General features: G+C 58.2%; 53 protein-coding genes and 2 tRNA genes (1 of these 55 running past the window's edge). 28 read left to right on the top strand and 27 right to left on the bottom strand.

The features are described 5' to 3' along the window. Together narL and AC3WP4_RS05390 are read right to left on the bottom strand one after the other, a co-directional pair. On the bottom strand, positions 1 to 590 hold the 5' portion of the coding sequence (gene narL / locus AC3WP4_RS05395; RefSeq protein WP_076030943.1) for a two-component system response regulator NarL. It extends 58 nt beyond the left edge of the window; 590 of the gene's 648 nt are visible here — the first part of the coding sequence; the start codon lies at positions 588 to 590; its stop codon lies off the left edge, out of view. Next, on the bottom strand, positions 587 to 2389 hold the full coding sequence (locus AC3WP4_RS05390; RefSeq protein ID WP_074877137.1) for a HAMP domain-containing protein: 1803 nt from the start codon (positions 2387 to 2389) through the stop codon (positions 587 to 589). The genes narL and AC3WP4_RS05390 overlap by 4 nt, the downstream gene beginning before the upstream one ends. A 305-nt stretch (positions 2390 to 2694) precedes the next feature. Here AC3WP4_RS05390 and AC3WP4_RS05385 point away from each other — a divergent pair, with 305 nt between their 5' ends. The 12 genes from AC3WP4_RS05385 (at position 2695) to AC3WP4_RS05330 (ending at position 19059) form a co-directional block, all read left to right on the top strand. Next, positions 2695 to 3999 carry an MFS transporter gene (locus AC3WP4_RS05385; RefSeq protein WP_102614425.1) on the top strand — a complete coding sequence of 435 codons (1305 nt, stop codon included), beginning with the start codon at positions 2695 to 2697 and terminating at the stop codon, positions 3997 to 3999. Beyond that, entirely contained in the window at positions 3977 to 5374 is a 1398-nt protein-coding gene (locus AC3WP4_RS05380; RefSeq protein ID WP_074877133.1) for a NarK family nitrate/nitrite MFS transporter, read from the top strand. The genes AC3WP4_RS05385 and AC3WP4_RS05380 overlap by 23 nt, the downstream gene beginning before the upstream one ends. A gap of 69 nt (positions 5375 to 5443) precedes the next feature. Further along, positions 5444 to 9217: a nitrate reductase subunit alpha gene (locus AC3WP4_RS05375; protein WP_074877131.1), complete on the top strand. Its 3774-nt coding sequence runs from the start codon at positions 5444 to 5446 to the stop codon at positions 9215 to 9217. Between the two features lies 1 nt (position 9218). Beyond that, a complete protein-coding gene (gene narH / locus AC3WP4_RS05370) occupies positions 9219 to 10757 on the top strand; it encodes a nitrate reductase subunit beta (protein ID WP_033059086.1) in 1539 nt (512 codons plus the stop codon). A gap of 2 nt (positions 10758 to 10759) precedes the next feature. Further along, the gene (gene narJ / locus AC3WP4_RS05365; RefSeq protein WP_102614424.1) at positions 10760 to 11515 is read left to right on the top strand and encodes a nitrate reductase molybdenum cofactor assembly chaperone; all 756 of its coding nucleotides are present in this window, start codon (positions 10760 to 10762) and stop codon (positions 11513 to 11515) included. Then, positions 11508 to 12188: a respiratory nitrate reductase subunit gamma gene (gene narI, locus AC3WP4_RS05360; protein WP_102614423.1), complete on the top strand. Its 681-nt coding sequence runs from the start codon at positions 11508 to 11510 to the stop codon at positions 12186 to 12188. The genes narJ and narI overlap by 8 nt, the downstream gene beginning before the upstream one ends. 10 nt (positions 12189 to 12198) lie before the next feature. After that, entirely contained in the window at positions 12199 to 13158 is a 960-nt protein-coding gene (locus AC3WP4_RS05355) for a peptidylprolyl isomerase (protein WP_102614422.1), read from the top strand. Positions 13159 to 13183: 25 nt separating this feature from the next. Then, complete coding sequence (moaA, locus tag AC3WP4_RS05350) at positions 13184 to 14176, top strand: GTP 3',8-cyclase MoaA (protein ID WP_102614421.1); 993 nt, start codon at positions 13184 to 13186, stop codon at positions 14174 to 14176. A gap of 262 nt (positions 14177 to 14438) precedes the next feature. Further along, complete coding sequence (locus tag AC3WP4_RS05345) at positions 14439 to 16454, top strand: ribonucleoside triphosphate reductase (protein ID WP_102614420.1); 2016 nt, start codon at positions 14439 to 14441, stop codon at positions 16452 to 16454. A gap of 32 nt (positions 16455 to 16486) precedes the next feature. Then, positions 16487 to 16654, top strand: coding sequence for an anaerobic ribonucleoside-triphosphate reductase (gene nrdD, locus AC3WP4_RS05340; protein ID WP_102614419.1), 168 nt, complete (start codon positions 16487 to 16489; stop codon positions 16652 to 16654). Then, a complete protein-coding gene (locus AC3WP4_RS05335) occupies positions 16651 to 17346 on the top strand; it encodes an anaerobic ribonucleoside-triphosphate reductase activating protein (protein ID WP_102614418.1) in 696 nt (231 codons plus the stop codon). The genes nrdD and AC3WP4_RS05335 overlap by 4 nt, the downstream gene beginning before the upstream one ends. 93 nt (positions 17347 to 17439) lie before the next feature. Beyond that, complete coding sequence (locus tag AC3WP4_RS05330) at positions 17440 to 19059, top strand: methyl-accepting chemotaxis protein (RefSeq protein ID WP_102614417.1); 1620 nt, start codon at positions 17440 to 17442, stop codon at positions 19057 to 19059. Between the two features lie 28 nt (positions 19060 to 19087). On the opposite strand, the gene AC3WP4_RS05325 is transcribed toward AC3WP4_RS05330, so the two are convergent. The 5 genes from AC3WP4_RS05325 to AC3WP4_RS05305 form a co-directional block, all read right to left on the bottom strand. Continuing rightward, complete coding sequence (locus AC3WP4_RS05325) at positions 19088 to 20467, bottom strand: 4Fe-4S binding protein (protein WP_102614416.1); 1380 nt, start codon at positions 20465 to 20467, stop codon at positions 19088 to 19090. Further along, the gene (locus AC3WP4_RS05320; protein WP_102614415.1) at positions 20455 to 21309 is read right to left on the bottom strand and encodes an FTR1 family iron permease; all 855 of its coding nucleotides are present in this window, start codon (positions 21307 to 21309) and stop codon (positions 20455 to 20457) included. Before AC3WP4_RS05320 ends, AC3WP4_RS05325 begins: the two co-directional genes overlap by 13 nt. Positions 21310 to 21331: 22 nt before the next feature. After that, positions 21332 to 21664, bottom strand: a complete 333-nt coding sequence (locus AC3WP4_RS05315) for a cupredoxin domain-containing protein (RefSeq protein ID WP_102614414.1) — start codon at positions 21662 to 21664, stop codon at positions 21332 to 21334. Continuing rightward, positions 21665 to 22195, bottom strand: coding sequence for an iron transporter (locus AC3WP4_RS05310; RefSeq protein ID WP_074877111.1), 531 nt, complete (start codon positions 22193 to 22195; stop codon positions 21665 to 21667). It lies immediately after the preceding gene. Positions 22196 to 22282: 87 nt separating this feature from the next. After that, the gene (locus AC3WP4_RS05305) at positions 22283 to 22639 is read right to left on the bottom strand and encodes a hypothetical protein (RefSeq protein ID WP_074877110.1); all 357 of its coding nucleotides are present in this window, start codon (positions 22637 to 22639) and stop codon (positions 22283 to 22285) included. A 159-nt stretch (positions 22640 to 22798) separates the two neighbouring features. On the opposite strand from AC3WP4_RS05305, the gene AC3WP4_RS05300 reads away from it, so the two are divergent. The 4 genes from AC3WP4_RS05300 to AC3WP4_RS05285 all read left to right on the top strand — a co-directional run bounded on the left by AC3WP4_RS05300 (position 22799) and on the right by AC3WP4_RS05285 (position 26835). Next, positions 22799 to 23020, top strand: coding sequence for a DUF3079 domain-containing protein (locus AC3WP4_RS05300; RefSeq protein ID WP_008153606.1), 222 nt, complete (start codon positions 22799 to 22801; stop codon positions 23018 to 23020). A 202-nt stretch (positions 23021 to 23222) separates the two neighbouring features. Continuing rightward, a tRNA-Cys gene (locus AC3WP4_RS05295) sits at positions 23223 to 23296 on the top strand. Positions 23297 to 23709: 413 nt separating this feature from the next. Continuing rightward, positions 23710 to 25836, top strand: coding sequence for a TonB-dependent siderophore receptor (locus AC3WP4_RS05290; protein WP_102614477.1), 2127 nt, complete (start codon positions 23710 to 23712; stop codon positions 25834 to 25836). A 222-nt stretch (positions 25837 to 26058) separates the two neighbouring features. Beyond that, entirely contained in the window at positions 26059 to 26835 is a 777-nt protein-coding gene (locus tag AC3WP4_RS05285; RefSeq protein ID WP_102614413.1) for an SDR family NAD(P)-dependent oxidoreductase, read from the top strand. An 81-nt stretch (positions 26836 to 26916) separates the two neighbouring features. Here AC3WP4_RS05285 and AC3WP4_RS05280 read toward each other — a convergent pair whose 3' ends face one another. Further along, positions 26917 to 27807, bottom strand: coding sequence for a LysR family transcriptional regulator (locus tag AC3WP4_RS05280; RefSeq protein WP_074876985.1), 891 nt, complete (start codon positions 27805 to 27807; stop codon positions 26917 to 26919). Positions 27808 to 27973: 166 nt separating this feature from the next. Between AC3WP4_RS05280 and AC3WP4_RS05275 the strand changes: the two genes are divergently transcribed. The 7 genes from AC3WP4_RS05275 (at position 27974) to AC3WP4_RS05245 (ending at position 39378) form a co-directional block, all read left to right on the top strand. After that, on the top strand, positions 27974 to 29056 hold the full coding sequence (locus tag AC3WP4_RS05275) for a 4-oxalomesaconate tautomerase (RefSeq protein WP_102614412.1): 1083 nt from the start codon (positions 27974 to 27976) through the stop codon (positions 29054 to 29056). A 44-nt stretch (positions 29057 to 29100) separates the two neighbouring features. Further along, complete coding sequence (gene dctA, locus AC3WP4_RS05270; RefSeq protein ID WP_074876982.1) at positions 29101 to 30426, top strand: C4-dicarboxylate transporter DctA; 1326 nt, start codon at positions 29101 to 29103, stop codon at positions 30424 to 30426. Positions 30427 to 30557: 131 nt separating this feature from the next. Further along, positions 30558 to 31862: a CitMHS family transporter gene (locus AC3WP4_RS05265; protein WP_102614411.1), complete on the top strand. Its 1305-nt coding sequence runs from the start codon at positions 30558 to 30560 to the stop codon at positions 31860 to 31862. Between the two features lie 90 nt (positions 31863 to 31952). Beyond that, positions 31953 to 33206 (top strand): OprD family porin, encoded by a 1254-nt coding sequence (locus AC3WP4_RS05260; RefSeq protein ID WP_102614410.1) that lies wholly within the window; start codon positions 31953 to 31955, stop codon positions 33204 to 33206. Positions 33207 to 33426: 220 nt separating this feature from the next. Then, positions 33427 to 33511, top strand: a tRNA-Leu gene (locus AC3WP4_RS05255). A 240-nt stretch (positions 33512 to 33751) separates the two neighbouring features. Further along, complete coding sequence (locus AC3WP4_RS05250) at positions 33752 to 34906, top strand: HD-GYP domain-containing protein (RefSeq protein WP_102614409.1); 1155 nt, start codon at positions 33752 to 33754, stop codon at positions 34904 to 34906. A gap of 38 nt (positions 34907 to 34944) precedes the next feature. Then, positions 34945 to 39378, top strand: coding sequence for a response regulator (locus AC3WP4_RS05245; protein WP_102614408.1), 4434 nt, complete (start codon positions 34945 to 34947; stop codon positions 39376 to 39378). A gap of 104 nt (positions 39379 to 39482) precedes the next feature. Here AC3WP4_RS05245 and AC3WP4_RS05240 read toward each other — a convergent pair whose 3' ends face one another. The 11 genes from AC3WP4_RS05240 to AC3WP4_RS05190 form a co-directional block, all read right to left on the bottom strand. After that, positions 39483 to 40376, bottom strand: coding sequence for a DUF2950 domain-containing protein (locus AC3WP4_RS05240; protein WP_102614407.1), 894 nt, complete (start codon positions 40374 to 40376; stop codon positions 39483 to 39485). A gap of 26 nt (positions 40377 to 40402) precedes the next feature. Further along, positions 40403 to 41878, bottom strand: coding sequence for a DUF3300 domain-containing protein (locus AC3WP4_RS05235; protein WP_102614406.1), 1476 nt, complete (start codon positions 41876 to 41878; stop codon positions 40403 to 40405). A gap of 224 nt (positions 41879 to 42102) precedes the next feature. Further along, a complete protein-coding gene (locus tag AC3WP4_RS05230) occupies positions 42103 to 42312 on the bottom strand; it encodes a hypothetical protein (RefSeq protein WP_074876968.1) in 210 nt (69 codons plus the stop codon). 685 nt (positions 42313 to 42997) lie between these two features. Then, on the bottom strand, positions 42998 to 43282 hold the full coding sequence (locus AC3WP4_RS05225; RefSeq protein WP_074876967.1) for a hypothetical protein: 285 nt from the start codon (positions 43280 to 43282) through the stop codon (positions 42998 to 43000). A 307-nt stretch (positions 43283 to 43589) separates the two neighbouring features. Next, entirely contained in the window at positions 43590 to 43820 is a 231-nt protein-coding gene (locus AC3WP4_RS05220; RefSeq protein WP_056852777.1) for a hypothetical protein, read from the bottom strand. A 128-nt stretch (positions 43821 to 43948) separates the two neighbouring features. Continuing rightward, positions 43949 to 44170, bottom strand: coding sequence for a hypothetical protein (locus AC3WP4_RS05215; protein ID WP_074876965.1), 222 nt, complete (start codon positions 44168 to 44170; stop codon positions 43949 to 43951). A gap of 72 nt (positions 44171 to 44242) precedes the next feature. Continuing rightward, positions 44243 to 45283, bottom strand: a complete 1041-nt coding sequence (locus AC3WP4_RS05210) for a DNA topoisomerase IB (RefSeq protein WP_102614404.1) — start codon at positions 45281 to 45283, stop codon at positions 44243 to 44245. 75 nt (positions 45284 to 45358) lie between these two features. Then, a complete protein-coding gene (modC, locus tag AC3WP4_RS05205) occupies positions 45359 to 46438 on the bottom strand; it encodes a molybdenum ABC transporter ATP-binding protein (RefSeq protein ID WP_102614403.1) in 1080 nt (359 codons plus the stop codon). A gap of 3 nt (positions 46439 to 46441) precedes the next feature. Next, the gene (modB, locus tag AC3WP4_RS05200) at positions 46442 to 47122 is read right to left on the bottom strand and encodes a molybdate ABC transporter permease subunit (protein ID WP_074876958.1); all 681 of its coding nucleotides are present in this window, start codon (positions 47120 to 47122) and stop codon (positions 46442 to 46444) included. Beyond that, positions 47122 to 47889: a molybdate ABC transporter substrate-binding protein gene (modA, locus tag AC3WP4_RS05195; RefSeq protein WP_102614402.1), complete on the bottom strand. Its 768-nt coding sequence runs from the start codon at positions 47887 to 47889 to the stop codon at positions 47122 to 47124. Before modA ends, modB begins: the two co-directional genes overlap by 1 nt. Before the next feature lie 124 nt (positions 47890 to 48013). Next, a complete protein-coding gene (locus AC3WP4_RS05190; RefSeq protein WP_074876953.1) occupies positions 48014 to 49078 on the bottom strand; it encodes an NAD(P)H-dependent flavin oxidoreductase in 1065 nt (354 codons plus the stop codon). 187 nt (positions 49079 to 49265) lie between these two features. On the opposite strand from AC3WP4_RS05190, the gene acuI reads away from it, so the two are divergent. Together acuI and AC3WP4_RS05180 are read left to right on the top strand one after the other, a co-directional pair. Then, positions 49266 to 50249 carry an acrylyl-CoA reductase (NADPH) gene (acuI, locus tag AC3WP4_RS05185; RefSeq protein WP_102614401.1) on the top strand — a complete coding sequence of 328 codons (984 nt, stop codon included), beginning with the start codon at positions 49266 to 49268 and terminating at the stop codon, positions 50247 to 50249. A gap of 52 nt (positions 50250 to 50301) precedes the next feature. Then, a complete protein-coding gene (locus AC3WP4_RS05180) occupies positions 50302 to 50790 on the top strand; it encodes a GyrI-like domain-containing protein (RefSeq protein WP_074876949.1) in 489 nt (162 codons plus the stop codon). Here AC3WP4_RS05180 and ada read toward each other — a convergent pair. From ada to AC3WP4_RS05150, 6 genes are all read right to left on the bottom strand, one after another. Further along, entirely contained in the window at positions 50754 to 51827 is a 1074-nt protein-coding gene (gene ada, locus AC3WP4_RS05175; protein WP_102614476.1) for a bifunctional DNA-binding transcriptional regulator/O6-methylguanine-DNA methyltransferase Ada, read from the bottom strand. The genes AC3WP4_RS05180 and ada overlap by 37 nt on opposite strands. 87 nt (positions 51828 to 51914) lie before the next feature. Continuing rightward, positions 51915 to 52580: a DNA oxidative demethylase AlkB gene (gene alkB / locus AC3WP4_RS05170; protein ID WP_102614400.1), complete on the bottom strand. Its 666-nt coding sequence runs from the start codon at positions 52578 to 52580 to the stop codon at positions 51915 to 51917. A gap of 4 nt (positions 52581 to 52584) precedes the next feature. Beyond that, entirely contained in the window at positions 52585 to 53289 is a 705-nt protein-coding gene (locus AC3WP4_RS05165; RefSeq protein ID WP_102614399.1) for a 2OG-Fe(II) oxygenase, read from the bottom strand. After that, positions 53286 to 53492, bottom strand: a complete 207-nt coding sequence (locus AC3WP4_RS05160) for an MGMT family protein (RefSeq protein WP_102614398.1) — start codon at positions 53490 to 53492, stop codon at positions 53286 to 53288. The genes AC3WP4_RS05165 and AC3WP4_RS05160 overlap by 4 nt, the downstream gene beginning before the upstream one ends. A 126-nt stretch (positions 53493 to 53618) precedes the next feature. After that, complete coding sequence (locus AC3WP4_RS05155) at positions 53619 to 53795, bottom strand: hypothetical protein (protein ID WP_156886756.1); 177 nt, start codon at positions 53793 to 53795, stop codon at positions 53619 to 53621. A gap of 29 nt (positions 53796 to 53824) precedes the next feature. Next, positions 53825 to 54127 (bottom strand): DUF1883 domain-containing protein, encoded by a 303-nt coding sequence (locus AC3WP4_RS05150; protein WP_024164534.1) that lies wholly within the window; start codon positions 54125 to 54127, stop codon positions 53825 to 53827. Between the two features lie 212 nt (positions 54128 to 54339). Between AC3WP4_RS05150 and AC3WP4_RS05145 the strand changes: the two genes are divergently transcribed. After that, positions 54340 to 54696, top strand: a complete 357-nt coding sequence (locus AC3WP4_RS05145) for a hypothetical protein (RefSeq protein ID WP_074876943.1) — start codon at positions 54340 to 54342, stop codon at positions 54694 to 54696. Positions 54697 to 54768: 72 nt separating this feature from the next. Next, complete coding sequence (locus tag AC3WP4_RS05140) at positions 54769 to 54999, top strand: hypothetical protein (protein WP_076030975.1); 231 nt, start codon at positions 54769 to 54771, stop codon at positions 54997 to 54999. Between the two features lie 11 nt (positions 55000 to 55010). On the opposite strand, the gene AC3WP4_RS05135 is transcribed toward AC3WP4_RS05140, so the two are convergent. Together AC3WP4_RS05135 and AC3WP4_RS05130 are read right to left on the bottom strand one after the other, a co-directional pair. After that, positions 55011 to 55292 (bottom strand): hypothetical protein, encoded by a 282-nt coding sequence (locus AC3WP4_RS05135; RefSeq protein ID WP_076030976.1) that lies wholly within the window; start codon positions 55290 to 55292, stop codon positions 55011 to 55013. A 139-nt stretch (positions 55293 to 55431) separates the two neighbouring features. Continuing rightward, the gene (locus tag AC3WP4_RS05130; RefSeq protein ID WP_074876938.1) at positions 55432 to 55620 is read right to left on the bottom strand and encodes a hypothetical protein; all 189 of its coding nucleotides are present in this window, start codon (positions 55618 to 55620) and stop codon (positions 55432 to 55434) included. A gap of 258 nt (positions 55621 to 55878) precedes the next feature. Here AC3WP4_RS05130 and galU point away from each other — a divergent pair, with 258 nt between their 5' ends. Beyond that, positions 55879 to 56718 carry a UTP--glucose-1-phosphate uridylyltransferase GalU gene (gene galU, locus AC3WP4_RS05125; protein ID WP_076030977.1) on the top strand — a complete coding sequence of 280 codons (840 nt, stop codon included), beginning with the start codon at positions 55879 to 55881 and terminating at the stop codon, positions 56716 to 56718. Positions 56719 to 56839 lie beyond the last annotated feature (121 nt).

The following is a 56839-nucleotide window of genomic DNA, read 5'->3' as shown; positions in this document are numbered from 1 at the left end:
AAACCGAGTTTGTGCAGCAGGTTTTTCACGTGAACCTTGACCGTGCCTTCGGTGATGCCCAGCTTGTGCCCGATGACCTTGTTGCTGAAACCGCTGGCGATGGTTTTCAGCACCTGGCGTTCACGCTCGGTCAGTTCCACCACAGTCTGACGCTGCGGTGAGCGCAGGGCCTGGGCCATGACCTGGGTCAGCCCCGGGCTGATCACCAATTCGCCGTTCAAGGCATTGCGGATGTACTGAATCAACAGTTCGGGCTCCATGTCCTTGAGCAGGTAGCCGTCGGCATCCAGACGCAGTGCGTCGCGAATATCGTCTTCGGCATCCGAGACCGTAAACAGCAACACCTTGCCGGTGTAGTGCATCGCCCGTAATTGGCGCAGGGTTTCAATGCCATTCATCAGCGGCATGTTGTTATCGAGCAGCACCAGATCCGGTTGCAGCGGTTCGATCATGCTGAGTGCTTCTTCACCGTTATTGGCTTCGCCGACGATCAGGAAATCATCTTCAAGTTCGAGCATCTGACGGATGCCGTGACGCATCATCGGGTGGTCGTCGACCAGCAGGATGGTGTGTTGCAGGGACGGGTTCATGTGACGCTACCTTCTGTTTGCTGCCCGAGAAACTCCGGTTGGAATTCCAGTTGGACGCGGGTGCCTTGCGGCTCCCTGGACACTATTTCGAGTTGACCGCGCAGGCTGCGGGCGCGCTCATCCATGATTTTCAGACCGTGGTGTTCGCGTTGGTCGACGTTACCGCTGAAGCCACGCCCGTCGTCTTCGACGATGAGCCTGACGGTTTCACCGTCCTGACGCAGTTGCAGCCAGGCGTTTTGCGCATGGGCGTGGCGCAGGCAATTGGAGAGCGCCTCGCGGGTGATCTGCAAAATGTGGATCTGCTCGCTGGCCGATAACTGAAAGGCCAGTGCGTCGACGTGCAGGTGCACCTGGAATTCCCCTCGTCGGGAAAACTCCTCGGCGGTGTCCTTGAGTTCCTGTACCAGCCCCGCATCGTGAATCTGCAAGCGAAAGGTGGTCAGCAATTCGCGTAACTGGCGATAGGCATTGTTCAGCCCTTCGCGCAGTTCGGCGGTGACGTTTTCCAGGGTCTCGACCGGTTCGCCACGGCGCATCAGGGTCTGCAGGCGGCTGACTTGCAGCTTCATGTAGGACAAGGCCTGGGCCAGTGAGTCGTGCAGCTCGCGGGCGATGATCGTGCGTTCTTCGAGTAGCAGCAGGCGGTGATCCTGTTCCCGCTGGCGTTTGAGCGACAGCGAGGTGCCAATCAGGTTGGCCAGGGCCTGGATCAGTTGGGTTTCCCAGGCTTGCGTCGGGTGCCCGTCGACAAAGTGCGCCTTGAGTTCACCCAGTTCACTGCCCTGATTGCTGATGCTGAAGGTTTGCGGGCTGGCTTTATGGTGCTTCTGGCACGTGGCGCAATCGCTGCTGGCGCAGACTTCCCGGATGTTCGCGCCATGCAGAGCGAGCAACTGCTGGGCCGGTGCCTGCATTTGCCCTTGCAGGCACAGCGACAGGCGCAAGCCGGGCAAGCGTTGCTGGAAGCGCCGGATCAACTCATCCAGGCCTTCGGCATTGGCCAGGCGCGTGGCCAGGCTGCGACTGCTTTGGTACAGCAACTCAAGAGCGGCATTGGCTTGTTGCAGGTTCAGGGTTTTTTGCTGGACCTGACTCTCAAGGGTGCGATGGGAGTCTTCGATTGTCTCGGCCATGGCGTTGAAACTCATGGCCAACTGGCCCAGTTCATCCTGGGACTGATGGTTGACCCGCACCTTGAAATCGCCGCGACGAAAGCGCTGGGTCGCGTCCACCAACTCTTTCAAGGGCATGACGACCCCGTACTGCAACTCGTAGAGCCCAATCAGCAGGACGAACAGGGTGGTGAACAAGGCCAGACCCTGGATCACCTGTTGCCAGCCTTGCTTCTGTTCGCTTTGGCGCTGCAACAGGTTGACGAACTGGTTCAGTCGTTCAATGAAGGGCAGGGCCTGGACCTGGAAATAGGCGGCATCGCCACGCTCCAGTGCCGGGCGCAAATCCTCGTTCCATTGTTGCTGGATTTGCTCGTAGCTGAGTTGCAGCGCGGTGGTCGGACCATCTTCCAGTACCGCCTTGAGTGACTGGCTGTTGAGGCGGGTTTGCAGGCTGTCGCTGACGGCGATGATTTCTTCGCCGGTTACCCCCGCGGCCAGTTTCCAGCTCAGGTGGTAGGTCTCCATGCGCACCGAGCCGGCGGTGTTGATGGCGGCCGCATCGCCTTGGCTGAACCAGGCGATCAGTCCGGCGCTCAACGAACTGGCGAGGGCGAGGACGGCGATCAGGATCACCGCCAGCCCGGCGCGAGCGGGCAGGGAGCTGCGCAACCAGCGGATCATCAGCGCAGGTCCCGGAAGAAATCAGCAAAACAGCACACGTGGAGCTCCAGGAAGGGGTTTTGCCGCCGATCCCGGGCGCGCTACCTCTAAAGAGTTGTCGACTGATCCTTGTCAGCAAAAACCTTTGAAGAAAACCTCAAGACACTGATAAATCAATGGTTTCAGGGTTTTCCTGTACTACCTCCTTAGAGGTAGACCGCGCAAGCATAGGCCTATGCCCCCTGGGGCTTCGTTGATATGGATCAAGTTTTTGCGGGGTTGGCCTCTCTAGTCTGCCGCCATGGCTAACTGACTGGAGAGCATTTGTGACCCAACCTCGTGTACGACAAGGCTTGGTGCTGGGCATGAGCACGCTGGCCTTCACTGTGTGTTTCATGGTCTGGATGATGTTTGCCGTGCTCGGTGTACCGATCAAGGACCTGCTCCAGCTCAACGAAACCCAATTCGGTCTTCTGGCTGCGACCCCGGTGCTGACCGGCTCGCTGGTGCGTTTACCACTGGGCCTGCTGACCGACCGTTTTGGCGGTCGCAGCGTGTTCTTCCTGCTGATGCTCGCCTGTGTGGCGCCGCTCTACCTGATCAGCCACGCCACTGCCTACTGGCAGTTCCTGGTCCTGGGCTTGTTCGTCGGCCTGGCCGGCGGCTCGTTCTCGGTCGGGATTGCCTACGTCGCCAAATGGTTCGACAAGGAGAATCAGGGCTTCGCCATGGGCATCTTCGGTGCCGGTAACGCCGGGGCCGCGGTGACCAAGTTTCTTGCCCCAGCGCTGATCGCTGCCGGCAGCTGGCAGCTGGTGCCAAAAGTCTTCAGCGCGATCCTCTTTATTACCGCGCTGCTGTTCTGGTTTCTCAGTGCCGAAAACAAGGACCACCGCAGTGCCTCCGGCGCTACCTTGCGTGAGCAATTGAGCTCGCTGAAGGACCCGGCGGTGTGGCGCTACTGCCAGTACTACTCGATCGTCTTCGGTGGCTACGTCGCCCTGGCCCTGTGGATGACCAAGTACTACGTGCAGGAATACGGCTTCAGCCTGCAAAGCGCGGCGCTGCTGGCGGCCTGTTTCTCCCTGCCCGGTGGCGTGCTGCGTGCAGTCGGCGGCTGGATGTCGGATCGCTGGGGTGCGCAAAGCGTGACCTGGTGGGTGTTGTGGGTCAGCTGGATCTGCCTGTTCCTGCTCTCGTATCCCCAGACCCAACTGCAAGTGAAGACCATCAACGGCCCGATAGATTTCCACATCGGCCTGAACCCGGCGCTGTTCACCGTGCTGCTGTTCGTCATGGGCATCGCCTTCGCGTTTGGCAAGGCCTCGGTCTTCAAATACATCGCCAACGACTACCCGAAAAACATGGGCGCGGTGTCCGGCATCGTCGGCCTCGCCGGTGGCCTGGGCGGTTTCGTGCTGCCGATCCTGTTCGGCGCCCTGGTGGACCTCACCGGCGTGCGCTCTTCCTGCTTCATGTTGATGTACGGCGTGGTCTGGGTCTCCCTCACCTGGATGTACTTCAGCGAAATACGCAAAAGCGCGGTGCTGGGTAAAACGCCGCTGCTGACCCCGTCCCCGATTTCCAGCATTGCCCTAGGAGAAGAACATGTCCGTTCTGCAAAAGCCTGACAAAGGCCCGGTCATTCATGACTGGCGCCCCGAGGACCCAGCATTCTGGGGAAGTAGCGGCAAACAGACCGCCACGCGCAACTTGTGGATTTCCATTCCTGCGCTGCTGTTGGCCTTCGCGGTGTGGATGGTCTGGAGCACGGTAATCGTGCGTTTGAACGCCATCGGCTTCACCTTCAGCACCGACCAGTTGTTCTGGCTGGCGGCGTTGCCGGGCCTGTCCGGGGCGACCTTACGCGTCTTCTACTCCTTTATGGTGCCGATCTTCGGTGGCCGTCGCTGGACCGCCCTGAGCACCGCGTCGCTGTTGTTGCCCTCGATCTGGATGGGCTTCGCGGTGCAGGACCCGAGCACCTCCTACAGCGTGTTCGTGTTGATTGCCTTGCTCTGCGGTTTCGGTGGCGGCAACTTCGCCTCGAGCATGTCCAACATCAGTTTCTTCTATCCCAAGTCGCAGCAGGGCACGGCCCTTGGCCTCAACGCCGGGCTGGGTAACCTGGGCGTTTCGGTGATGCAGTTCTGTGTACCGCTGGTGATTACCTTCGGTGTGTTCGGTTTTATGGGCGGTTCGCCGCAAGCATTGCCGGATGGCGGCCAGTTGTGGCTGCAGAACGCAGGCTTCATTTGGGTACCGTTCATTGTCCTGGTGACGGTGCTGGCCTGGTTCGGCATGAATGACCTGTCCAGTGCCCGCGCTTCGTTCAGCGAACAGGCCGTCATCTTCAAGCGCAAACACAACTGGCTGATGTGCTGGTTGTACCTGGCGACCTTCGGCTCGTTCATCGGTTTTTCCGCCGCGTTTCCGCTGCTGATCAAAACCTCGTTCCCTGATGTTATCGCCTTGAAATTCGCCTTCCTCGGCCCATTGGTCGGTGCGCTGGTACGGCCATTGGGCGGCTGGCTGGCGGACAAGCTCGGCGGCGCGAAAGTGACCTTGTGGAACTTCGTGGCGATGATCGCGATGGTCTTCGCCGTGATGCACTTCCTGCCGCAAAACGGTCAGGGCGGCAACTTCTACGGCTTCCTCGGCATGTTCATGCTGCTGTTCATCACCACTGGCATTGGCAACGGCTCCACCTTCCGCATGATCCCGGTGATCTTCCGCACCCAGCATGAAAAAGCCTCGGTCGGAAAACCACCGGCCGTGCGCGAACAAGCGCTGAAGAATGCCGGCAAAGAGTCAGCCGCCGTCCTGGGCTTCAGTTCGGCCATGGGCGCCTTCGGTGCGTTCTTTATCCCCAAATCCTTCGGCTCTTCGATGGCCCTGACCGGCGGCCCGGAGATGGCCTTCTACATGTTCGTCGGCTTTTACCTGAGCTGCATCGTGGTGACCTGGTGGTGGTACGCGCGCAAAGGCGCCGCGACACCCTGCTGAGAAAGCCCGAATTCAATCATTGCGTGGGCGGGGCACAGACTCCGCGACAAAGCCTGAGAGGACTACACCGTGAGTCATTTACTGGATCAATTGCGGTTTTTCAATCGCAAGCAAAACGAGTTTTCAGACGGTCATGGCGAGACCCGCAAAGAGTCTCGCGATTGGGAGAACGTCTACCGTTCGCGCTGGCAGTACGACAAGATCGTGCGTTCCACCCATGGGGTGAACTGCACCGGGTCGTGCTCGTGGAAAATCTACGTCAAGAACGGCCTGATCACCTGGGAAACCCAGCAGACCGACTACCCGCGTACCCGCAACGACCTGCCGAACCATGAGCCCCGTGGCTGCCCGCGTGGTGCCAGTTACAGCTGGTACATCTACAGCGCCAACCGGCTCAAGTACCCGAAAATCCGCAAGCCGTTGCTCAAGCTCTGGCGCGATGCGCGGCAAACCATGGCGCCGGTCGAAGCCTGGGCCAGCATCGTCGAGGACAAGGCCAAGGCCGACTCCTATAAAAGCAAGCGCGGCATGGGTGGCTTCATTCGTTCCAACTGGGAAGAAGTCAACGAGATCATTGCCGCGGCCAACGTCTACACCATCAAGCAATACGGCCCGGACCGGATCGTCGGCTTCTCGCCGATCCCGGCCATGTCGATGGTCAGCTACGCGGCAGGTTCGCGTTACCTGTCGCTGATTGGCGGCGCCTGCCTGAGTTTCTATGATTGGTACTGCGACTTGCCACCGGCCTCGCCGATGGTCTGGGGCGAGCAGACCGACGTGCCGGAATCGGCCGACTGGTACAACTCCAACTACATCATTGCCTGGGGCTCCAACGTCCCGCAAACCCGTACCCCGGATGCGCACTTCTTTACCGAAGTCCGCTACAAGGGCACCAAGACTGTGGCGATCACTCCTGATTACTCGGAAGTCGCCAAGCTCACTGACCTGTGGCTGAACCCTAAACAAGGCACCGATGCAGCGCTGGCCCAGGCGTTCAACCATGTGATCTTCAAAGAATTCCACCTCGACAAACCGAGCGCCTATTTCACCGACTACGCCAAGCGCTTCACCGATTTGCCGGTGCTGGTGCTGCTCAAGCAAATGGTCGACAAGGCCCCGGGCGCCGGTTACCAGCCAGACCGCTTCCTGCGCGCCAGCGACCTGACCGACAACCTCGGCCAGGAAAACAACCCGGAATGGAAAACCATCGCCCTCGATGTCAGCGGTGAACTGGTGTCCCCTCAGGGTTCCATCGGTTATCGCTGGGGCGAGAAGGGCAAGTGGAACATCCTGCCTCGTGAAGGCGGCGAAGGCCGTGAGATCGATCTGAAGCTGAGCCTGATCGGTGACGACGTGGCCGAAGTGGCATTCCCGTATTTTGCCGGCGAATCCCACGAGCACTTCCAGCACGTGGCCGGCGATGCCGTGCAATACCGTCGCGTGCCGGTGCACAACGTGGTGCTGGCGGACGGCAGTGTGGCCAAAGTCGCCACCGTGTTCGACCTGTCGGCCGCCAACCTGGCGATCGATCGCGGCCTCGGCGGCGAAAACGTGGCCAAGGATTACAACGACGCCTCGGTACCCGGCACCCCGGCTTGGCAAGAGCAGATCACCGGCGTCAGCCGTGAGAAAGCCATCCAGATTGCCCGTGAATTCGCCGACAACGCCGACAAGACCAAGGGTCGCTCGATGATCATCGTCGGCGCGGCGATGAACCACTGGTACCACATGGACATGAACTACCGCGGGCTGATCAACATGCTCATGCTCTGCGGGTGTGTCGGTCAGACCGGTGGCGGTTGGGCGCATTATGTCGGTCAGGAAAAACTCCGTCCGCAATGCGGCTGGCTGCCCCTGGCATTCGGCCTGGACTGGAACCGTCCGCCTCGCCAAATGAACGGCACCAGCTTCTTCTACGCCCACAGTTCGCAGTGGCGCCACGAGAAGATGAGCATGCACGACGTGCTCTCGCCGCTGGCCGATAAATCGCAATTCCCCGAGCATGCCCTGGACTACAACATCCGCGCCGAACGCGCCGGCTGGTTGCCCAGCGCACCGCAACTCAACACCAACCCTTTGCACATTTGCCGCGACGCCGCTGCCGCCGGCATGGACCCGAAAGACTACGTGGTCAAGTCGCTGCAGGACGGTTCGCTGCGTTTCTCCTGCGAACAACCGGACAGCCCGGTCAACTTCCCGCGCAACATGTTCATCTGGCGTTCCAACCTGCTGGGCTCCTCGGGCAAGGGCCACGAGTACATGCTCAAGTACCTGCTGGGCACCAAGAACGGGGTGATGAACGAAGACATCGGCCAGGTCGGCGATTGCAAACCCGAAGAAGCCGAATGGGTGGACGAGGGCGCCATCGGCAAGCTCGATCTGGTCACCACGCTGGACTTCCGCATGTCGTCGACCTGCGTCTATTCCGACATCGTGTTGCCGACCGCGACCTGGTACGAAAAAGACGACATGAACACCTCGGACATGCACCCGTTCATTCACCCGTTGTCGGCTGCCATCGACCCGGCGTGGGAATCTCGTTCCGACTGGGAAATCTACAAAGGCATCGCCAAGGCGTTTTCCAGCATGGCCGAAGGGCATCTGGGCGTTGAAAAGGACTTGGTGACCATCCCGTTGATGCACGACAGCGTCGGTGAACTGGCCCAACCGTTTGGCGGCACCGACTGGAAAAGCGACGGCGTGGCACCGGTGCCGGGCAAGAACGCACCGAACCTGCATGTGGTAGAGCGTGACTACCCGAACATCTACAAGCAGTTCTCGTCCCTCGGGCCATTGCTGGAGAAAAACGGCAACGGTGGCAAAGGCATCAACTGGAATACCGAAGACGAAGTGAAATTCCTCGGTGAACTCAATCACAAGGAAGGCGACGCCGGCATCAGCCAGGGTCGGCCGAAAATCGACACGGCCATTGACGCCGCTGAAGTGATTCTGTCGCTGGCACCGGAAACCAACGGCCAGGTCGCCGTCAAGGCCTGGGCTGCGTTGTCGGAATTCACCGGCATCGACCACAGCCACCTGGCGCTGTCCAAGGCCCACGAGGCGATTCGTTTCCGCGACATTCAGGCACAGCCGCGCAAGATCATTTCCAGCCCGACCTGGTCGGGGCTCGAAGACGATCACGTCAGCTACAACGCCGGCTACACCAACGTTCACGAAGGGATTCCATGGCGCACCATCACCGGTCGCCAGCAGTTCTACCAGGATCACCCGTGGATGCAGGCGTTCGGCGAACAACTGATGAGTTATCGCCCGCCGGTCAACACCCGCACCATCGAAGGGGTGAAGGGCAAGCGCAGTAACGGCCACAAGGAAATCGTCCTCAACTGGATCACCCCGCACCAGAAGTGGGGCATCCACAGCACCTACAGCGACAACCTGCTGATGCTCACCCTCAGCCGTGGCGGGCCGATTGTCTGGCTCTCGGAGAACGACGCGAAAAGCGCCGACATCGAGGACAACGACTGGATCGAGTGCTTCAACGTCAACGGTGCACTGACCGCCCGTGCGGTGGTCAGCCAACGGGTCAAGGACGGCATGGTGATGATGTATCACGCACAGGAACGGATCGTGAACGTGCCCGGTTCGGAAACCACCAAGACCCGTGGCGGCCATCACAACTCGGTCACCCGCGTCGTGCTCAAGCCGACCCACATGATCGGCGGCTATGCCCAGCAGGCCTACGGTTTCAACTATTACGGCACCGTCGGTTGCAACCGCGATGAATTCGTCGTGGTGCGCAAAATGTCCAAAGTCGACTGGCTCGATGGTTCAAGTGGCGATGACCTGCCACGTCCGCTGCCGACCGATATCGAGGAAAACTGAGATGAAGATTCGCTCACAAATCGGCATGGTTCTGAACCTGGACAAATGCATCGGTTGCCACACCTGCTCGATCACCTGCAAAAACGTCTGGACCAGCCGTGAAGGCATGGAATACGCATGGTTCAACAACGTCGAATCGAAACCCGGGATCGGCTACCCGAAAGAATGGGAAAACCAGGACAAGTGGAAGGGCGGCTGGATCCGCAACGCCAACGGCACGATCAACCCGCGCATCGGCGGTAAATTCCGCGTGTTGGCGAACATCTTCGCCAACCCGGACCTGCCGAGCCTCGACGACTACTACGAACCGTTCGACTTCGATTACCAGCACCTGCACACCGCGCCGCTGGGCGAGCATCAACCCACCGCGCGTCCGCGTTCGCTGATCTCCGGCAAGCGCATGGAAAAAATCGAGTGGGGCCCGAACTGGGAAGAGATCCTCGGCACAGAATTCGCCAAGCGTCGCAAGGACAAGAACTTCGACAAGATCCAGGCGGACATTTACGGCGAGTACGAAAACACCTTTATGATGTATTTGCCGCGCCTGTGCGAGCACTGCCTCAACCCGACGTGCGCAGCGGCGTGCCCGAGCGGGGCGATCTACAAGCGTGAAGAAGACGGCATCGTCCTGATCGACCAGGAGAAATGCCGGGGCTGGCGGATGTGCATCAGCGGCTGCCCGTACAAGAAGATCTATTTCAACTGGAAGAGTGGCAAGTCCGAGAAGTGCATCTTCTGCTACCCGCGTATCGAAGCCGGGATGCCGACCGTTTGCGCGGAAACCTGCGTCGGGCGCATCCGCTACCTCGGTGTGCTGTTGTATGACGCCGACCGCATCAGCGAAGTGGCGAGCACCGCCAATGAGCAGGATCTGTACGAGAAACAACTGGAGATCTTCCTCGATCCGAATGACCCGGCAGTGATTCGTCAGGCCCTGGCCGATGGCGTACCGCAATCGGTGATTGATTCAGCCCAGCGTTCGCCGGTCTACAAAATGGCCGTGGACTGGAAACTCGCACTGCCGCTGCACCCGGAATACCGCACCTTGCCGATGGTTTGGTACGTACCGCCGCTGTCGCCGATCCAGAACGCTGCCACTGCCGGCACCGTCGGCATGAACGGGGTGATCCCGGACGTCGACAGCCTGCGTATTCCACTGAAGTACCTGGCCAACCTGCTGACGGCGGGCGATGAAAAACCGGTCAAGCGTGCGCTTAAGCGCTTGCTGGCGATGCGCGCCTACAAACGCTCCGAGCAAGTCGATGGCGTTCAGGACCTGCAAGTACTGAAGGACGTCGGCCTGAGTGTGGCCCAGGTCGAGGAGATGTATCGCTACCTGGCGATCGCCAACTATGAAGACCGCTTTGTGGTGCCGAGCGCGCACCGTGAAGACGCCATGAGCGACGCCTTCGCCGAACGCTCCGGTTGCGGCTTCAGTTTCGGCAGCGGTTGCAGCGGCAGCTCCGACACCAACATGTTCGGTGCGAAGAAAGCCAACCGCCGCGACATCCTGAAAACCGTCCAGTTGTGGGAGGAATGAGCATGCAAATTCTCAAAGTGATTTCGCTGCTGCTTGATTACCCGACCGAGACGCTGATTGGCGGTCGCGACGAACTGGAGAAAGCGATCATCCAGTCACGGGAAATCAGCCCTAAACAGCGCGGCGCGTTGTTCGAATTGCTCGAGCTGATCTGCGCCAATGACCTGATGGATGGGCAGGAGCACTACGGTGCGCTGTTCGGCCGGGGGCGCTCGTTGTCGCTGCTGTTGTTCGAGCACGTGCATGGTGAATCCCGCGACCGTGGCCAGGCGATGGTCGACATGATGGCGCAGTACGAAGAAGCCGGTTTTGCCATCGGCGTCAAAGAGCTGCCGGACTACATCCCGCTGTACCTGGAATTCCTCTCCACCCGTGAAGACATCGAGGCCCGCGAGGGCCTGGCGGATGTTTCGCACTTGCTGGCCTTGCTCGCCGCACGCTTGGAAGAGCGGGAAAGCGCCTATGCCAGTTGCTTCCGGGCGCTGCTGCAAATCGCCGGGGCCGAACCGCATCAGGCGGTGGCCGACCTGCGGGCGCAGGTGGCGGCGGAACCGCGTGACGACTCCCTCGAAGCTCTCGACAAGATCTGGGAAGAGGAGGCCGTGGACTTCCTCCAGGCCGAACAGCAGGACCGTTGCAGTTCACTGCCAAGCGCACCGGGCAAGGCCCGTGAGGAAAGCGCAGTGCCGTTGCACTGGGTGGATTTTCAGCATGAAGGGCTGGCCGCCGCGCCAGCCAAGGAGGTAGGCAATGTCTAAATGGAACCTGTTGTTGTTCGGGGTCTATCCCTACGTCGCTTTGGCCATTTGCCTGATCGGCAGTTGGGCGCGCTTCGACCTGTCGCAATACAGCTGGAAAGCAGGTTCGAGCCAGATGCTCAATCAGCGCGGCATGCGCGTGGCGAGCAACCTCTTCCACGTCGGTGTGTTGTTTGTGCTGGCCGGACACTTCGTCGGCCTGTTGACCCCGGCGTCGATTTATCACCACGTGATCAGCACTGAGAACAAGCAGTTGCTGGCAATGGTCTCGGGCGGGTTCTTCGGCCTGCTGTGCCTGATCGGCCTGCTGATGCTGGTTAACCGGCGGCTCAACGACCCTCGGGTCCGCGCTACTTCCAGCCCTTCGGACATCCTGATTCTGCTGGTGCTGCTGGCGCAATTGCTGCTCGGTCTGCTGACCATCGTCGCGTCCACCGGCCACATGGACGGCTCGGTGATGGTGATGCTCGCCGATTGGGCGCAGAACACCGTGCTGTTGCGTCCGGTGGAAGCAGCGGCGGCCATCGCGCCGGTCAGCTTGATCTACAAACTGCATGTGTTTCTCGGCTTGACCCTGTTTGTGCTGTTCCCCTTCACCCGTCTCGTACACATGATCAGCGCACCGATCTGGTACCTGGGGCGTCGTTATCAAATCGTTCGTCAGAAGTACTGAGGAGACAATCATGTCAGGTGGATGTGGATGTGGTGGCGGTAATGGGGGCAGCGGTGGCTGCGGTTCTTCAAAAAAGACCGAGGCTGTTCTCGACATTGCGCCGGTCGTAGCGGCGCAGTTCGAAGCCCTGCCGGTTGAACCCGCAGGGGCCGATGACGCCCCGGCGCAGTTGATCGCCAGCAGTGAGCAGGAATGGCCGATCATCAGCGTCAACGAGGTGTCGATCACCCCGGAAGCGATGGCCCAGGAGCTGCAATATCACCCGGCCGAAAGCCGCGAGGAGGCAGTCTATCTGGCCGCCCGGGCGCTGGTGATCCGCGAATTGTTGCAGCAGCGCATTGCCGAGCTAGGTGTGTCGCTGGAGATCAGCGCCGGTGAGAACGAAGAAGAAGCGGCCACGCGCTTGTTGCTCGAACGTGAGGTGAAAGTGCCGCAGTGCGACGAGGAGTCGAGTCTGCGTTACTACGAAAACAATCGCGGACGCTTCCACAGCGCGCCGTTGTTGGCGGTGCGGCACATCCTGCTCGAGTGCGCGCCGGACGATGTCGAAGCTAGGGAACTTGCGCAGGGTCAGGCTGAAGTCCTGTTGCAGCAACTGGATGAATTCCCCGGCAGTTTCGCCGAGCTGGCGATGAAATATTCGGCCTGCCCGTCGAAGGCTCAGGGCGGTTCTCTGGGGCAGATCAGCAAGGGCCAGACGGTGCCTGAACTGGAGCGTCAGTTGTTCACCCTGGCACCGGGCCTGGCCAGCAAACCGCTGGAAAGTCGCTACGGCTGGCATGTGATCAGCGTCGATCAGCGAATCGAAGGCATGCCGTTGCCCTATGAAGTGGTGTCGACGGCGATTCGCACGCAGTTGCAGCAAGGCGTCTGGCAAAAAGCGCTGGTGCAGTACCTGCAAACCCTGATCGGTGCGGCGGATATTCGCGGTATCCACTTGCAGGGCGCCGACTCACCGCTGGTGCAGTGAGCCTCGAGGCAAACCGGGAGATGTGATGAACGCTGTAATGCAGGATGGCTTTGGGCGGCAGATCGATTATCTGCGGATGTCGGTGACGGACCGCTGTGATTTTCGCTGTGTGTATTGCATGGCGAAAAACATGACGTTCCTGCCGCGTCAGCAGGTGCTCACCCTGGAAGAGTTGCAGCGTTTGGCGACGCTGTTCGTCGGGTTGGGCGTACGCAAAATCCGTCTGACCGGTGGTGAGCCGCTGATTCGTCCGGGCATTGTCGAACTGTGTCGCAACATCGCCGCGCTGCCCGGTTTGCGCGAACTGGTGATGACCAGCAACGGCTCGCAACTGAGCCGCCTGGCCCGGCCGTTGGTCGACGCCGGGGTCAAGCGGATGAACATCAGCCTCGATAGCCTGGACGGACAGAAATTTCGCGCGATCACCCGCATCGGCGATCTCGACCAGGTGCTTAACGGCATTGAAGCGGCGCGGGAGGCGGGGTTTGAGCGGATCAAACTCAATTGCGTGGTGATGAAGGGGCGCAACTTTGATGAGGTCCCGGCGTTGGTGCAGTACGCCATCGACCAACGTATCGACATCAGTTTCATCGAAGAAATGCCCTTGGGCGACGTCGGTCGTTCTCGGGGTGAATCGTTTTGTTCCAGCGACGAAGTGCGCACGCTGATCGCCAGCCAGCATCGCTTGCTCGACAGCACCGAAAACAGCGGCGGACCGGCGCGCTACGTGCGCCTGGAACGTCATCCCGAGACACGGATCGGTTTCATTTCGCCCAACAGCCACAACTTTTGTGGCAGTTGTAATCGGGTGCGGATGACGGTTGAAGGGAAGTTGTTGCTGTGCCTGGGGCAGGACGATGCGCTGGATTTGCGTGGATTGCTGCGGCGATATCCGTTGGATGACCAACCGGTGATCAACGCGGTGCAGAAGGCCTTGCGCGGCAAGCCATTGCGCCACGATTTCAGCCCCGAAGGGGAGGTGCAGATTGTGCGGTTCATGAACATGAGTGGGGGTTGAGCTGTCTTGCACGATTCAAAAAATACAACCAATCCATGTGGGAGCGGGCTTGCCCGCGAAGAGGCCATTACATCCAACATCAATGTTGACAGATAGACCGCCATCGCGGGCAAGCCCGCTCCCACATGGGACCCGCGCTTGTCACAGATTCACCGCCAAATCTTGATATCGATCAATTGCAGATCAGCACTTTGTCCGTAGCCTTCACTGCATGTTGTGGTTTTAAGTTTGTTTAAGTCTATATGTAGTGTCTGGAGGCCAAATGCAGAGCACGCTGATCGCAGTAGGAAGTAACCGCTTGCACAAGCGCGATGGCAGTCAGGTCGCCTTCGATGCCGACAAGATCCGTCAGGCATTGATCGCCGCCGGCAAGGCGACAGGGGAGTACGGCGAGGTTGAGGTCGAAGGTTTGCTCGACGCGGTATTGGCCAGGCTCGAAGGGTTGCCGAGGCTGCATGTCGAGCAAATCCAGGACCGTGTTGAACGGGTGTTGATGGACGCCGGTTTTTTCCTCGCGATGCGCGCCTACATCGTCTACCGCGAACAGCACGGGCGCTTGCGGCGTGACCGCCGGACCTTGGTCGAAGTCGCGACCTCGATGAACGAATACCTCGACCGCGAAGACTGGCGGGTCCAGGCCAACGCCAATCAAGGCTATTCACTGGGCGGGCTGGTGTTGAACGTATCAGGCAAAGTCACCGCCAACTACTGGCTGGACGAGGTGTACAGCGAGGCTATTGGCCAGGCTCACCGTGAGGCGGATTTGCATGTGCACGACCTCGACATGCTCGCCGGTTACTGCGCCGGCTGGTCGCTGCGCACCCTGTTGCACGAAGGGCTCAACGGTGTGCCGGGGCGTGTCGAAGCCGGTCCGCCTAAGCACTTGAGCAGTGCCCTGGGGCAGATGGTGAATTTCCTCGGCACGTTGCAAAACGAATGGGCCGGGGCCCAGGCGTTCAGCTCGTTCGACACCTACCTGGCGCCCTATGTGCGCAAGGATCAGCTGAGTTATCAAGAGGTGCGCCAGGCGATCCAGGAGTTCATCTACAACCTCAACGTGCCGTCACGCTGGGGCACCCAGACGCCGTTCACCAATCTGACTTTCGATTGGGTGTGCCCGCAGGATTTGCGCGAGCAGATACCCGTCATCGGCGGTGAGGAAATGCCGTTTGCCTATGGCGACCTGCAAGTCGAAATGGAGCTGCTCAACCGCGCCTACATCGAGGTGATGCAGGCCGGCGATGCGAAAGGGCGGGTGTTCACCTTTCCGATCCCGACCTACAACATCACCCACGACTTTCCGTGGGACAGTGAAAACGCTGATCGCCTGTTCGAGATGACTGCGCGTTACGGCCTGCCGTATTTCCAGAACTTCCTCAATTCGGACCTGCAACCCAATCAGGTGCGCTCGATGTGCTGCCGTTTGCAGCTGGATGTCCGTGAGCTGCTCAAGCGTGGCGGCGGCTTGTTCGGTTCAGCGGAGCAGACCGGATCGCTCGGCGTCGTCACCATCAACTGCGCGCGGCTCGGCTATGTGTTCAAGGGTGATACCAGCGGATTGCTGCAGCGCCTGGACACGCTGATGGAACTGGCGATGGAAAGCCTGGAGGTCAAGCGCAAGGTGATTCAACACCACATGGATGCCGGTTTGTACCCGTATACCAAGCGCTACCTCGGAACCCTGCGTAACCATTTTTCCACCATCGGCCTTAATGGCATGCATGAAATGCTGCGCAATTTCACCGGTGACGAGGAGGGCATGCACACCGAGAAGGGCCGGAAGTTTGCCCTGAAGATGCTCGATCACGTGCGTGCCACGTTGCTGCGATTCCAGGAAGAAACCGGCCACATGTACAACCTGGAAGCGACGCCGGCCGAGGGCACGACCTACCGCTTCGCCAAGGAAGATCTCAAGCGCTACCCCGACATTCTCCAGGCGGGCAGCGTGCAAGCGCCGTATTACACCAACTCCTCGCAACTGCCTGTGGGCTACACCGAAGACCCTTTCGAGGCCCTGGAACTTCAAGACGAATTGCAATGCAAGTACACCGGCGGCACGGTCTTGCACCTGTACATGGCCGAGCGGATTTCCTCGACCCAGGCCTGCAAGCAACTGGTGCGCAAAGCCCTTGGCCGCTTCCGCCTGCCGTACCTGACCGTGACCCCGACGTTCTCCATCTGTCCGGTGCACGGCTACCTCGATGGCGAGCATGAATTCTGCCCCAAGTGTGACGAGGTACTGCTGCTGAAAGAGCAAAAGCTCGGCAGCGTTCATTGATTTCGATCCACTCAACCGCAAGGAGCTTCACCATGACTGCATCGCAAACACTGCCCCAGGCTCAACGTCAACGCTGCGAAATCTGGACCCGGGTAATGGGTTATCACCGCCCTGTGTCGGCGTTCAATCCGGGTAAACAATCGGAACACCGCGAGCGGGTGCACTTCACTGAAAGCGCGGCACTGGCCGGGCGCCAATGAGTCGAACGCTTCGGGTCGGGGGCATGGTGCCCCTGACCACTATCGACTATCCGGGACAGCTCGCCTGCGTGCTGTTTTGCCAGGGTTGCGCCTGGCGTTGTCGTTACTGCCATAACCCGCAGTTGATTCCGCCTCGTGGCACAGACGAAGTGGATTGGCGGCGGGTATTGGCGTTTCTGCAACGGCGTCAGGACCTGCTCGATGCGGTGGTGTTCAGCGGCGGTGAGCCGACCTTGCAGGACGGTTTGCTCGGCGCCATGGATGAAGTGCGGGCGATGGGATTTCGTATCGGTTTGCACAGCGCCGGGATCAAGCCTGCTGCATTTGCCAAGGCGCTGACCGGGGCCGATTGGGTCGGTTTCGATGTCAAGGCGTTGCCCGAGGACTGCCAGGCGATCACCCGGGTCGAAGGCAGCGGAACAGCCAACTGGCGCAGCCTTGAGCATCTGCTGGCCAGCGGTGTCGACTACGAATGTCGCACCACCGTGCATTGGCATCTGTTCGAGCCGGCGCGTCTGCTGATCCTCGCCAGGCGCTTGAGCGAACTCGGCGTCAAACGCTTCGCCGTGCAACTGGTTCGCACCGAGCGGATGTTTGATCCGTTGCTGCCGAGTGTTTCGGCACAAGCCTTGCTTCCTGACTTATGGGATGCCATGCGCGAGTTGTTTCCAGCCTTTGTATTACGGGGGTAACCGAGGCTGAGGTTTAACGTTTGACAGGGATATCCAACATTAGGTTTTCAAATGCGCTGCCAATCGGCAGGTATCAAACGGGGAGCATTTGATATGGCCAAATTAACCACGGCACAACGTATCGTCATCGGCTTTGCAATCGCGCCGCTGGCCTTGATGGGCATGGCGTTTTACGCGTTGCACGATCTGGCGACGCTCAAGGAACAGGCGGTCGTCATCGTCAAGCAGGACTGGCCGAAGATCGACCCGATCATGGTCATCGCCACCGGTGTGCGCGATAACGCCCGGAACACCCGGGATTTGCTGATCGATAAAGACAATCAGCAAGTGCAGCAGTCAATCGACGCCACCAAGAAACGCATCACCCAGGCACTCGAAACGCTTGAACCTTTGTTCTATTTGCCGGAGGGCAAAAGCGCTTATGCCGCGCTGAAGAAGAATCGCGAAGCCTACGTGGCGGCGTTCACTCAAGTGCAGGTGCTGATCCGGCAAGGTGCTTTCGATGACGCCATGGCACAGCTGAAGCAAAAGGTCGTGCCGGCTGAACGCGAGGTTTATGGCAGCCTGGATCAGTTGATGGCGCTGCAAGGCAAAATATTCGCCGACCGGGAACAGTCGGCGCAGGAGCTGTACAGCGATGCCCGGCGCAATATGCTCGGGTTGTTTTTGTTCTGTGTGGCGCTGGTCATCGCCGCCGCGGTAATCGTCACACGCAGTGTGACCCGGCCATTGGGCGGCGAGCCGGATGATGCCGCACGGTTTTTGAGTCAGATCGCTCAGGGCGACCTGACGATTCAGGTGCCCGTGAACTCAAGTGTCGGCGGCAGCGTGATGATGAACATGCACCAGATGCAGCAAAGTCTGAATGCCATGGTCAAGCACATCGCGACGTCGGTGGACCAGGTGGCCAGTTCCTCCGAAGAGCTGAGTGCGGTCAGCAGCCAGACCAGCAGCAACCTGCAATTGCAGGGGCTGGAGATCGAACAGGCAGCCACCGCGGTGAACCAGATGACCGCGGCGGTCGACGAAGTGGCGCGCAATGCGGTCAGCACTTCCGAGGCCTCGCGGCAGTCCGAGCAAACCGCACAGCGCGGGCGTGAACAGGTTCAGGAAACCGTGGTTTCAATCGGCGCATTGGCCGATGGCGTCACCGACACCTCACAGCGCATCGAGCAACTGGCGGGCCGGGTGCAGGACATCAGCAAGGTGCTGGACGTGATTCGCAGCATCGCCGAGCAGACCAATTTGCTGGCCCTCAACGCGGCCATTGAAGCGGCCCGTGCCGGGGATGCCGGACGCGGTTTTGCCGTGGTCGCCGATGAAGTGCGCGCCCTGGCCCATCGCACGCAAGAGTCCACCCAGGAAATCGAGCAGATGATTGGCAACATTCGTCTCGATACCGGCCATGCCGTGACGGCCATGCAAAGCAGCAGCAACCTGGTTCGGGCCACCCTTGAAGTGGCGCAGCGCTCGGGGGATGCATTGGACGAAATCACCCGGTCGATCTCACAGATCAACGAGCGCAACATGATGATTGCCAGTGCCACGGAAGAGCAGGCGTTGGTGGCGCGGGAGGTGGATCGTAATCTGATGGGCATCCGCAACTTGTCCGAGCAGGTCTTGCTGGGTGCCCAACATACTCACACGGCGGGTCACGATTTGGCGCAGATGGCCGGGGCGCTGCACCAGACGGTGGCGCGGTTCAAGGTCTAGTTGATCCGCTGGTGGTTGCGGCGGGGGCTCAGTTCCAGCCCCAGAACTGCAACCACCAGCCGAAGCCTACCAAGCCGATGGCGAGTAACAGGCAAGTGCTGCCCAACCCGCGCCGCGCCAGGGAAAGGCTTTCGCGGTCCAGCCGTTTCCATCCCAGCAACAGGCTCCAGCCAATCGCGGCCACTAACAGACAGGCCCTGGCGGGTTGTACCCATTCCAGCAGCAGCCCTTCATAGCGCAGCAATTTCACCGTTGTGGCCGACAGCCCGAGAAACAACCCTGCACCACCCAAGGGCGTGAGTGTCATTGCCAGGGGCCAATACAGTGCAGGATCTTGCGCCAGTCGCGCGGTCAGGCGCAGAAGGAACATCAGCGCCGTGCCCAACACCATCGAACTCAAACCCAGATAAACGACGATGCTGAAACCGTCGAGCCAGCTGAAACTGTCGTTGAGCTGTGGGTAATGGGTGAGCAGCCACCAGGGCGCGTTGTCCTCCAGGGCCCAGAGTTGGTCGTGCTCGACCAGCCATTGGGCGAGGGTTTGTTTGAGGGCGACGAACCATGGGCTGACCGTCCACTGAAACGCACCCATGGCCAGGCCGATCACGCCGAACAGCAATAAGCGCGCGTCCCACGGTGAAAGTGTCTGCGCCGTCGCGTGAAGAATTTCCTGATTGCTGGAGCGAGCGATCAGCTGAACAGCGCCGCGTTGTCCGCTGCAGCGTCCGCAGGCATGACAGTCACTGGCACCTTGCATGCGACGGATATCGAGCAAAGGTGCGCAGTTGGGCGGTGGCAGGCGTGGTGCGGCGTTTTCCATCCAGCGTTGTTCGTCTACTTGAAAATGCACGGGAGCCAGGCGAGCGAGCAGGGCGAAGACGCCGCTGACCGGGCACAGGTAACGGCACCAGACGCGTTTGCCCCGGGCGAACAGCAACCCGACGATGACCGCGGCGACGGTCGAGCCGCCCAGAATCAAGAGCGCCGCCTGGGCGTAGTCATAGACGCTGATCAACTGGCCGTAGAGGGTCGTCAGGCAGAACGCGAGGGTTGGCCAGCCGCCCCAGCGCAACCAGCGCGGCACACCCAAACCTTTGCCGTAATGGCTGGCCCATTCGCTGAGTGAACCTTCCGGACAGAGAACCCCACACCAGAGGCGGCCGAACAGCACGATCGACAGCAGCACGAACGGCCACCAGATCCCCCAAAACAAAAACTGCGCGAACAGAGTCAGGTTATCGAGCATCCGTGCCTGGCTGCCCGGCAGCGGCAACACCGCCGGTACCACCAACAACAACGCATAGAACAGTACAACGGCCCACTGCACAGCGCGAATGACGGGAGCATGACGACGCATGCCGTCGCCCAGGCGCTGCAGCCATCGATTGTGGCGACTCAGTTCAGGCATGGGACTTTTTCCGCAGCACGTTGACGCAGCCATCCGCCGACGGTCAGCCAGTAACCTGCCAGCACCAGTAATGTCATGCCGCTGGGCGTCGCGCGATAACCGGCAAAACCGGCAAGGAAACCACCCAAGCCATGGCTGTCGCTGAGCACGGCACTGCTGTCCCAAAGCGCATCACCAACGAGGCTGTACATCACTTCCGGTAAATCCAGGGCGAGTAATTGACCGCCAATTCGCTCGGTGCCGCTGACCAGCAATGCCGCGCCAAGCAATAGCAAGACAGCTTCGCTGATAGCGAAGAATCGTTGCCACGAAATGAACTGTCGACTGCTGTGCAGCAGGGCAATGGTCAGGGCCGATAGCGCCATCCCCATTGCACCGCCAATGGCGAACAAGCCGAGTTGCGGACCTCGTAACTGAGCGCCGGCGCCATAGAGAAACACCACCGTTTCACTGCCTTCGCGGCTGACGGCAAGCATGGCCAGCAGTAACAGGCCTGCGCCACCTTGCCGGGCCAGGTGGCTATCGGCGTGTCGTTGCAAATCGTGCTTGAGCGTGCGCCCGTGGCGGTGCATCCAGCCGACCATTTGCACGATCAGCAGGCTCGCCACCAGCGCGAGTGCGGCCTGGAACCATTCACTGGCCGAGCCGCTCATGGCCTCGCCGGCAAACAGAATCAACACAGCCAGCAGGCCCGAGAGCATCAATCCCAGCACGACGCCTGCCCACAAGTACTTCGCCAGTCGATCAGCCTGAGGCTGCTGGCTGACCCAGGCCTGGAGAATGCCGATCACCAGCAGCGCCTCGACGCTTTCGCGCCAGACAATGAACAATGATTGATTCATGAAAACTCCGTGTTGGAACGGGTTATTTCGCGAGGATGCCGCCCTCGGGCAGTTGCGGATTGAACTCGTCGAAGAAGGGGTAGTGGCCGGGCCTGAGCGGGTGAATGACCACGAAGGTTGTCACGCCCGGCGACAGTACTTTTTCAACCCGCAAGGGCGTGCTCTCGAATTCGGCCGGGCCTTGGCCGATATTTTTCAGGATGATCTTGAAGCGCTGACGGGCCGGAACCTCCAGCAAGGCAGGGGAGAAGTGGCCATCGCGCAGGCTCAGTTCATAGCTCGGTAATTCGGCATAGGCTGTGAACGGTGCTACTGCTCCGGCAAGCATCAGCCAGGCAATCCGCAAACGCTTCATTCAATAGCCGCCTTTTTTACCGATACCGGCGTAGATGAACTCGTAGTGCAATTCGCAGCGTTCAAACCAGGGGGCTACGCCGGTTTCCTTATCGGTATGGCGGCCAAGGGAACCATGACCGCCAGGTGGCAGGACGGTGAAGGTCAGCTGATATTTACCTGGACCGAGCAGCTTTACATTGTCGCCATAGTGCGGGCCGTCATTGGCGACCATGGCGTGGAAATCGCCTTTGAGTTCGTTCTCGCTGCCCTGTTTTTTCAGGTTGAACGAGACATTCAGATAAGGCACGAAACTGCCTTCCTGAAAGCCTTGCCGATTGTCCGCCGTGGCGCGAATGTCGGCTTCCAGGTGCACATCGGAATCCGCGGTGGCCCGCATCATTCCGGCAGGCGCCATCTCGATCGGCTGCAAATACACCGCCCCGACTTCCAGCCCCGGACACAGCTGCGGTTCCCCTATCGGGTATTCCTTGGCCTGAGCCAGCGGTGTTAGCAACAGCAGGGCGAGTGACAGCGAAAAGGTCGTACGCATGATGTCTTCCTGGGCACTAACGAGTGGGAGCCCGAGTGTAGGAAGCTTTCCTGCGAATAATAATGATTGTTATCAAGTTTGCAGTGATTAAGCCTGGGACGACGGGGAGCGCTTTCGAAATCGCTCGGCACGGTCGACGCAATCGTTCATCTGCGCCGCCGCGTGAATCGTCAGAGGATGCTGGGTGAAGCCGGGCCGGGGTGAAATGTAGGCGGCCATTTCGCGGGCGACGGCCAATTGTTGGTCCGAACCTTGTGTCAGTAACGCGATGACCAGGTTTTCCAGGGCAATCACCCGGACACGAAGGTGGACCAGTTCTGCATTGGTCAATTCGGGGGGAGAGGCAAATGCTTCTGCATCGAGTGATTTTTCCGTGACTTCATCATCCCAGGTCGACAATTGGACAGGGCTTTGGTCTTCGGCAGGAGTTTTTTTACCAGGCATAAGTAGCTTCTCCAGGTGTTTTTTTTGGCCGCCCAAGGGGGGAAAGCGGCTGATTCCCCAGCAGAGCAAAGCTTAGCCATACCTTGATTCGTATCAAGGTCGTTTTTGCGCGAGCGATGTAGGTTGGGGGCACATCCTACAGGCAAGCCGGGGATCGACATGGCCAAGAATTTTCCCATCAGCCCCAAGCATCCCGAGCGCATTTGCTGGGGTTGTGACAGGTACTGTCCAGCAAACTCCCTGGCGTGCGGCAACGGCTCCGACCGCACAATGCATCCGGCTGAAATGATTGGAGACGATTGGTATCTGCATGGCGACTGGGGCATTGATCCGTTGATCGCGGTAAAAGACGTGACAGACGAACCCGGCCTGAAGGGTTGAGCACCCCTTTAAACATCGAAACCACCTGACGGAATTTTTTTTGAAATCAAGGGGTTGCCAGCCTCGGGAAATCAGTACATAATTCACGCCATCGAAAGCACTGACCGCTGAAAAAGCTCAATGTTTTCAAGGAGTTAGATCACGAATCTTACTCCAAGTTTGTACGCGTTTGATGTTGTGCTACATGACATCAGATGTTTGAGGCCGAGTAGCAAAATGGTTATGCAGTGGATTGCAAATCCACCTACGCCGGTTCGATTCCGACCTCGGCCTCCACTTTAAACAAGCTCCGTAGATCTATGATTTACGGAGCTTTTTTATTTGCACTGTCCGGCAAGATTTAATCTTGAAAGGGCAGTCGCGAACCTGCTTCACCGGAGCGGGAGTTTCTCCAGCACCCTATCTGCGCAGGCTCCCCTCCCTCCGTAAAATATTTTCAAAGTCCCCCCAAATCAACGCTTGGGAGCTAATTGTGAGCCGCAGCTCTCAATAGACCCATCTCCCACAAGCTCTGCACCGCCTTGCCAATCTCTCGCCAAGAATTACTCGAATAGCGATTTGCACAACCGAATGCCGCTTTCAAATGCGAATGCAAATACGTATTAAAAGCGTATTTTTTTGTATACCATGCGCGTCGATTTGTTGGCATGTATGTCATTTCATTTGGCTATTTTCTCAAGGTTTTTTCGATGCGTCGTACTCTGGTTTCTATCTGTGTGCTTCAGGCGTTTTCCGTTTCTTCCTGGGCTGAGGAAGCGACAATCGATAAAGCCAGTCTGGAGTTGCAAGCGACCGACATCGTTGGCACTGCTGATTTTGAAACGGCCTTGGGGCCGGTGGATGGGTATCGCGCGACGCGTTCGGCCAGTGCGACGCGTACCGACACGTCGATCCACGAAACACCACAATCCATAACTGTGGTGCCCAAGGATGTGGTAGAGGACATCGGTGCCACCCGGCTGCAGGACGCGCTCGACTATGCCGGCGGCGTCGGGCGGGCCAACAACTTTGGTGGCCAGGGTTTGACTACTTTCACGGTGCGTGGATTTACCACCGGCGAGTTCTACCGCAACGGCTTTCCGATCAACCGTGGTTATCCGAACATGCCGGATGCGAACACCATCGAGCGGCTTGAAGTGTTGCGCGGGCCAGCGACCATGCTCTATGGCCGAGGCGATCCAGGTGGCACATTCAACGTCATTTCCAAACAACCCCTGGCCGTGCCCGTTGTAACCTTGGGTAGCCAACTCGATGACCAGGGAATGAAGCGTGGCACGCTGGACGCCTCCGGCCCGCTGGATGATGAAGGCCGCCTGGCCTATCGCCTGAATGTGGTAGGTGAGGGCGGCGATACCTTCCGTGATCATGTTGAAACCGAGCGCTACGGCGTAGCGCCGGTACTAAGCTGGCAGGTCACCGATGAGACCAAGGTGATCTTCGAAGGTGACTTCATGCGCAACAACCATCCGCTTGATCGCGGTGTGACGCGCTATCCGAATCAGATTGGCACCGCCTCTCGCGATACCTTCTTCGGCGAAAAAGACGTTGGCAAATTGCACAACGACAACAACATGGCGCAGCTGCGTTTCGAGCACCTGCTGAGCGATAACTGGACGTTGGGTGGTGGTTTCCAATGGCTCGATGGCACTCTTGAAGGCAATGCCGTTGAGGCCAATGGTGTCGCGGCCGACGGTCGCACCTTGGGCCGCAACTTTAACTACCGCAAGCTGGAATGGACGGATAAAGACACTCAGCTCAACCTCACCGGGCATTTCACGGTGGGCGGTTTCGATCACACCTTGCTGACCGGTGTCGAATTCGAAGACTACGACTACAAGTCGATCATTCAGCGCTCCAGCGGCGCGGTGAGTGCGTATCCGATTGATATCTTCAATCCGGTGTATGGCCAGCCTCGACCAGCCTTGACCCGAACCCCGACCAACGATCAAGAAAACCTCAAGACCTACGCCGCTTTCCTCCAGGATCAAGTGGCATTGACCGAGCGCTTGAAACTCCTAGCCGGTGCCCGCTTCGAGCGCTTCGAACATGACTACGAAACCTTTGTACCGGGCGGTAAAAGCTGGGAAGCCAGCGACAATGCCGTGACCCCGCGCATAGGGCTGACCTACGATCTCACCGACACCGTGGCGATCTATGCCAATACGGCCCGCTCGTTCAAGCCCAACACGGGTGCCAGTCGTCAAGGCGGTGGTTTCGAACCGGAAAAAGGCAAATCCTATGAGTTGGGTATCAAGTGGGAAGCGCTGGACAGTCAATTGAGTGTCGACGCGGCGATCTACCAGATTGAAAAGCGCAACGTACTCACCACCGATCCTGTGGACTCTACCTTCAGTGTGGCGGCAGGCGAGGTGCGCAGCCGTGGTTTCGACCTGAACGTTGCCGGCAACCTGACTCCGCAATGGCGGGTGATTGGCGGTTACGCCTATGTCGATGCGGAAGTGACCAAGGACAACGTCATCAAGTCCGGTACCCGACTGATGAACATTCCGCAGAACAGCTTCAGCCTGCTCAACGTCTACGAGTTCCAGGATGGCGTATTTAAGGGCTTGGGTCTGGGCACAGGTCTGAAGTACGTAGATGAGCGCGAAGGGCAGACAGCCAACACAGCATTTTCAATGGGCAGCTACACCGTCGTCGACCTACTCAGCTATTACAAGGTCAACGAAAGGATCAGGATCAACCTGGATGTGAAGAACTTAACTGACGAAGACTATGAGGAAGGGGCGTTCGGCAATGTCTATGCCTATCCAGGGGCCCCAAGAACGGTACAGGTCGGCATTTCATACACGTTGTAATCCAGTTGATGTCCAATCCTTGAATATCGGAAGGCTCAGTATGGCTCCGCGACCATTGAGTCCTGGCTGACAAAGTGATTTTGGTTTGAGTACAAAAGGGCCGTTGAAGGGCCCTTTTTATTTGCAGATATCGACCTCAGTAACCAAATCCTCAACAGATGATTCCGGCTATCTGCTACATCTCCATTATGCATTTCGCAAACCTTCAAAAGGGCCAGGACGATGAATTCAAGTTGGGCAGGGCAGGTGGCGCTTGTGAGCGGTGCGGGCAGTCAGATCGGAATCGGTATGGCAATTGCCCATCGTCTTGGGGCTCAAGGGGCCAAGCTGATTGTCACGGCAAGCAGCGCACGCATCACTGAGCGGGTTGCGGAGTTACGCGCCGCCGGCTTCGAAGCAGAGGGTCGACCGGTAGACTTAACTCAGGAAACCCAGGTTAGTGAGTTCGTCGCTTGGGCTGAGGCCGTCTGGGGCCGCATCGATATTCTTGTAAATAATGCCGGTATGGCGATGCAAGGGAGTCCTGAACCGTTCGCCGAGTTCACGAATACGAGCCTCGAAACCTGGAATCTTTCCATCGCTAGAAATCTGACAACTGCGTTCCTGTTAACTCAAGGGGTGTTGCCTGGGATGCGGGCTAGAGGATATGGCCGCATAGTGAACATCAGCTCAACTACAGGTACCCGAGCCAGTAATCCAGGAGAGGCTGCTTATAGTGCAGCAAAGGCGGGAATGGTAGGGATGAACATGAGCCTTGCCCTTGAGGTTGCTCAATTTGGTATCACGGTGAATTCGGTAGCCCCTGGTTGGATAGCTACAGGGTCGAGCACTCCTGATGAAGTAAAAGCAGCACGCTCTACACCCCTTGGAAGGGCGGGTCGGCCAGAGGAAGTGGCCGCTGCCGTTGTATTCTTGGCTTCACCTGAAGCGAGTTACATCACAGGTGAGTTGCTCGTGGTGGATGGAGGCAATTGCTTGGTTGAGAACAAAGCTTATTAAGACTTTTTTAATCCCTTCTGCGACCGTTGACTCCTGCGCTGGACAATATTGTCTCAACTCAAAAAAGCAGGAAGATTGAGGTCATTTCTCCCATTGCTCCAGCAGTATTGAGACGAATTTTTCTGCTGCTGGAGAGAGTGAGGCGCCTCTTCGATAAACCAGTCCCAACGATCGGTTCACAATAGGCTCTATCAAAGGAACGCTCACCAATGTTGGATGATCCACAGCAGGCATTGCGAGGCTCGGCATTGCCGAAACGCCTAAGCCAGCTTCCACCAGGCCCAGCGATGTAGATAGGTGTTGCACCTCATAGAACCATTGCGGACGCCAGCTCAAGCCGGACAAAGCGTGGTCAAGCAGCATGCGGTTACCGCTTAGGCGACCGACCCCGATAAGGCGGTAGTTGCTAAGTTCAGACCAGGTTACCTCGCTACGCTCGGCCAGTTCATGATCGCGTCGACAAGCCAAAACAAAAGGCTCGTTGACCAACGGCACGAACTCTATGTCTGGGTGTTGGCCGCTCATCATGTTGATGCCAAAGTCGGCTTCGCCACGCAGTACAGCCTCCAGTCCTTCGTTCGCACTGAGATCAAGCAAGCGAATGCGAATTTGTGGATAGCGCTCGTTGTAGAGGCGGATTACTGAAGGGAGGAAGTAAAAGGCTGCGGTGGGGATACAGGCAAGGGTTACACGGCCGCTCTGCCGCTCCGCCAGCTCTCGGATGTTAAGTATCGAGTCGTCGAAGTCATCCAGTAAGCGTCGCGCCTTGGGCAGGAAGTCTCGCCCAACGCTGGTGAGGCTTACCCTTCTTGTCGTGCGATCCAGAAGCGCTGTCCCCAATCCCTCTTCAAGCTTTTTCATTCTCCGACTCAATGCGGGTTGAGAAAGATGCAATGCATCGGCAGCTTCATGGAAGCTTCCAAGTTCTGCGATCTTCACGAAAGATCGGATGTCATTGAGCTCATAATTCACTTTTTCGTCTCACAATCCGAGAGTTGTTAAGCCCAGTCAGCCTAAATCCATCATTCGTGAAACGCAATAATCAGGCTGATATTTGCATTGGAAACAATTTTTAAAGCCTGCGACTCTTGCTCACAAGACATCAATTGCCCCGATTGATCAATAAGAGTCAGTATTCATGCAACGAATTCCCTGTGTGCTAATGCGCGGTGGTACTTCCAAAGGCCCAGTGTTCCTCGCCTGGGATTTACCTGTTGCGATCGAAGACCGTGACGAACTGCTGCTCAACGTTATGGGTTCTGGCCATGAGCTGGAAATTGACGGTATCGGTGGCGGTAGTCCGCAAACCAGCAAGGTGGCGATCGTTAGCCCGTCGCTGCATCCTGAGGCGGATGTCGACTATCTGTTCGTCCAAGTCATGGTTTCCCAGCGTCGAGTCGACACCGCGCCTAATTGCGGCAATATGCTTTGCGCCGTTGGCCCGTTCGCCATTGAGCAGGGGCTGGTAAAAGCTTCCAAAGACCTGACCCGTGTGCGTATTCGTAACCTCAACACGGGGACTTTTGTGAACGCCGAGGTACAGACGCCCGGTGGGAAGGTCAGCTATGAAGGTGACACCGCCATCGATGGCGTGCCGGGTACCGCCGCTCCTGTGCAACTGACCTTCCTGGATGCTGCGGGCAGCAAGACCGGCAAACTTTTCCCTACTGGGCAAACGCAGGATTTGATCGACGGTATTCCAGTAACCTGCATCGACATGGCGATGCCGATGATGATCGTCGAAGCCGGCCAACTGGGTAAGCGCGGCGATGAAAGTCCTGCTGAACTGGATGCCGACAAAGAGTTCCTGCGTCGCCTGGAGTCCTTGCGACTGCAAGCCGGCTTGGTAATGGGCCTGGGTGACGTCAGCGACAAAGTGATTCCCAAGCCAGTACTCGTGTCACCGGCCAAGGCTGGCGGCACAATCCAGGTGCGCTACTTCATGCCACACAACTGCCATCGGGCCTTGGCGATCACCGGTTCCATCGGCCTAGCCACCGCTTGTGTCACTGAAGACAGTGTGGTCGCGCAATTGCTCGGCGGGATTAGCGAGCCGCGCATGAAGCAAGTACGCATTGAACATCCAAGTGGCGGGATAGATGTCGTACTGTCCTACACCGGCGTTCAGGGTGAGACAATTCGTGCCTCAGTGGTGCGTACATCGCGCAGGCTGTTCTCCGGTTTTGTCTACGCCACGGCTTCCCAACGACTTGCCGGATAATCTCCCCTGGTCATTGCCGTTCTTGCATCAGCACTATTCTAAAAATGGGTGATGCCATGAAAGTTGTAAAATCGCTCTACTTCCAGATTCTCCTCGCCGTGCTGTTGGGTGTGCTGGTCGGGCATTTTTGGTCGCAACAGGCCATAGCCTTGAAACCGCTTGGTGACGCCTTCATCAAGTTGATCAAGATGATGATCGCTCCGGTAGTGTTCTGCACGATCGTCACCGGTATCGCCGGCATGAGCGACAAACGCTCACTCGGGCGTCTGTTGAGCAAGACCATGCTGCTGTTCCTGGCGCTGACCGTGATCAGCCTGATCATCGGCCTGGTATCGGTCTACCTGTTCAAACCCGGTGTGGGCATGAACATTGACCCAGCCCACTTGAGCACCGAGGGACTGTCGCAGTACACCGATTCCGCCGCGAAGCTGGGAGTGGTCGAGTTTTTCATGCACATCATCCCGGAAACCTTCATTGGTGCTTTCAATAAGGGTGAAGTGCTGCCGGTGTTGTTCATCGCGGTGCTTTGCGGTTTTGCGCTGTCGGCCATCGGCGAGCGCGGCAAGCCGGTACTGGATGTACTGGAATCTGCCTCGCACATGGTGTTCAAAATATTCTCCTATCTGATGCGCTTCGCTCCGATCGGTGCATTTGGCGCTTTGGCGTTCACCGTAGGCCAGTACGGTATTACATCGTTGGGCTCCTTGGCCAAGCTGATCATGACCTTGTATGTAGCCTGTGCCTTCTTCGTCTTTGTGGTGCTGGGGAGCATTTGCCGGGCCAATGGCTTCAGTCTCTGGAAGTTGCTGCGCTACTTGCGCGAAGAGTTCCTGGTAGTGCTCGGGACTTCCTCCACCGAGCCGGTGATGCCGCGTATGTTGGAAAAGCTGCAAGCCCTGGGTTGCAAGAAAGGCGTGGTGGGGTTGGTGCTGCCAACGGGATACTCGTTTAACCTCGACGGTACGGCGATCTACCTCTCCCTCGCAGCGGTATTCATTGCTCAGGCCTGCAACATCGAGCTAAGCCTGACACAGACCGTGACCATGCTGGCCATCATGCTGTTGTCCTCGAAAGGGGCCGCAGGTGTGACCGGAGCCGGTTTTGTCGCACTGGCTTCGACACTGACTGTGATCCATGACATTCCCTTGGCCGGCCTTGCCTTGCTGATCGGAATCGACCGCTTCATGTCGGAAGCCCGGGCCTTGACCAGTCTGGCAAGCAATGCGGTGGCTACCGTGGTGATGTCCATCTCGGAGAACGCTTGCGATCGCGAGACACTGATGCGGACTCTTGACGGCGAACCGTCGTCCGCCCAGACCCAGACCCAGAGTGAAAACTGGGATGGTCGCAAGGCCACAGAACACGTCTGACCGGACACGGCTAAAAAACCCAGCAATTATTTCATTCAATTCCCCGCCAGGTTGATCCTCCCGTCTGGCGGGTTCGAGGCTGTGCGCCTGCGCATCGGCCACGCTACTGATAAGAACAAGAGAACTGACCTATGCTCGCATTTCTTGGTTTGGCCATGGTGGTGGTTTTCACCTACCTGATAATGTCGAAACGCCTATCGCCGATTGTCGCCCTGACTGTGGTGCCGATTGTGTTTGCGGTGATTGGCGGTTTTGGCGGCACTACGGGCAAGATGATGCTCGACGGCCTGAAGATGGTTGCGCCTTCGGCTGCGCTTCTGCTGTTCGCCATTCTGTTCTTCGGACTGATGATTGATGCCGGGTTGTTCGACCCGTTGATTCGCAAAATCCTCAAGCGTGTAAACGGCGATCCAATGAAAATCGCTATCGGCACCGCGCTGCTGTCACTGGTGGTCGCCCTCGACGGCGACGGCACAACCACCTACATGATCACCTGCGCGGCAATGCTGCCGTTGTATAAGCGTATCGGCATGAACCCGATGATTCTGGCGACCATCGCCATGTTGTCCTTGAGCATCATGAGTGGCATGACCCCATGGGGTGGGCCCGCAACAAGGGCGATCGCGGCGCTGGGCCTGGATGCCGGCGAGTACTTCGTTCCCTTGCTGCCGACCATGATCGGCGGCGCGATGTGGGTGGTGTTCACCGCTTTCCTCCTGGGCCGTGCCGAGCGTAAACGCATCGGCAATGTGCAGCTACAGAGCGGTGGCGGTAATTGCTACATCGACGCGATCCTGGGCGATACCCCGCACAAGCGGCCTAAACTTGCATACGTGAACCTGTTGCTGGTGATCGCGGTCATGGTCGCGCTGGTAATGGGGGTCATGCACTCGGCGATCCTGTTCCTGATCGGCTTTGTCCTGGCACTGATGATCAACTACCCGCAACTGGATATTCAGAAAGAGCGCATTCTCGCCCATTCCGGCAACGCCATGACCGTCGTACTTTTGGTGTTTGCTGCCGGTATCTTTGCCGGGATCTTCTCGGGCACCAAGATGGTCGACTCCTTGGCGCAAACGCTGGTGGACTGGATTCCGCCATCCTGGGGTCACCTGTTCCCACTGGTGGTGGCGATCACCAGCATGCCGTTGACCTTTGTTCTTTCCAACGATGCTTACTACTTTGGGGTGGTACCGATTCTGGCTAACGCGGCCGCAGCCTATGGCATCGACCCGGTTGAAATCGCCCGGGCCTCGATACTCGGACAACCTGTGCACCTGATGAGCCCTCTCGTGGCTTCGACGCTGTTGCTGGTGGGGATGGTTGACCGCGATATCGGCGATTTCCAGAAAGCCACCGTCAAATGGGCTGTGCTGACTTCCCTGGTGATCACGGCGATAGCTCTATTGACCGGTGCGATTAGTCTCTTCACCTGATTCAACCACGCCACCTGTTTCTCCTGACGCGCCTCACCAGTGAGGCGTGCGCTGTTCTGCACTCCAAATAACAACAATGAGTAGTTCGCTATGACCACTTTGTTTACCCAACGGGCGCTGTTTTCCTTTCTCGGTTTGTTGCCGCTGACCAGCGCCAGTGCAGAAGGGTTTATCAATGACAGCAAGCTTAAGCTGCAATTGCGCAACGTCTACTTCAATGAGAATTTCCGCGACGAGCATGGTTTAAGTGCCAGATCAGCAAGGACGGCGAAGAGCGAACGAACCGAGTGGGCCCAGGGATTTCTGTTGGATTACCAGTCGGGATTTACGCCTGGCACTATCGGGTTTGGTGTTGATGCCCTCGGCCTGCTCGGGGTCAAGCTCGATTCCGGCCGTGGTCGCAGTGGCACTGGCTTGTTGCCCGTGCATGATGACGGTCGTGCGGCTGACGAATTCGCAAGTCTGGGTATGAGTGCCAAAGCCCAATTGGCCAAGACCACAGTTAAATACGGCACCTTGTTACCCAAGACACCAGTGCTGATCTACAACGATGCGCGTCTGTTGCCGCAAACGTACCAAGGCACACAGATCAGTAGCGTCGACATCGAAAACCTCACCCTCACCGGGGGCTACCTGGATCGATTCAAACTGCGAGATTCCAGCGACAGCATGCCGATTGTGCCCGACGGTTACGGCGGAGATAAATCAGGCGACTTCAGCTATGCAGGCGCCGAATACAAGCTGGGGAAGAGCATTCGTTTGAGTTACTTCTACGGCGAACTGGAAAACTTTTACCGACAGAATTTCGCAGGTATCCAGCACGACCTACCCCTGGGAGGCGGCGTACTGACCAGTGACTTGCGCTATTTCAACAGTGTCGATACCGGCTCCGCCTACGGCGGCAAGATCGACAACAACATGCTGAGCGGGCAGCTGTCCTACGCCATCTCTGGTCATACCTTCGGTGGCGGATACCAGACCCTCGATGGCGACGCCAGTTTGCCCTATATCAGCGGTGCAACGGTTTACTCGTTCAGCAACGCCGGTATAGGCAAGTTCATCGAGGAGGACGAGAAGACATGGATGCTCAACTACGGCTACAACTTTGTCGCTCTGGGCGTACCCGCTTTGACGTTTTCCACCCGGTATCTGAGCGGCAACGACGGTAAGTCCACCACCACGGTAAAAGAATGGGAACGTGACGCCGAACTGGCTTACGTCGTGCAACAAGGCACCTTCAAAGGTCTGGGTGTGCGGTTGCGTAACTACGTTTACCGCTCTGAGTATTCCCGTGGCCGAGATAGCAACCGGATCTACTTTACCTATGACATCGCCCTCTGGTGATCCCCTGATTGCTGCCTCCCGATTTTCCCAGGCCGCCTTTTCAGTGGCGGCTTCATAGGATTGGGTGAAGAGGGGCGGCTTTGCGGTCCGGACACCTCAGATCGTACAACGTGGACTTGGTAAAATTGATTTTCATGGCCATAAGGGTGCCTCATTTCCTAAGTGATTGATTCTGGTTTTGTTTTAGGGTTAAATCGGCGCCTGCTTTTGCATTTCCCATGCCCCGATGGTGAAATTGGTAGACACATCAGACTTAAAATCTGCCGCCGCAGGGCGTGCCGGTTCGATTCCGGCTCGGGGCACCACTTCAAAATCCGCTGCATTTTTCCAATCCCATCCCTGTCACTAGCGTCTAACCGACTCTGGTGTTTTTTTGCTGCGGCCTGAACGGTATCAAAGAGCGCGAGGGATTTTACTGCGCCGCGATGGATGTCTTGGCGCTGGGCCAGTATCGCTTCAATCAGCAATTGCAATGAATAGAGCTACGCTTGTTTGCAGTGGAGGGACTTCGCACGGTCCTTCATTGGGCAGCGGAGCCAAAAGACATGGGTATTGAACAGGATGTTTATCCTGCCGCCACCGTTCTGGTGGTCGATGACACGCCAGACAATCTGATGCTGTTGGCCGACCTGCTCAGCGACAGGTATCGGGTCAAGGCTGCCAACAGTGGCGAAGCGGCGTTGCGGGTATTGCAAAACAGTCCACTGCCGGATCTGATCCTTCTCGACATCATGATGCCAGGGCTGTCGGGTCATGAGGTCGCCCGGCAGTTGCAACAGGATCCTCGCACTCGCGCTATCCCAATCATTTTCCTGACCGCAATGGCGTCAATGGAAAACGAAATCCAGGGCCTGGAGTTGGGCGCGGTCGACTACATCACCAAGCCCATCAGCCCGCCATTGGTCCTGGCTCGGGTGCAGACCCAGCTGAAGATCAAGGCCGCAGCTGACTTTCTTCGTGATCAAAACGATTTTCTGGAGCAGGAGGTCCAGCGCCGCACCCGTGAGGTGGTGGCGATACAGGACGTCACGATCCAGGCCATGGCTTCGCTGGCGGAGACACGCGACAACGAGACGGGCAACCATATCCGTCGCACCCAACATTACGTCAAGCTGCTGGCCGAACTGCTGCGCGATCATCCGCGTTTCAATCTATTCCTGAACGATGACAGCATCCGCCAGCTGTTCAGGTCGGCACCGCTGCACGATATCGGCAAAATCGGTATTCCTGATCACATCCTGCTCAAGCCGGGGCGTTTCACCCCGGAAGAATTCGAGATCATGAAGACCCATACCACCCTGGGCCGTGATGCCATTCAGCGTGCCGAAGATCAATTGGGAATTTCGGTGGACTTCCTGCGCGTGGCCAAGGAAATCGCCTATAGCCACCAGGAAAAGTGGGATGGCAGCGGCTACCCGCAGGGGCTGGCTGGCGAACAAATTCCGATCAGCGCCCGATTGATGGCAGTGGCGGATGTGTATGACGCGCTGATCAGCCGGCGCGTGTACAAGGCGGGAATGCCGCATGAACAGGCGCTGGACATCATTCGACAGGGGCGCGCGACTCACTTCGATCCAGATGTCTGTGATGCATTCCTTGCCAGTGCCGAGCAATTCCACGTCATTGCGGAACGTTTTCAAGACAGCGATCAGGACATGGCCATGCTGATGGACCTGCACCGCACTGCCCAGAAACCCTGAACGGTCGACTCGCCGGTTTTTCATCAACAGGAATTGCTATGACCAGAGTGCTCGCTTTGCTGGAACGACTGCCGCTGCGGATCAAGTTGATCCTCGGTTTCGCGGCGTTAGGCGCGCTGGTTCTTGTGCTCGGCGTGCAGAGCCTGCGAACCCAGGACTCTTTGAAAGCGGATATGCGGCGGCTGTATCAGCAAGAGTTGGCGGGCATGGAACACTTGCAGGAAGCGAGGGTGCAGATGCCGCATCTTGTGCAGGGTTTACAGCATGCCGTCAACGGCGACAGCGAAGTTGTTCGTAGCAAGGGCGTCGAGCAATTTCGTGAGGCTCGAAAAAATCTTCAAGAAGCGTTGCAGCTGGCACAGCCGACCCTCTGGCGCCAGGAAAACCAGGAGCGGTTCGCCACGTTCGAGGTTTTGTTGAAGCGTTTGCTGCAAGACGGTGAGGCAGCACTGCAACTGGCCGGTGCAGGGGATCAAGCGCAAGCCTCGCGGCTGATCAATAGCGTCCTGTTCCAAGGGCTGGATGAGCGCGTGGACGACTTGCTCAAACAAATGGCGGGAGCCAAACAGGCCTCCATTCATGACACAGCCAAACAGATCGCAGAATTTGCCGGGCGCAGCACCCGGCTCACTTATCAATTGTTACTGGGCGGCCTGACACTGGCGTTGCTGATGGGCTGGTTGATCAGTCGCTCGATTCGCCTGCCCCTTTACCGGGTTCGCGCCGCCGTTGACGAGCTGACCGCCGGCCGACTGGACGGGACGATTCCCCATACCGATCTGCAAAATGAAACCGGCGATCTGGCGCGTGCCATCGCAACGCTACAGACCGAGTCGCAACAATTGGAGCGCCAACGCTGGGTCAAGGCGCAAGCCGAACTACTTCAGACCAACCTGCCGCAAGCAGAAACTCCTAGCGAGCTGGCTCAGGTCTTTTTGCGGCATATGGCGAGCATGCTCGGCATCGGCCGGGGCGTGCTCTATAGCGTGCAAGAACATAATGAAAGCCTGCAACTGATTGGCAGTTACGCGACCGATCCTGATTCCCCGCCGGCGTCCACGGTGACTTTCGGAGCCGGTCTCCTGGGGCAATGTGCACTGGATCGAGCGTCCCGTGAATTGCAGGGGCTGACGCAGTCATTCGGACGCTTGCATTCGCAGCTGGGGGAAGTGCCCGCCAGCTATCTGCTGGTGCAACCAGTTGTGCGGGGTGAACGTCTGCTCGGCGTGCTCGAACTGGCGGGTCATCAACCGCTGGGCCCCCGTGAACAGTCGCTTTTGCAGGAGGCCATGCCACGCCTGGCCGGGGCCATGGCGGTGATGGAGCGTCATCTGGCGGTGCAATCCTTGCTGGTTGAAACTCGGCGCCAGGCCGATGAAATGGGCGAGCAGGCTTTGCGGCTGGAGCTGCAATCGAAGGAACTGGAAGCGCAGCAGAGCGCATTGCGTGCCACCAAGGCCTGGTATCGCGCGATTCTCGAGGCAGCACCGGACGGCATGATCGTCATCAATGCCGAAGGCGAGATCCTGATAACCAACCCGCAGCTGGACACGCTGTTCGGTTATGCCCCGGGCGAATTGGTGGGCGAGGCCATCGAACGGCTGGTGCCTGACGCGGCGCGCGGGCGCCATGTGACGTTGCGCAATGGTTTCATCGCCCATGGCAGCACCCGGCAGATGGGCGCGAAACTGGATGACCTCAAAGGCCTTCGCAAGGATGGCAGTCTGTTTTCCGTAGAGATCGGCCTGTCGCACTTGCCGCTGCTGGAGGGGCGTGGCACGTGCATTTGCGCTTCGGTCCGCGACGTCAGTGAGCGACGGCAAATGCAGGCGGCGCTCAAGTCCAGCGAAACGCAGTTGCGTGCGGTATTGGACAGTAGCCCGGTGGCTATGCTGATCCGTGACGATGAGGGTCGCTTGAGTTACTGCAACCCGGAACTGGAGAGTCTGTTCGGCGTCGACCGCGAGCAGTTTGGTGAGATGGATGAAAATCTCTTCTGGTGCGATGCACAAGCCCACAGCCGATTCCTGGACGCTGCCGCCAAAGGGGCGGTTATAAATTTCGAGGCCAGCCTGCAGCGCAGCGCAGGAGAACGTTTCGACGTCTTGCTCTCGGCCGTACCCTTGATTCCCGGCGAGCGCAGCAGCGCCAGTTGGTATTACGACATCACCGACCGCAAAGCCGCCGAGGCGCAGGTTCAACTGGCCCGGGAAATCGCCGAAGAAGCGACACGCGCCAAGAGCGAATTCCTCGCCAACATGAGTCATGAAATCCGCACGCCCATGAACGCCATTATCGGCATGAGTCATTTGGCACTGCGCACCGAGCTCGATAATCGACAACGCAACTACATCGTGAAGGTGCATCGCTCGGCGGAGAACCTGTTAGGAATCATCAACGACATCCTCGATTTCTCCAAGATCGAGGCCGGCAGGATGGATCTGGAGCTAATACCTTTCCGTTTGGAAGACGTGCTGGAGAATTTCACCAACGTGGTGGGCCTGAAGGCCGAGGATAAAGGCCTGGAGCTGCTCTACAGCACGGTCGCCAATCTGCCGACCGCACTGATCGGCGACCCGTTGCGGCTAGGCCAGGTCCTGGCCAACCTGGGCAACAACGCGACGAAGTTCACCGAACACGGTGAAATTGTTCTGGGCATCGAACGAGTTGGGAGTGAGGAGGGCAAGGTCGAGCTGCATTTCTGGGTGCGCGATACGGGGATCGGCATGAGCGAAGAGCAATGCCAGAGGATTTTTCAGTCCTTTATCCAGGCCGACAGTTCCACGACTCGCAAGTACGGAGGGACTGGCCTGGGCTTGTCGATTTCCAAACGTCTGGTGGAATTGATGGATGGGCGCATCTGGGTCGAAAGTACGCTGGGCATCGGCTCTACGTTTCACTTTTGCGTGAGTCTGGGCATCCAGGCAGAGGCGCCTGCGCGGCGCATGTTCACCGCCGACGAGCTGCTAGGCATTCGTGTGCTGGTGGTCGACGACAACGCAAGTGCCCGTGAGATTCTTTCGGTCATGGCACACAGTTTCGGTGTGGAGGTGGACGTGGCTGAAAGCGGTCGCATGGCGCTGCGCATGTTGGTGCAGGCCGAGAAAGCTTCGTTGCCTTTCGACCTGGTTCTGATGGACTGGCGGATGCCAGGCATGGATGGGGTGGAGACCGTCCGCCAGATGCGTTCCAGCAACCTGACGCGCACGCCGTCAGTCATCATGGTCACTGCCCTTGATCGCGAAGAGTTGCTTGAACAGGCCAAGCTCCAGCACGTGCAGTTGCCGGTGGTGCTGACCAAGCCGGTGACTCCGTCCACCTTGCTGGAATCCATCGGCACGGTGTTCGGCAAAGTGCCGCAAACCGGTACCCGCGCCAGTGAGCGCAACGAGCAGAGCGCTGACCACATGGCGCGCTTGAAAGGCGGGCGCCTGTTGTTGGTGGAAGACAACGAACTGAACAGGGAGCTGGCGTGTGATTTGCTGCAAGGGGCCGGCATCGAGCTAGAACAGGCCTTCGATGGTCAGCAGGCACTCGATTTGCTGGCGCGTGACAGCGATTTCGACGGCGTACTGATGGACTGCCAGATGCCTGTGATGGATGGCTACACAGCGACCCGCAGGATTCGCCAGCAATCGAACTTCGCGGCATTGCCGATCATCGCCATGACCGCCGACGCCATGGCAGTGGATCGCGAACGCGCCCTGGCCTGTGGCATGAATGACCACCTGTCCAAGCCATTGGACGTAGACGCCATGTTTGCCACGCTGGCCAAGTGGATCAAACCACGGCTCGGTCGTAGCGGGCAGGCGCAAGAGTTGAACGATCCCCAAATATCCGCATCGTTGCCCACTGAGCTCGAAGGTATCGATAAGGTCGCCGGGCTGACCGCCTGTTCGGGCAAGGAGGCCCTTTACTTGCGACTGTTGCGCAAATTCCATGCGACTCAATTTTGCTTCGTCGAACAGTTTCAAGCAGCACTCGCTGACCCTGATCCAACAGCAGCCACGCGCATGGCTCATACCTTGCGCGGGAACGCCGGGAACATTGGGGCCAAGTCTGTGGCGCAGGCGGCCGCACAGCTTGAGCACGCGTGCCGGGCCGGCGAACCGAGTAAGGTCGTGCAGTCGAATTTATCCGAGGTTGAGCAGCACTTGATGCCCGTGTTGAGTGCGTTGTCGCGGTTGGGTGAGGTAAATCCAGCATCAGTCGAGCAGGCGCTGCCGTCCGGGCCGACAATCAGTGGACGGCTCGCCAGGCTCCGGCGGCTATTGGCTGACAGCGACACCGCTGCCATTGGAGCGCTTGGTGAGATGCGTGGCCTGTCGCTCGGTGATGCGCTAGCCCAGCGTTTGGACCTGGTCGCTCAGCAGCTTGAGCGCTTTGACTTCGAGCGTGCCTTGGAATTGCTGCAAGGCGAAATACAACACTTCGTCTCCACCGACGACGATAACGTGGGGGAGATTGAATAGATCCCAGCCGTTTGTACGCGGCTGAGTGCAACTGCCGTCACTGGGTCTGAGTGACGGCTGTCTGCTTGACATACCCTTAGCGCATTGTTGGTGCTGATCATTATTTACTCTGGATCCTGATCGACGGTCACTTCCTTCCAGCTGTTATCCGGATCAAACAACTTCATCGATTTCGCCAGCTTGTCACTGTCGGGACCTAGGTCCTTCTCGAAGACTTGGCCTTCATGGCTGATCAGGAAGCTCATCACGCCGGTGTCATCGTATTTCGCCGGCCAGGCGACCAGCGCGAAGCCGCGGCTCATTTTGTCCCCGATCATATAGCTGTAGGCACCGCCCGGCGCCGAGGGGCCTTGTCCCTTGAGAATGCGAAAGTGGTAACCGTGCCAGTCGTCACCGCCGGCGGCCTCGCCGAACAATGGGCCAAGCGGGCTGACCTGACCACTATCGTCGTCCGCCCAATAGAGTCCGTCGTGTGTGCCGGGTGTACTCAGGATGTTCTGTGCGTATTCGAGCGCACCGTCATCGTCATTGTCCACCGACGCATAGTCCATCTGGGCATCGTGATAGGTCAGCACAGATTGCACCGTGTAGAGTTCGTTACGGCCGATACGGCGTGCGCGGATTTCATTGCTGCCGGCCTTCATGTCGAACTGCCAACCGTTTGCCCCTTTGACCAGGGGGATAGGCAGGGTCCAGCGGTCACTGCCGACCGACAGAGTTGCCTTGCGGTCAGTGGTTTTTTCGATGTGGTGTTGCTCGTGATACTGCTTCAAAAACTCATCGACATCGCTGCGTTGTACACCTTCGCGGGGAATGACCTGGCGCCAGTCTTTTCCCAGCAACTCTGTCAGGCGTACCTGATCGGCCTTTTCCTTTCCCAGTGCCATGACGAACGCTTCAACAGCCTTTTCCGGCGTGGAGAATGCCTGCTGCGCCGTCGCCATGCACGACCACGCCAAGCCCGCGATGATCGCCAAAGTCGGAGGCAACAGATTCATGAATATTCTTCCTCGACGTTGGCTTTTCACCGACGACCCCCTCTCGAACGCGCTGGACTGGATGGCCGACTGATTTGATTGCCGGAAGAACGCATGCTGCTGGGACGCTGGGCGGAAGCCTGGCTAGTGCGCCCGCGAGAGGCTTGGGCATTGGACTGGGACGGTGAACGCACCCCGGCGAATGCATTGTTTTTGGCACTGCCTGGGCTGGCAGCCGGTCGTTTTGTCGTACTCTGACGCGCCTGAGAGGTGTCCTGCCTACGTTGATTCACCTGGGCAGTCTGTTTGCGAGGCTGCTCGTTTTCGCGAATATTTCTGGCGTTACCCTGGCTTCTGTCAGCCGTTTTCGGTCTGTCCGCGCCTGCCTGCGTTCGATTGCCTGCCGAGATTCCCGACTGTGCCTGGCGTGCTTGTTCACGGGCTTGTCGGTTGCTGGTGGCGGGTCTCTCGACACCGCTCCTGTCCATGGCGCTACGCGCATTCTCACGAGCCTTGGCGCGCTGGGCATCGTCTCCGCGATAAGCCTGGCGCTGGTTGGCACCGTTGAGTTGACGACCATATTCCTGCCGGCTTCTGTTGTCTCGATAGGGAACGCCATCGCGATGTACTGCGTTGTGCTGCCACTTGTTCTGATTATTGGTTATCTGGTTGTTGCGATTGATGTTGTTGTATCGATCGACGTCGATGTCGATGTCGTTATTGCCCCAGTCACAGTCGCCCCATAGCGAGCCGATTATCGCTACGCCGGTGCCGAACGCCAACCCGGCCAGCAAAGCCGAACCCGGATAATAAGCGGGTGGCGGTGGATAGTAGACAGGGGGCGATTCTGGATAAGCCCAAGTGCCGTAGGTGGTTGTCGGGTTGTAAGTGGGAACGTACACCACCTGCGGATCTGCGGGCTGGATGATGATGGTGGAGGAGCTGGCTGGGGCTGGGGCTGAGGATGCGGCCGTCGATGGCGATGCAGTTGTTGGGGCGGGAGCGGTCACATTTTGAACAGTCACATTCTGATACTGATTGCTCTGCAGGTTGCCGGCGGCCTGCGCTTGACGCCGCAAGCGTTGCACGCCCTCCATCACCTCATCGGGCTGCGCCAGAAAGGCATCGCCCAGTCGCTGAACCCAGACAAGATCCTGCCCCACGGTCGCCAGCAATTGGGGAAAGGCGACCAGCGCTTGAACACTTGGGTCCCAGGGTTGGGTTGCCACTTGTTTGACCGCCTCATCGCCTTTGGCTTCAGGATGCGCTTTCGACCAGTTAACGGCCTCGGCGACTTCCCCAGGGTAGGTGCTGGCCATCAGCATCTGTGCAAGAAGCGGGTCTGGATAAAGCGCAATGGGAGCCAGCATCTGATCCAGTTGCTCTTGAGTAAAGACTGCGTCCTTGACTGCCGCTGCAGCGGGTGGCGTTTGGGCAGCGGTGGCATTCGATGGCTGCGCCTGGGCGGCAGAACCATGCAAAAACAGTACAGCTGATATCGCGTAAAACAGAGGAATGCGCATTGCGCCCTCCATGTGCCAGCCAGGCTGGCGAAGATCGGATTAGGCTGCGTCATCATCAAAAAGACAGATACTGTCATTTGATCTGTCATCTCGAACTGAAGCCCTGTTTTTCGAGCCCAAGGTTTATCCGCGTATACCGCTTGGTTTCATGGCGTTGCATTCCTTAATAGTGGTCTACGAGCCAAGGCTGTTGTGGGGCCTGGGAATCCCGTTGTTTTCGGCAGTTATTGACCCTGGCTGCTAATCCCTGGATTTGCGCCGCGTCGATCTTCGCCTGAAGGGTTGCCGATATTGAGAAGCCGTCTCTCGATCAAGACATTTTGAAGGGCCTGGCGGGCTTCAGCGTCCAGCTGGTGCTCTCTCTCCTTGAGTTCAAGCAGGATTGGGCTGGACCAGGTGCGATAGGTTTTCTCGGTCTTGCGAATTGATGTCATCTGTCCCCTCCTTGATCAGTGCCCGCCAACACCGTTGGCGTAATTTGGATTCGATAGAATCCTAGTTGAAGAATCTGTTCGCCGCCAAAAAATAGCAGGGCAATGTAAAGCCCCCCATTGCAGACATCGCTATTGTTCTTATCGTTAAAAAATATATCGATCAGTTCGGGGAGAGCTAATCTTAAAAGTTGCGTTGCCTGTATATAAGCAATTATCAGTGGCTGCCATTGCTATAACGTTCTTTCTAGTAGCCCTAAGACTCCAAATAACGCCCATGCCCGTGCCTGCCTGCAGGGCGAAGCGATTGCAGGAGGACATTCATCAGGTGTTGAAGGGGCGTGATCTCAACAGGAAAGCCGTCAAAGACGAGCCGCTCCAGGAAACACTGAATGCTGGTAGAGCAGTGTTAATAAAAACCTCTGCCTACAAAGATTTAGAGCAATTGTAAGTTGCAGGTGATGTGATCTACGTCACCTATAAAGCTAGGGGGAGTCATGCGCAGTGACGGCGTTTCAGTTTGTCTTGCAGGTCAATTACAAAGATAACTAACAATAAACTCAGTATCCAATATCTATGTCTTGTGCGCCCCGAGGCAGGGCGAGTTCTGGTCGAAGCTTTCAAGTGTTGGATGTCATGCGCCAGCGGCTGGCCCGAATGAATTCGATTCAGCCGCCGATGCTGTCAGCTAAACGAAAGGCTGACCGGTAAAACCACGAGGCAATCGTTGCAGTCCTTTCATGGCAGTGAGCCGTTCGACCCAGGCCGCTCGCCAGTCATTGGCGCTATGCGTAACTTTGGCTTTGCGTGCGGCGCGGCGTGCAGCGTTGCGCTGGTCTTTGCGCGCATCCTTGAACGCATCGGTGTTGCGGCAGCTTCTGCATTTCACCCGGGTCAGTTCGCTGGTTGAAACGAGTTTGCTGCCTTTGTGACCGCAGGCCAGATGCCCGCCTACTTTGAAGTGAGTAACCATCAGACGCCTCCTTGGTGACGTGTGATCGTTTGACCTCAAGCGTACGGCGACGTTCGTTGTCTGCGTAATAGTCAAAAAAAAGCCCGCGTGCGGGCGGGCCAGGGGATTCTTCAAAGGAGTCCGGTCAATGTAAAGCCTGAGATGTGAATGCCGTGTGAAATGGATTGCCCAGGCATAAAAAAACCCGGCGCCAGGCTGGGTTGGGGATGTAGCAAGAAACGCTCAGGCAAGGACGCACCCGGTGACGATAAGGTCGCCGTTCATGCGTCCTGAAGCAGGCCGTGTCCTTGAGGATGTCCAGATCGAATCATCTGAACCGCGGCAGGGGGCGGTCGACAGGTTTGAGCGACGACAGCGTATTGCGAATCAGTGGTGTGTCCTTCTCGATGTCGTTCAGGCGATCACGGATTCTGAGGGCTGTCGGGTGCCCGCCTTGATGATCGACCCAGTCGGCGATTTCCTTGCATGCCGCTGCCAGGCGAACCTGACGGGAGTCGAGCAGGGTGAGCAGGGTGGTGATGGACTCTTTTTCGGACATGGCAAACACCTCCGTTCAAGAAACCTGTTACTGGCAGCAAAAAGCCCGCAGGGGAGCGAGCTGTTTGCTGATGGGGTCGCTGATCCTTCAGCTGTTTTTCAGTATAGACCCGCGCAAGGCAGGTAGCATCAGCCTTCCCGGGCCGTCACTTGCGACCTGGCATTCAGCTGCCGGCATTCGCGCCGGGCGTCTTCTTCACGATCGAAACCGTCGCCGATGAAGCCGCGGGTTCGAGTATCGGCGATGCGATACCAGACGGCGGCGGCAGGTGGTGGATGATCGGTTTCTCCGGCTCGGCGACCATGGATGATGATCTTGTTGCATCGTTTCACAACGAAAATGTCTTCCATGGCGTCACCGTAGCTAATTCAGGTTCACAACTACTATAGAAGCCATTTGCGATCGTGCAAAAAATAGACAGGTCAGTTCGTCGCTTCAACACTAGCGATCATCTTCTCTAAAAACACCGCAAGCCCGACTTCCTCGGCCCTCAGCCCTTTACGCGCTCGAGGACGGGGCAGGTCAGCCAACGCTCCCAAAAGAAAGCCATCGAGCACCGCCGGGTGGATGTAGCACTTGCGGCAGACGGCCGGTGTGTTACCCAGTTGTTTGGCGACGTTCTTGACCATCTCCACCACATGCCGCTTCGCGTCCGACTCGGACTCCCACTGCAGTTCCCGCAGAACCGCCAGCGCCAACGCGCTGCCAGCCCAGGTTCGGTAGTCCTTGGCAGTGAAGTCGGCACCGGTGAGTGTCTTCAGGTAGGCGTTGACGTCGGAGGAACTGACGGTGTGTCGCTCGCCGTTTTCATCCAGGTACTGAAACAGGTTTTGCCCGGGAATTTCCAGGCAGCGTTTGATGACCCGCGCCAGGCGTCGGTCTTTCACGGTGATCTGGTGCTCGACACCGCTCTTGCCACGGAACTGGAACTGGATCGCGTTGCCGTTGATCTCGACGTGACGGTTACGCAGGGTGGTCAAACCGTAAGACCGATTGTCCCGAGCGTATTGGGAGTTGCCGACCCGGATCAGCGTCGCATCGAGCAAGGTGATGACCGTGGCCATGACTTTGTCGCGACTGAAGCCGGGAGCCGCCAATAGAGTTTCAAGCTGTTTGCGCAGTTTCGGTAGCGCTAACCCAAAGTCCCGCAAGCGTGAATATTTGTCGGCATCGCGCACTTCTCGCCAGCGCGGGTGATAACGGTATTGCTTGCGACCTCGGGCATCACGACCGGTAGCTTGCAGATGGCCGCGCGGGTCGGCGCAGATCCACACATCCGTGTAGGCCGGGGGCACGGCGAGGGCATTGATACGTTTGATCTCATCCTGATCGGTAATGCGTTGGCCCGCAGGGTCGAAATAGCAGAACTTGCCGCGCAGTTTCTTGCGGGTGATGCCGGGCTGGGTGTCATCGACGTAATGCAGGTCGGGTGGCAGCACATCGGGCAGCGCGGTATCGGGCATGGCAATAGTCCTGGGCGGTGGATCAGGGGCCGTTACAGCCATTGACCGCACGTTGTTGCAGTCGTGCCAGCGGATTTACGCCAGCACCGCCACCGCCTTGATCTGTGCCCAGAGTTGCTGGCCAGGGTGCACGCCCAATTGGTCCCGGGAGTAGCGGGTGATCCGCGCCAGCAGCGGTGTGCCGGCAGCGTCCAGACGGATCAGCGCGTGGGCGGCATTGTCCGCGCCCATTTCACTGATCACGGTGACCGGCAGGCGATTGAGGATGCTGCTTTGCTCGACACTTTGCAGGCTCAGGCTGACATCCCGTGCCTGAACCTTGCAGCGCAGCGCCTGACCCGGGGTCATCAGTGAGTGAGCCACGCGAATGTTCAGGGTTGTGTTCGGCAGTTGCAGGGTCAGCAACTGATAGTCGGCGTCATAGGCAATGACGTGCCCCTCGATCACCACGCCGGCATCGTCGCCCAGCGCCAGGGGCAGGTCCAGGCGGGCCAGCGTTTCGCCAATAGCGCCGCTGGCCAGTGCCTTGCCATTGCTGAGCAGAACAAGGTGATCGGCCAACCGTGCAACTTCATCCTGCGAGTGGCTGACGTACAGCACCGGGATTTCCAATTCATCATGCAGTCGTTGCAGGTAAGGCAGGATTTCGTTTTTGCGCTGGCTATCCAATGCCGCCAGCGGCTCGTCCATCAGCAACAGTTTCGGGCTGGTGAGCAGGGCACGAGCGATGCCAACCCGCTGCCGTTCACCGCCGGAAAGGTGCTGCGGATGGCGATCCAGCAAATGGCCGATTCCGAGCAGTTCAGTCACGTGTGCCATGTCGACCCGCCGCTGTTGGCGAGGAGTGCGCTTGAGGCCGAACTGCAGATTGGCCAGCACCGACAGATGGGGAAACAGGCTGGCTTCCTGAAAGACGTAACCCAGCGCCCGCTTGTGTGGCGGCACGAAAATCTTCCTGTCGCTGTCCTGCCAGATCTCATCGTTGACCTGGATGAAGCCCTCATCGGCCTTCTCCAGGCCGGCAATGCAGCGCAGGCAGGTGGTCTTGCCCGAACCGGAATGACCGTAAAGAGCAGTGACACCGCGGCCGGGCAATTGCAGGTCCACCTCCAGGGTGAACCCTGAGTACTTCAGTTTCAGACGCGTATGAATCATCGGTCAGCTCCAGCCTGCTTTGGTTTTACGGCTGGAGTAGAGCGCCAGCAACACAATAAAAGAGAACACCAGCATCGCCCCGGCCAGCCAATGAGCCTGGGCGTATTCCATGGCTTCGACGTGATCGTAGATCTGCACCGAGACCACCCGGGTCTTGTCGGGAATGTTGCCGCCGATCATCAGCACCACACCGAATTCCCCGACGGTGTGGGCGAAACCGAGAATGGCCGCGGTGATGAAGCCAGGGCGGGCCAGCGGCAGGATCACGCTGAAAAACGTGTCCCAGGGATTGGCACGCAAGGTCGCAGCCACCTCCAAGGGGCGAGTGCCGATGGCAGAAAAAGCATTTTGCAGCGGCTGGACCACGAACGGCATCGAGTAGAGCACCGAGCCGATCACCAGCCCCGCAAAACTGAAGGTCAGGGTCCCGAGCCCCAGTGATTGGGTGAAGTGGCCGACAAACCCGTTAGGGCCGAGCGCCAGCAACAGATAAAAGCCAATCACCGTTGGCGGCAGCACCAGGGGCAGGGCGACGATCGCCCCGACCGGGCCGCGCAACCACGAGCGGGTGCGCGATAGCCATAACGCAATCGGAGTGCCTATGACCAGCAGGATAACTGTCGTCAGGGACGCCAGTTTCAGGGTCAGCCAAATGGCGGAAAAGTCGGCACTCGATAGCGTCATTAGAGTTGGTAACCGTAGGATTTGATGACAGCGGCGGCTTTCGGACCTTTGAGGTAGTCAACCAGCGCCTTGGCAGCCGGATTGTCCTTGCCTTTATTGAGGATCACCGCGTCTTGTTTGATCGGATCGTGCATGTCGGCTGGAACGATCCAGGCCGAGCCGCCGGTGACTTTGCCGTCTTTGTAGATCTGCGACAAGGCCACAAAACCGAGTTCGGCATTACCGGTGGAGACGAACTGGTAGGCCTGGGTGATGTTCTGGCCTTCAACGATCTTGGCTTTGACCTTGTCGGTCAGGTCCAGCGTGGCCAGCACCTGCGTGGCGGCGAGACCGTAAGGCGCGGCTTTCGGGTTGGCGATGGACAGGTGCTGATACTGGTTGTCGCTCAGCACTTTGCCCTTTGCATCGACATAACCTTCTTTCGCCGACCACAGAGCCAGGGTGCCGATGGCGTAAGTGAAGCGCGAGCCTTTGACGGTGTCGCCTTCGGTTTCGAGTTTTTGCGTGGTGGTGTCGTCCGCCGAGAGGAACACTTCGAACGGTGCGCCGTTCTTGATCTGGGTGTAGAACTGGCCGGTTGCACCAAAGGAGGTGACCAGTTTATGCCCGGTGTCTTTTTCGAAATCCGCGGCGATCGCCTGAATCGGCGCAGAGAAGTTGGCTGCGACGGCGACCTGGACTTCGTCCGCCAGGGCGGAGCCGACAGCGAACACTGCGAACAGGGTTGCCAGGAAGGTGGGGGCAAAACGTGAGGCACGAATGATCATGAAACGGCTCCGTTGTAGGCAGATGCAACGAGGAGGGCAAGCGCTATATAGTGGAATATATAGCGAAATGCCTGCAAACGGAACGTGTTGAATGCGCGTTATTGAGGTCACGCAGGTGAATGCGTTACCGACGAACTAACCTGGCCAATCCTTCCTCAGCCAGCTTCCGCGTCAGTTCAGCCGTGGTCATTTCAACGCCCAGGGTGAATGCCTGGCCCGCCCAGAGATTGCTGAAATCCGCTTCTCCCTTGGCCCGCAACGGCATCAGCGCACCACCCGCAAGCGGGAAGGCCGGTGCTTTTGCACTCATAGGCCCGAGTTCGCGCATTACCCGATTGAGAATGCCGCGTGCCGGGCGTCCGGTGAAAATGTTAGTGATGGCCGTTTCGCTTTCCTTGGCCGTGCGCAACGCCTTGTGATGAGACGCGCTGACCTTGGCCTCCGGTGTGAACAAGTACGCCGTGCCCACTTGCACCGCCGAAGCCCCCAACAGGAACGCTGCCGCGACGCCTCGTGAGTCGGCAATCCCGCCCGCAGCAATCACCGGCACTTTCACCGCATCGACGATCTGCGGCACCAGCGCAAAGATCCCTACCTGGGTGCTCAGATCATCACTGAGAAACATGCCCCGATGGCCGCCGGCTTCATAGCCCATGGCAATGATTGCGTCGCAACCGTGCTGCTCGAGCCAAATGGCCTCTTCGACCGTGGTAGCCGAGGAGAGCACTTTCGCTCCCGTGGCTTTCACACGGTCGAGCAAGGACTTTTCCGGCAGGCCAAAGTGGAAACTCACCACTTCGGGACGAAATTCCTCGACCACTTCGCAGGCCGCATTATCGAACGGTGCTCGATTGGACACCGGCGTCGGCGCGTCGAAGTCCACGCCAAGTTCCCGATAGTAGGGCTCCAGCAGATTCTTCCAGTCTTGAGCGCGTTGCTCATCGGCGGCGGGTGGCTGATGACAGAAGTAGTTGACGTTGATCGGGCGCTGCGTGTGCTGGCGAATCGTTTTCAGCTCTTCGCGCAACTGATCGATGCTCAACATGGCTGCCGGCATCGAACCCAGGCCTCCGGCGTTACTGGCTGCGATAACCATGGCCGAGTTGGTCGCGCCGGCCATGGGCGCCTGGATGATCGGCAGTTCAATGCCGAGCAGGTCAAGAATGCGGGTATCTGGCCATTTGCTCATTTGAAGGGTTCTCCGACGTCATAACAGGGCAGGGACGGTTGGACCGATTTTGTATCAGCTATGACGGACATAAGGCCAGCCGAGTTTTCCTTTCGTGTGCCACTCTTGGCTTAATGTCGAGTACGGTGAAAAATTGCGATGTGTTTTCAACTGCACGACAACTGAGTGATTCCATTAGGAGGCCGTAATGTTCAAAGGCATTTTGATCGACAAAGACGACAGCGGTTACCGGGCCACGCTGCAAGAGATCAATGACGATCAACTGCCCGAAGGCGATGTGACTGTGCGTGTGGCGTATAGCACGTTGAACTTCAAGGATGGCCTCGCGATCACCGGCAGCAGCCCGGTGGTGCGAAAATTCCCGATGGTGCCGGGGATCGATCTGGCAGGTACCGTCGAAGTCAGTACGCACCCGGACTACAAGATCGGCGATCAAGTCGTACTCAATGGCTGGGGTGTTGGCGAAGGGCATTGGGGCGGACTGGCGCAGAAGGCTCGCTTGAAGGGCGACTGGTTGATTCCACTACCCAAGGCGTTCACCGCGGCCCAAGCAATGGCGATCGGCACGGCGGGTTACACGGCGATGCTGAGCATCCTGGCGCTGGAACACAATGGCGTGACGCCCGAGCAGGGCGAAGTATTGGTCACCGGCGCCAATGGCGGCGTAGGCAGTTTCGCCATTGCACTGCTGAGTAAGCTCGGCTATCGGGTGGTCGCGTCCACCGGCCGACCTTCCGAGCACGACTACCTCAAGCAGTTGGGCGCCAGCGAAATCATCGAGCGCGCCACGTTGTCCGAGCCGGGCAAACCCTTGGCCAAGGAGCGTTGGGCGGCAGTTATCGACTCGGTCGGCAGCCACACGTTGGCCAACGCCTGTGCCAGCACCAAGGCCAACGGCACGGTCGCCGCGTGTGGCCTGGCGCAGGGCATGGACTTTCCGGCTTCAGTCGCGCCGTTCATTTTGCGCGGCGTAACCCTGGCCGGGATCAACAGCGTGACTCAGCCCAAAGCCAAGCGGATACTGGCCTGGAGTCGTCTGGCCAAGGATCTCGACTTCGCTTTGCTGCCGTTGATCAGTCACGAAATCGGTTTGAGTGAAACGATCGAGGCCGCACCGCGTTTGCTCGCTGGTCAGTTACGTGGTCGGGTGGTGGTCGACGTTAATCGTTGACTGTTGCACCATAATTTAAACAGACAAATGACAGAGACAAGGACTATCGACCATGGATGTTAAGCAGCGTGAAGTGCGGCCCTTTAGCGTCTCGGGCCTGCAAGTGCGCACCTGCAATGCCGCCGAGCAGCAGCCAGACACTGCGCGCATCGGCCCGATGTGGGAACAGTTTTTCGTTGAGGACATCTTCGACAAGATCCCCCACAAACAGCCGGACTCCTTCATGTACGGCGTCTATTCCAACTACGAGTCCGACGCTTCTGGCCATTTCGATGTGACCGCGGGTGCGGCGGTCACCGCGCCCTCCGAGGACTTTGCGCAGATTCAGGTGCAAGGAGGCGACTACCTGGTGTTCAGCGCCAACGGGGCGATGCCGGACTGTGTCATTCAGGCATGGGGCCTGATCTGGGCTTACTTTAAGGACAACCCGCAGGTTTGCCGCTCGTTCGCTACAGACTTTGAGGTCTATACCAGTCCGGATTCAGTGTCGGTCTATATCGGCATTCAGGACTCAGACGGGTTTTCGCGCTCAAGCAACTGACGCTTGCGTTCCACACCCCAGCGATAGCCCGACAGGTTGCCGTCGCTGCGCACCACGCGGTGGCACGGAATCGCCACGGCGATATTGTTCGCGCCACAGGCTTGAGCCACGGCGCGCATCGCTTTTGGCGCGCCGATTCGTTGAGCGATATCGGCATAGCTGGCGGTGCAGCCGACGGGAATTTCCCGCAGGGCTTGCCAGACACGTTCCTGAAAAGCGGTGCCACGAACATCCAGCGGCAAGTCGAGGCCAAGGGCCGGTGCTTCGATAAAACCAACCACCTTGGCGATCAGTTGCTCGAACGCTTGGTCGGCGCCAATCAGGTTGGCTCGCCGAAATTTGTCCTGTAGATCGCAAACCAGTTGGTGCGGGTCATCGCCCAGCAGGATCGCGCAAACACCACGCTCACTCTGCGCCACCAGAATCGCTCCCAGGGAGCACTGGCCGACGGCAAAACGAATGTCATTGTTCTGACCGGCGGCGCGGTAATCACCGGGTTTCATGCCCAATAGCTGATCGGCGGCTTCATAGAAACGGCTGTTGGAGTTGAAGCCGGCGTCATACAGCGCATCGGTCACCGAGTCTCCGTCCGCGAGGCGCTCCCGGACCCTGCGTGAACGATGGGCCGCAGCGTAACCTTTAGGCGTCAGACCGGTAATCGCTTTGAACACCCGATGGAAGTGAAAGCTGCTGAGGCCCGCGGCAACAGCCAGTTCGCTCAGAACAGGCAGACTTTCCGCGGTTTCGATCTGGCGGCAAGCGGCCGCCACGGTCGCGGCATGTTGCGCGGCGATGTCGCTTTGATCCTTCGCGGCGCGTTTGCTGGGGCGATAACCCGCCGCCTGGGCCTGCTCGGCGGTGTCGAAGAACTCGACGTTCTGTGGTTTTGGCAAACGCGCCAGGCTGCTGGGGCGGCAGTAAATGCCGGTGGTTTTCACGGCATATACAAACTGCCCGTCTGCCCGGGGATCACGCGCAATAACGGCGGCCCAGCGAGGGTCGTTCTCGGTGGCAATCTTAGTCGAATGGCTTGTCATGGCTTCATGTCCGTTGATCCGTTTCATGCAGATTAACCAGCCGACAGGGTCGCCGCACTCCGGGTCTTGCGGTCGAATTCGAAGGCTTCATCCGGCGGTGCGAAAGGTGAAGTTGATCCGCTGTTCGCCCAGTCGCGGGTGTTGGCCATCCTTGATCGGCAGGACCCCGTGATAACGCAAACGATCCACGCCACCCCAGACCACGATGTCGCCATGCAACAGCGGCACGCGTTGGCTTTTATCGCTGCGCTCGAAGCCGCCGAACAGGAACATCGCCGGCAGTCCAAGGGACACTGAAACAATGGGCGCTGCGTAGGAAACTTCGTTTTTGTCCTGATGCAACGACATCTTGGCTCCGGGAACATAGCGGTTGATCAGGCAGGAATCCGGCAGGAAATCCGCAAACCCCGCTTCCCGCGCCGCCGCTTGTGCCAGTTCAAGAAACACCTCGGGCATTTTCGGCCAGGGTTGCCCGGTCAGCGGATCCTCGCGGGTATAGCGATAACCGCTGCAGTCGGTGGTCCAGCCCAGCAATCCGCAACTGCTCAAGGCGACCGACATGGTAAAGCCCCCGGGCGTGATCATCTGCCGAAACGGTGCAGCCGCCAGAACCGCGTCCAGCGCGGGCAGCAACTGATCCAGCCAGGGCAGGGCAAAGCCTCTGAGGACGCAGGACTGGTCGCCGATACGATCGAGCCTGGGTTGCTGCTCGGGTTCCGCGTCGGCAAACAAGTCGAAGGTGGTCGGGTTCATGGGGTCATAACGCGTCGTGAAAGATGATTCCGAGGGTATGCCGTTTTCCGCTGTGCAGGCGACTCACGCCGTGGCGCAGGGTCACTCGGTAATAGCCACGAACGCCTTTGACCGGTCGTTGGTTGACGGCAAAGATCAGAGCGTCGCCTTTCTTCAGGCCGATGACCTGGGGGCGCGACTGCATTCGCGGGCGCTGCTCCGTCAGCACGAACTCACCACCGGTGAAGTCGTCTTCCGGCTCTGACAGCAGAATCGCCACTTGCAGCGGGAATACGTGTTCGCCGTACAGGTCCTGATGCAAGCAGTTGTAGTCCTGCGGTCCATATTGCAGCAACAGCGGCGTCGGGCGTTCCTGACCGGCGGCATGACAGCGGTCGAGAAATGCTTCATGGGTTTGCGGGAAACGAGTTGGCAGGTTCATGTGCTCATACCAGCGATTGGCGATGGGCACCAGTCGAGGATAGAACGCACTGCGCAAACGGGCGACGACATTTGGTAACGGGTATTTGAAGTATTTGTACTCGCCACGGCCAAAGCCGTGACGCGCCATGATGACTTGCGAGCGAAACGGTTCGGAACGGGCATACAGAGCGCTGATTTCATCGCAGGTCTGATGGCTTACAAGCGACTTGATAACCGCGCAGCCATCCTGATCGAGCTGCTGCTCTAGCATGACCCAGTCCAGTCCATCGAGAGAGCGCTCGCTCATCGCTGCGCCTCACGATCCAGCAATTGCCGTTTACGCTCCAGCCCCCAACGGTAGCCGCCAAGGCTGCCATCCGAAAGATCGCGTTCCAGCATTACCAGGTCATCACCGATCAGCAGCGCACACAAACCCTCGGCGCTGAACGCCAGCAGCAAGACGCCAAGGCTGGAAGTGCCGCTGATGAAGCGAATCGAGGAAGTAGGCATGTTCTGACTCCTAAACCAAAGGTTGAGGTGGCCAGTCTGGGGAGCTGGGATTGCGTTGACACTCCGGCGCTTGCGGTTGAATTCCGGAGGTAGGAGCAGACGTCCATGTTATCGCTCCGGATCCCGTTACAGCGCTTTGCTGACATTGATGTCGCTAATGACATCGTCGCTCGAACCATGAAGAGCATTCAGCGCAGCCTTGGCTTCTTCTTCGGTGCCGTTTTCAAGCTGGGCAAATTCGAAGCGGCGCTCACCGTTGAGTTTGTATTTGATGACGTACTTGGTCGTTTGGGCCACGGTCATACCTGCTTTTCCTGGTGTCTGGATGTCACTCAGCTCAGTTTCGTGCTGGAGCGGCGGATGATCTTGATGGTGTGAGTCAGGGTCGGTTTGCGAGTAACGCTGATCGGCCGACGGTTCACCGTGTCGATGGTGATGTTCCAGAAGCCGGTGCTCGGCGCGGTAATCCGGGCCGGGAAGGTGTCGAACGCACCGCCGTGGTAAGTGTGGCGGCCGCCATTCTTGAAGCTGCGAAAATTGGCGTCGTTCATCAAACGGATGTTGCATGTTTGGGAGCATTGAATGACGACGATGTCGTCTTCGTTGAGGTGCTCGCGCTGGTGGATAAATTTCATGAGGCGCCTCCAGAAGGGCTTTTTCTACAAAATCAAAACGATAGCATGTGCGATTGGCGCAGTTTATCAGCCCGAACGGGTTATTATCCGGCCGTCGAGGTCTGGTTTGACAATTAAAAACAGTTATACGGAATTCTATGAGCGATAAACGCAGCATGCCTCGGAGAAAAACAGCATTTGGACTGTCGGAGTGTCTTTATCGGAGGTGTTGTATGAAGTGGGGTGTGGTGTTCCTGCCTATGGCGATAGCGATGAGTGGTTGTGCGAATGTCTCGGAGATCAATGAGTCACTACCGACCATGAGCGTGATTTCAGGCAAGAAGCCTCACGAGTACGCGCAATGCCTCACCGAAAAACTGTCCAGCAGCCGGGGAGCGCTGCAAGTCGAGCCGCACAAGGACGGTGTGCGAGTCATCGTGCCGCAGAAGTTCTCCTCGGGGCCGGCCGCGGTATTTGATATTGAAGACCGCTCCACTGGCAGCAGCATCAAGTTGCACGAGCGCATTTCCAATGTGCCGTTGCGCCCCATGGATGTACGCAATGCCGCTACGGCGTGCATTTCCGGCTGATAGACTGTCGCCCGTCAGCACCGATGCCGCCAAAGTAGCGCTTTGGCGGCATTGTCATTTCTGGAGTCGAGCATGAAGCGAGAGCAGGTACAGGAGCGCCATGCAGAGGGTCACATCTCTGCCACCCACGTGATTCAGAATCCGGCGAATCCGGGAGAGTGGATCGTGTTTTTCAAGAAAAGCGCCGGGCGCAGTTATTTTCTGGTCGATGAGAATGATGAAGTCGAATCCTTCAGCAGCCTCGACGATTTGATCGAGACGGTACGCGGCCTCGGGATCAAGTTCGCCGAAATTCACATGTAGGGCAGGGCGCCTTACTTGCAGACCACCACGACGCTGCGGTTCTTGAAGTTGCCGACGTCAACGCCCAGAGTCTTGTCGCTTTCCTTGGTCGAAGGTGTTCCGTCGGTTCCTACGATCCGATAGCCGGTGCCAGCGCATGAGGCATCGGCTTTTTCGTAGCAGGTGGCCCAGGAGTTGGCTTCCCCGGAACAGTCGATGGCCAGGCCTTGCTCGCCGTTGTTCAGGTAGGTCGTTTCGGAAGTGGCGCAGCCGCTCAGGGCCAATGCCGCAATCAGGGGCAAAAATTTATTCATGTCGTTGTCGTCGTCAGGATGAAGGGGCTGAGCCTATGACAGCGCTGGCATCAAAAGGTTATAGCGAATGGCCACTTGTTTGCGGGCAATCACAAAAAAGCCCTGCGCAAGGCAGGGCTTGGGTCGAGTCCGGTGCTTCTCAGGACTTGTCCTTGCCGCGACGCTTCGGAGCTGGGTGTTCGAGCTCCAGAACGGATGCCACTTCAATCGCCGACGCTTCGGTGGGAAAAGGCCCGGCAATATTTTCGCCGCCTGCACTGTCTACCCACCACTGACCGTCTTTCGCCTGATTGATCAGGAACCCATTGACACTTTTTGCTTCCGACATCTATCTGCCTCGTTGACTGGTTCAATCGCGCAATGATAGCGCCAAATGCACTCAACGGGTGCTGATGGTGTAGGATTCGCAGCCGTGCAGAACTGATGGTCTGTGCTATCTATAAGGCTGCGGAGTTATCTCGGGAACTATCCGCGAGAATATTTCTCTATGATGGCATCGGTTAGCCAGCGCGGGGGCATTGTAAGGTGCACGCCGCCTGATTAGACTGCGCCGAAACTCGTACACACAGCCCTATCAAGGACTTTTATGATCAAGAAATGCTTGTTCCCAGCAGCCGGTTACGGTACTCGCTTCCTGCCAGCGACTAAAGCCATGCCCAAAGAAATGCTGCCGGTGGTAAACAAGCCACTGATCCAGTACGGCGTCGAAGAAGCACTGGACGCAGGGTTGACCGAAATTTCCATCGTTACCGGTCGCGGCAAACGCGCTCTTGAAGACCACTTCGACATCAGCTATGAGCTGGAAAACCAGATCAAAGGCACCGATAAGGAAAAATACCTGGTCGGTATCCGCAAACTGTTGGACGAGTGCTCGTTTTCCTACACCCGCCAGACCGAAATGAAAGGCCTGGGCCACGCTATCCTGACTGGCCGTCCACTGATCGGTGACGAACCGTTCGCGGTAGTGCTTGCGGACGACTTGTGCGTCAACCTCGAAGGCGACGGCGTCCTGACCCAGATGGTCAAGCTGTACGAGCAATACCGCTGCACCATCGTTGCGATCCAGGAAGTGGATCCGATGGAAACCAACAAGTACGGCGTGATCGCCGGCGAGCTGATCGCTGATGATTTGTACCGCGTTCGCAACATGGTCGAAAAACCAGCTCCGGAAGACGCGCCGTCGAACCTGGCGATCATCGGTCGTTACATCCTGACGCCGGATATTTTCGAGCTGATCAAGCAAACCGAGCCAGGCAAAGGCGGCGAGATTCAAATCACCGACGCCCTGATGAAGCAGGCGAAAAACGGTTGCGTGATTGCCTACAAGTTCAAGGGGCAACGTTTTGACTGTGGTGGCGCTGAAGGCTACATCGAGGCGACCAACTTCTGCTTCGAGAACTTCTACAAGACTGGCAAGGCTTACTAATAGCCTCTGACCCACTTGTATTGAAAAGCCACCTTCGGGTGGCTTTTTCATTTTCCGTCCCCATATCGCTTGCAGCGCTTGCCCAACGGATGTCTGCGGGTATGCTTGTGGACTGCCGAGG

The sequence above is a fragment of the Pseudomonas sp. FW305-20 genome, from assembly GCF_058788075.1.
Note: the sequence above shows the minus strand (reverse complement) of the source record. Positions and strands in the feature narration are given on the sequence as shown.

Coding starts and splice junctions, on each gene's coding strand:
- ada (WP_102614476.1), bottom strand. CDS start 51,827: ATGACAAGCCATTCGACTAAGATTGCCACCGAGAACGACCCTCGCTGG.
- modB (WP_074876958.1), bottom strand. CDS start 47,122: ATGACGCTATCGAGTGCCGACTTTTCCGCCATTTGGCTGACCCTGAAA.
- AC3WP4_RS05285 (WP_102614413.1), top strand. CDS start 26,059: ATGAATTCAAGTTGGGCAGGGCAGGTGGCGCTTGTGAGCGGTGCGGGC.
- AC3WP4_RS05235 (WP_102614406.1), bottom strand. CDS start 41,878: ATGCGCATTCCTCTGTTTTACGCGATATCAGCTGTACTGTTTTTGCAT.
- AC3WP4_RS05155 (WP_156886756.1), bottom strand. CDS start 53,795: ATGACCGTGGCCCAAACGACCAAGTACGTCATCAAATACAAACTCAAC.
- AC3WP4_RS05300 (WP_008153606.1), top strand. CDS start 22,799: ATGGCCAAGAATTTTCCCATCAGCCCCAAGCATCCCGAGCGCATTTGC.
- AC3WP4_RS05380 (WP_074877133.1), top strand. CDS start 3,977: ATGTCCGTTCTGCAAAAGCCTGACAAAGGCCCGGTCATTCATGACTGG.
- AC3WP4_RS05165 (WP_102614399.1), bottom strand. CDS start 53,289: ATGAGCGAGCGCTCTCTCGATGGACTGGACTGGGTCATGCTAGAGCAG.
- AC3WP4_RS05230 (WP_074876968.1), bottom strand. CDS start 42,312: ATGACATCAATTCGCAAGACCGAGAAAACCTATCGCACCTGGTCCAGC.
- AC3WP4_RS05330 (WP_102614417.1), top strand. CDS start 17,440: ATGGCCAAATTAACCACGGCACAACGTATCGTCATCGGCTTTGCAATC.
- acuI (WP_102614401.1), top strand. CDS start 49,266: ATGTTCAAAGGCATTTTGATCGACAAAGACGACAGCGGTTACCGGGCC.
- AC3WP4_RS05140 (WP_076030975.1), top strand. CDS start 54,769: ATGAAGCGAGAGCAGGTACAGGAGCGCCATGCAGAGGGTCACATCTCT.
- AC3WP4_RS05250 (WP_102614409.1), top strand. CDS start 33,752: ATGGGTATTGAACAGGATGTTTATCCTGCCGCCACCGTTCTGGTGGTC.
- AC3WP4_RS05335 (WP_102614418.1), top strand. CDS start 16,651: ATGAGTCGAACGCTTCGGGTCGGGGGCATGGTGCCCCTGACCACTATC.
- AC3WP4_RS05275 (WP_102614412.1), top strand. CDS start 27,974: ATGCAACGAATTCCCTGTGTGCTAATGCGCGGTGGTACTTCCAAAGGC.
- moaA (WP_102614421.1), top strand. CDS start 13,184: ATGAACGCTGTAATGCAGGATGGCTTTGGGCGGCAGATCGATTATCTG.
- AC3WP4_RS05160 (WP_102614398.1), bottom strand. CDS start 53,492: ATGCCTACTTCCTCGATTCGCTTCATCAGCGGCACTTCCAGCCTTGGC.
- AC3WP4_RS05315 (WP_102614414.1), bottom strand. CDS start 21,664: ATGAAGCGTTTGCGGATTGCCTGGCTGATGCTTGCCGGAGCAGTAGCA.
- AC3WP4_RS05130 (WP_074876938.1), bottom strand. CDS start 55,620: ATGTCGGAAGCAAAAAGTGTCAATGGGTTCCTGATCAATCAGGCGAAA.
- AC3WP4_RS05260 (WP_102614410.1), top strand. CDS start 31,953: ATGACCACTTTGTTTACCCAACGGGCGCTGTTTTCCTTTCTCGGTTTG.
- AC3WP4_RS05390 (WP_074877137.1), bottom strand. CDS start 2,389: ATGATCCGCTGGTTGCGCAGCTCCCTGCCCGCTCGCGCCGGGCTGGCG.
- AC3WP4_RS05190 (WP_074876953.1), bottom strand. CDS start 49,078: ATGAGCAAATGGCCAGATACCCGCATTCTTGACCTGCTCGGCATTGAA.
- AC3WP4_RS05180 (WP_074876949.1), top strand. CDS start 50,302: ATGGATGTTAAGCAGCGTGAAGTGCGGCCCTTTAGCGTCTCGGGCCTG.
- modC (WP_102614403.1), bottom strand. CDS start 46,438: ATGATTCATACGCGTCTGAAACTGAAGTACTCAGGGTTCACCCTGGAG.
- AC3WP4_RS05265 (WP_102614411.1), top strand. CDS start 30,558: ATGCTCGCATTTCTTGGTTTGGCCATGGTGGTGGTTTTCACCTACCTG.
- AC3WP4_RS05220 (WP_056852777.1), bottom strand. CDS start 43,820: ATGTCCGAAAAAGAGTCCATCACCACCCTGCTCACCCTGCTCGACTCC.
- narI (WP_102614423.1), top strand. CDS start 11,508: ATGTCTAAATGGAACCTGTTGTTGTTCGGGGTCTATCCCTACGTCGCT.
- dctA (WP_074876982.1), top strand. CDS start 29,101: ATGGGTGATGCCATGAAAGTTGTAAAATCGCTCTACTTCCAGATTCTC.
- alkB (WP_102614400.1), bottom strand. CDS start 52,580: ATGAACCCGACCACCTTCGACTTGTTTGCCGACGCGGAACCCGAGCAG.
- AC3WP4_RS05225 (WP_074876967.1), bottom strand. CDS start 43,282: ATGGTTACTCACTTCAAAGTAGGCGGGCATCTGGCCTGCGGTCACAAA.
- galU (WP_076030977.1), top strand. CDS start 55,879: ATGATCAAGAAATGCTTGTTCCCAGCAGCCGGTTACGGTACTCGCTTC.
- AC3WP4_RS05290 (WP_102614477.1), top strand. CDS start 23,710: ATGCGTCGTACTCTGGTTTCTATCTGTGTGCTTCAGGCGTTTTCCGTT.
- AC3WP4_RS05210 (WP_102614404.1), bottom strand. CDS start 45,283: ATGCCCGATACCGCGCTGCCCGATGTGCTGCCACCCGACCTGCATTAC.
- AC3WP4_RS05150 (WP_024164534.1), bottom strand. CDS start 54,127: ATGAAATTTATCCACCAGCGCGAGCACCTCAACGAAGACGACATCGTC.
- nrdD (WP_102614419.1), top strand. CDS start 16,487: ATGACTGCATCGCAAACACTGCCCCAGGCTCAACGTCAACGCTGCGAA.
- AC3WP4_RS05240 (WP_102614407.1), bottom strand. CDS start 40,376: ATGAATCTGTTGCCTCCGACTTTGGCGATCATCGCGGGCTTGGCGTGG.
- AC3WP4_RS05215 (WP_074876965.1), bottom strand. CDS start 44,170: ATGGAAGACATTTTCGTTGTGAAACGATGCAACAAGATCATCATCCAT.
- AC3WP4_RS05345 (WP_102614420.1), top strand. CDS start 14,439: ATGCAGAGCACGCTGATCGCAGTAGGAAGTAACCGCTTGCACAAGCGC.
- AC3WP4_RS05135 (WP_076030976.1), bottom strand. CDS start 55,292: ATGAATAAATTTTTGCCCCTGATTGCGGCATTGGCCCTGAGCGGCTGC.
- AC3WP4_RS05305 (WP_074877110.1), bottom strand. CDS start 22,639: ATGCCTGGTAAAAAAACTCCTGCCGAAGACCAAAGCCCTGTCCAATTG.
- narH (WP_033059086.1), top strand. CDS start 9,219: ATGAAGATTCGCTCACAAATCGGCATGGTTCTGAACCTGGACAAATGC.
- AC3WP4_RS05355 (WP_102614422.1), top strand. CDS start 12,199: ATGTCAGGTGGATGTGGATGTGGTGGCGGTAATGGGGGCAGCGGTGGC.
- narJ (WP_102614424.1), top strand. CDS start 10,760: ATGCAAATTCTCAAAGTGATTTCGCTGCTGCTTGATTACCCGACCGAG.
- AC3WP4_RS05310 (WP_074877111.1), bottom strand. CDS start 22,195: ATGCGTACGACCTTTTCGCTGTCACTCGCCCTGCTGTTGCTAACACCG.
- modA (WP_102614402.1), bottom strand. CDS start 47,889: ATGATCATTCGTGCCTCACGTTTTGCCCCCACCTTCCTGGCAACCCTG.
- AC3WP4_RS05245 (WP_102614408.1), top strand. CDS start 34,945: ATGACCAGAGTGCTCGCTTTGCTGGAACGACTGCCGCTGCGGATCAAG.
- AC3WP4_RS05145 (WP_074876943.1), top strand. CDS start 54,340: ATGAAGTGGGGTGTGGTGTTCCTGCCTATGGCGATAGCGATGAGTGGT.
- AC3WP4_RS05325 (WP_102614416.1), bottom strand. CDS start 20,467: ATGCCTGAACTGAGTCGCCACAATCGATGGCTGCAGCGCCTGGGCGAC.
- AC3WP4_RS05320 (WP_102614415.1), bottom strand. CDS start 21,309: ATGAATCAATCATTGTTCATTGTCTGGCGCGAAAGCGTCGAGGCGCTG.